Source organism: Nostoc sp. XA010, from assembly GCF_020829625.1.
In the GTDB taxonomy this organism is placed as follows: domain Bacteria; phylum Cyanobacteriota; class Cyanobacteriia; order Cyanobacteriales; family Nostocaceae; genus Nostoc.
Map to the genome: position 1 here is coordinate 1 of NZ_JAIVFX010000015.1, position 57,671 is coordinate 57,671.

The 57,671-nt window shown below is 41.5% G+C and carries 42 protein-coding genes and 3 pseudogenes (1 of these 45 running past the window's edge); 25 read left to right on the forward strand and 20 right to left on the reverse strand.

Features of this window, described 5'->3' with window-relative positions:
• Positions 1-1,373 precede the first annotated feature (1,373 nt).
• The 6 genes from LC608_RS20925 to LC608_RS20950 all read left to right on the forward strand — a co-directional run bounded on the left by LC608_RS20925 (position 1,374) and on the right by LC608_RS20950 (position 18,500).
• Positions 1,374-6,812, forward strand: coding sequence for a type I polyketide synthase (locus tag LC608_RS20925; RefSeq protein ID WP_229555351.1), 5,439 nt, complete (start codon positions 1,374-1,376; stop codon positions 6,810-6,812).
• A gap of 323 nt (positions 6,813-7,135) precedes the next feature.
• Positions 7,136-8,863: an SDR family NAD(P)-dependent oxidoreductase gene (locus tag LC608_RS20930; protein WP_229555352.1), complete on the forward strand. Its 1,728-nt coding sequence runs from the start codon at positions 7,136-7,138 to the stop codon at positions 8,861-8,863.
• A 188-nt stretch (positions 8,864-9,051) separates the two neighbouring features.
• Positions 9,052-13,800: a PfaB family protein gene (locus tag LC608_RS20935; protein ID WP_229555353.1), complete on the forward strand. Its 4,749-nt coding sequence runs from the start codon at positions 9,052-9,054 to the stop codon at positions 13,798-13,800.
• Positions 13,801-13,935: 135 nt separating this feature from the next.
• Entirely contained in the window at positions 13,936-15,612 is a 1,677-nt protein-coding gene (locus tag LC608_RS20940; RefSeq protein WP_229555354.1) for a PfaD family polyunsaturated fatty acid/polyketide biosynthesis protein, read from the forward strand.
• 2 nt (positions 15,613-15,614) lie between these two features.
• The gene (locus LC608_RS20945) at positions 15,615-17,129 is read left to right on the forward strand and encodes a thioester reductase domain-containing protein (protein ID WP_229555355.1); all 1,515 of its coding nucleotides are present in this window, start codon (positions 15,615-15,617) and stop codon (positions 17,127-17,129) included.
• A 567-nt stretch (positions 17,130-17,696) separates the two neighbouring features.
• Positions 17,697-18,500, forward strand: coding sequence for an SDR family oxidoreductase (locus LC608_RS20950; RefSeq protein WP_229555356.1), 804 nt, complete (start codon positions 17,697-17,699; stop codon positions 18,498-18,500).
• Between the two features lie 71 nt (positions 18,501-18,571).
• On the opposite strand, the gene hetI is transcribed toward LC608_RS20950, so the two are convergent.
• Complete coding sequence (gene hetI / locus LC608_RS20955) at positions 18,572-19,291, reverse strand: 4'-phosphopantetheinyl transferase HetI (protein WP_229555357.1); 720 nt, start codon at positions 19,289-19,291, stop codon at positions 18,572-18,574.
• A gap of 319 nt (positions 19,292-19,610) precedes the next feature.
• Here hetI and LC608_RS20960 point away from each other — a divergent pair, with 319 nt between their 5' ends.
• Both LC608_RS20960 and LC608_RS20965 read left to right on the forward strand, forming a co-directional pair.
• On the forward strand, positions 19,611-19,880 hold the full coding sequence (locus tag LC608_RS20960) for a hypothetical protein (RefSeq protein WP_229555358.1): 270 nt from the start codon (positions 19,611-19,613) through the stop codon (positions 19,878-19,880).
• 43 nt (positions 19,881-19,923) lie between these two features.
• Positions 19,924-20,091, forward strand: coding sequence for a hypothetical protein (locus LC608_RS20965; RefSeq protein WP_229555359.1), 168 nt, complete (start codon positions 19,924-19,926; stop codon positions 20,089-20,091).
• A gap of 146 nt (positions 20,092-20,237) precedes the next feature.
• Here the strand turns inward: LC608_RS20965 and LC608_RS20970 are convergent, their stop codons facing one another.
• Positions 20,238-21,302, reverse strand: a complete 1,065-nt coding sequence (locus tag LC608_RS20970) for a YheT family hydrolase (RefSeq protein WP_229555360.1) — start codon at positions 21,300-21,302, stop codon at positions 20,238-20,240.
• 155 nt (positions 21,303-21,457) lie between these two features.
• Here LC608_RS20970 and LC608_RS20975 point away from each other — a divergent pair, with 155 nt between their 5' ends.
• From LC608_RS20975 to LC608_RS20985, 3 genes are all read left to right on the forward strand, one after another.
• Positions 21,458-22,201 carry a response regulator transcription factor gene (locus tag LC608_RS20975; RefSeq protein WP_229555361.1) on the forward strand — a complete coding sequence of 248 codons (744 nt, stop codon included), beginning with the start codon at positions 21,458-21,460 and terminating at the stop codon, positions 22,199-22,201.
• Between the two features lie 574 nt (positions 22,202-22,775).
• Positions 22,776-22,955, forward strand: a complete 180-nt coding sequence (locus LC608_RS20980) for a hypothetical protein (RefSeq protein WP_229555362.1) — start codon at positions 22,776-22,778, stop codon at positions 22,953-22,955.
• A 49-nt stretch (positions 22,956-23,004) separates the two neighbouring features.
• Positions 23,005-23,193, forward strand: a complete 189-nt coding sequence (locus LC608_RS20985; RefSeq protein WP_229555363.1) for a hypothetical protein — start codon at positions 23,005-23,007, stop codon at positions 23,191-23,193.
• Between the two features lie 1,072 nt (positions 23,194-24,265).
• Here LC608_RS20985 and LC608_RS20990 read toward each other — a convergent pair.
• The gene (locus tag LC608_RS20990) at positions 24,266-25,057 is read right to left on the reverse strand and encodes an S-adenosyl-l-methionine hydroxide adenosyltransferase family protein (protein WP_229555364.1); all 792 of its coding nucleotides are present in this window, start codon (positions 25,055-25,057) and stop codon (positions 24,266-24,268) included.
• A gap of 264 nt (positions 25,058-25,321) precedes the next feature.
• On the opposite strand from LC608_RS20990, the gene LC608_RS20995 reads away from it, so the two are divergent.
• The 3 genes from LC608_RS20995 (at position 25,322) to LC608_RS21005 (ending at position 29,132) form a co-directional block, all read left to right on the forward strand.
• Positions 25,322-26,227 carry a hypothetical protein gene (locus LC608_RS20995; RefSeq protein ID WP_229555365.1) on the forward strand — a complete coding sequence of 302 codons (906 nt, stop codon included), beginning with the start codon at positions 25,322-25,324 and terminating at the stop codon, positions 26,225-26,227.
• A 14-nt stretch (positions 26,228-26,241) separates the two neighbouring features.
• Complete coding sequence (locus tag LC608_RS21000) at positions 26,242-28,164, forward strand: Hsp70 family protein (RefSeq protein WP_229555366.1); 1,923 nt, start codon at positions 26,242-26,244, stop codon at positions 28,162-28,164.
• A 143-nt stretch (positions 28,165-28,307) separates the two neighbouring features.
• A complete protein-coding gene (locus LC608_RS21005) occupies positions 28,308-29,132 on the forward strand; it encodes a zinc-dependent peptidase (protein WP_229555367.1) in 825 nt (274 codons plus the stop codon).
• Between the two features lie 185 nt (positions 29,133-29,317).
• On the opposite strand, the gene LC608_RS21010 is transcribed toward LC608_RS21005, so the two are convergent.
• Together LC608_RS21010 and LC608_RS21015 are read right to left on the reverse strand one after the other, a co-directional pair.
• Positions 29,318-29,773, reverse strand: a complete 456-nt coding sequence (locus LC608_RS21010) for an EVE domain-containing protein (RefSeq protein WP_308189905.1) — start codon at positions 29,771-29,773, stop codon at positions 29,318-29,320.
• 112 nt (positions 29,774-29,885) lie between these two features.
• Positions 29,886-30,530 carry a class I SAM-dependent methyltransferase gene (locus tag LC608_RS21015; RefSeq protein WP_229555369.1) on the reverse strand — a complete coding sequence of 215 codons (645 nt, stop codon included), beginning with the start codon at positions 30,528-30,530 and terminating at the stop codon, positions 29,886-29,888.
• 137 nt (positions 30,531-30,667) lie between these two features.
• Here LC608_RS21015 and LC608_RS21020 point away from each other — a divergent pair, with 137 nt between their 5' ends.
• Entirely contained in the window at positions 30,668-32,323 is a 1,656-nt protein-coding gene (locus LC608_RS21020; RefSeq protein WP_229555370.1) for a glycosyltransferase family 39 protein, read from the forward strand.
• Positions 32,324-32,363: 40 nt separating this feature from the next.
• Here LC608_RS21020 and LC608_RS21025 read toward each other — a convergent pair whose 3' ends face one another.
• The gene (locus LC608_RS21025) at positions 32,364-34,100 is read right to left on the reverse strand and encodes a hypothetical protein (RefSeq protein WP_229555371.1); all 1,737 of its coding nucleotides are present in this window, start codon (positions 34,098-34,100) and stop codon (positions 32,364-32,366) included.
• A 615-nt stretch (positions 34,101-34,715) separates the two neighbouring features.
• Between LC608_RS21025 and LC608_RS21030 the strand changes: the two genes are divergently transcribed.
• From LC608_RS21030 to LC608_RS21050, 5 genes are all read left to right on the forward strand, one after another.
• Positions 34,716-35,183, forward strand: coding sequence for a MarR family winged helix-turn-helix transcriptional regulator (locus tag LC608_RS21030; RefSeq protein ID WP_229555372.1), 468 nt, complete (start codon positions 34,716-34,718; stop codon positions 35,181-35,183).
• Between the two features lie 153 nt (positions 35,184-35,336).
• On the forward strand, positions 35,337-36,791 hold the full coding sequence (locus tag LC608_RS21035; protein ID WP_229555373.1) for an HlyD family secretion protein: 1,455 nt from the start codon (positions 35,337-35,339) through the stop codon (positions 36,789-36,791).
• A 436-nt stretch (positions 36,792-37,227) separates the two neighbouring features.
• On the forward strand, positions 37,228-38,487 hold the full coding sequence (locus LC608_RS21040; RefSeq protein ID WP_229555374.1) for an MFS transporter: 1,260 nt from the start codon (positions 37,228-37,230) through the stop codon (positions 38,485-38,487).
• Positions 38,488-38,579: 92 nt separating this feature from the next.
• Complete coding sequence (locus LC608_RS21045) at positions 38,580-40,160, forward strand: DHA2 family efflux MFS transporter permease subunit (RefSeq protein ID WP_229555375.1); 1,581 nt, start codon at positions 38,580-38,582, stop codon at positions 40,158-40,160.
• 48 nt (positions 40,161-40,208) lie between these two features.
• Entirely contained in the window at positions 40,209-40,778 is a 570-nt protein-coding gene (locus LC608_RS21050) for a Uma2 family endonuclease (RefSeq protein WP_229555376.1), read from the forward strand.
• A 108-nt stretch (positions 40,779-40,886) separates the two neighbouring features.
• Here the strand turns inward: LC608_RS21050 and mnmE are convergent, their stop codons facing one another.
• On the reverse strand, positions 40,887-42,281 hold the full coding sequence (mnmE, locus tag LC608_RS21055; protein WP_229555377.1) for a tRNA uridine-5-carboxymethylaminomethyl(34) synthesis GTPase MnmE: 1,395 nt from the start codon (positions 42,279-42,281) through the stop codon (positions 40,887-40,889).
• 224 nt (positions 42,282-42,505) lie between these two features.
• Between mnmE and LC608_RS21060 the strand changes: the two genes are divergently transcribed.
• On the forward strand, positions 42,506-42,706 hold the full coding sequence (locus LC608_RS21060; RefSeq protein ID WP_229555378.1) for a hypothetical protein: 201 nt from the start codon (positions 42,506-42,508) through the stop codon (positions 42,704-42,706).
• Between the two features lie 38 nt (positions 42,707-42,744).
• Here the strand turns inward: LC608_RS21060 and LC608_RS21065 are convergent.
• From LC608_RS21065 to LC608_RS21090, 6 genes and pseudogenes are all read right to left on the reverse strand, one after another.
• A pseudogene (locus tag LC608_RS21065) lies at positions 42,745-42,921 on the reverse strand (Uma2 family endonuclease); the annotation flags it as partial.
• 91 nt (positions 42,922-43,012) lie between these two features.
• The gene (locus tag LC608_RS21070; protein ID WP_229555379.1) at positions 43,013-43,513 is read right to left on the reverse strand and encodes a GNAT family N-acetyltransferase; all 501 of its coding nucleotides are present in this window, start codon (positions 43,511-43,513) and stop codon (positions 43,013-43,015) included.
• Between the two features lie 94 nt (positions 43,514-43,607).
• The gene (locus LC608_RS21075) at positions 43,608-45,233 is read right to left on the reverse strand and encodes a mucoidy inhibitor MuiA family protein (RefSeq protein ID WP_229555380.1); all 1,626 of its coding nucleotides are present in this window, start codon (positions 45,231-45,233) and stop codon (positions 43,608-43,610) included.
• A 102-nt stretch (positions 45,234-45,335) separates the two neighbouring features.
• Positions 45,336-46,277: a LysR family transcriptional regulator gene (locus LC608_RS21080; protein WP_229555381.1), complete on the reverse strand. Its 942-nt coding sequence runs from the start codon at positions 46,275-46,277 to the stop codon at positions 45,336-45,338.
• 243 nt (positions 46,278-46,520) lie between these two features.
• Entirely contained in the window at positions 46,521-47,309 is a 789-nt protein-coding gene (locus tag LC608_RS21085; protein WP_229555382.1) for a BMC domain-containing protein, read from the reverse strand.
• A 57-nt stretch (positions 47,310-47,366) separates the two neighbouring features.
• The gene (locus tag LC608_RS21090; protein ID WP_229555383.1) at positions 47,367-48,146 is read right to left on the reverse strand and encodes a transferase; all 780 of its coding nucleotides are present in this window, start codon (positions 48,144-48,146) and stop codon (positions 47,367-47,369) included.
• On the opposite strand from LC608_RS21090, the gene LC608_RS21095 reads away from it, so the two are divergent.
• A complete protein-coding gene (locus tag LC608_RS21095) occupies positions 48,145-48,285 on the forward strand; it encodes a hypothetical protein (RefSeq protein ID WP_229555384.1) in 141 nt (46 codons plus the stop codon). The genes LC608_RS21090 and LC608_RS21095 overlap by 2 nt on opposite strands.
• Here the strand turns inward: LC608_RS21095 and LC608_RS37620 are convergent.
• The 5 genes and pseudogenes from LC608_RS37620 to LC608_RS21115 form a co-directional block, all read right to left on the reverse strand.
• Positions 48,259-48,516, reverse strand: coding sequence for a ribulose bisphosphate carboxylase small subunit (locus LC608_RS37620; protein ID WP_225912655.1), 258 nt, complete (start codon positions 48,514-48,516; stop codon positions 48,259-48,261). The two genes, LC608_RS21095 and LC608_RS37620, sit on opposite strands and share 27 nt — an antisense overlap.
• A 93-nt stretch (positions 48,517-48,609) precedes the next feature.
• Positions 48,610-50,268, reverse strand: a pseudogene (locus tag LC608_RS21100) (ribulose bisphosphate carboxylase small subunit); the annotation flags it as partial.
• 95 nt (positions 50,269-50,363) lie between these two features.
• A complete protein-coding gene (locus LC608_RS21105) occupies positions 50,364-50,666 on the reverse strand; it encodes a EutN/CcmL family microcompartment protein (protein WP_109011817.1) in 303 nt (100 codons plus the stop codon).
• A gap of 7 nt (positions 50,667-50,673) precedes the next feature.
• On the reverse strand, positions 50,674-51,018 hold the full coding sequence (locus LC608_RS21110; protein WP_039748664.1) for a carbon dioxide-concentrating mechanism protein CcmK: 345 nt from the start codon (positions 51,016-51,018) through the stop codon (positions 50,674-50,676).
• Positions 51,019-51,112: 94 nt separating this feature from the next.
• On the reverse strand, positions 51,113-51,421 hold the full coding sequence (locus tag LC608_RS21115) for a carbon dioxide-concentrating mechanism protein CcmK (RefSeq protein ID WP_012410633.1): 309 nt from the start codon (positions 51,419-51,421) through the stop codon (positions 51,113-51,115).
• Between the two features lie 660 nt (positions 51,422-52,081).
• Between LC608_RS21115 and LC608_RS21120 the strand changes: the two genes are divergently transcribed.
• From LC608_RS21120 to LC608_RS21130, 3 genes are all read left to right on the forward strand, one after another.
• Positions 52,082-53,938 (forward strand): NAD(P)H-quinone oxidoreductase subunit F, encoded by a 1,857-nt coding sequence (locus LC608_RS21120; protein ID WP_229555386.1) that lies wholly within the window; start codon positions 52,082-52,084, stop codon positions 53,936-53,938.
• A 104-nt stretch (positions 53,939-54,042) separates the two neighbouring features.
• A complete protein-coding gene (locus LC608_RS21125) occupies positions 54,043-55,545 on the forward strand; it encodes an NADH-quinone oxidoreductase subunit M (protein ID WP_229555387.1) in 1,503 nt (500 codons plus the stop codon).
• A 165-nt stretch (positions 55,546-55,710) separates the two neighbouring features.
• Positions 55,711-56,841, forward strand: coding sequence for a CO2 hydration protein (locus tag LC608_RS21130; RefSeq protein WP_229555388.1), 1,131 nt, complete (start codon positions 55,711-55,713; stop codon positions 56,839-56,841).
• Between the two features lie 83 nt (positions 56,842-56,924).
• On the opposite strand, the pseudogene LC608_RS21135 reads toward LC608_RS21130, so the two are convergent.
• Both LC608_RS21135 and LC608_RS21140 read right to left on the reverse strand, forming a co-directional pair.
• A pseudogene (locus LC608_RS21135) lies at positions 56,925-57,092 on the reverse strand (Uma2 family endonuclease); the annotation flags it as partial.
• 79 nt (positions 57,093-57,171) lie between these two features.
• On the reverse strand, positions 57,172-57,671 hold the 3' portion of the coding sequence (locus LC608_RS21140) for a hypothetical protein (protein WP_229555389.1). Its footprint extends 448 nt past the window's final position; only the last 500 of its 948 coding nucleotides appear in the window; its start codon lies beyond the right edge, outside the window; it ends in the stop codon at positions 57,172-57,174.

Genomic DNA, 57,671 nt, shown 5'->3' on the forward strand with positions numbered 1-57,671 from the left:
TCGTAGAATTCTGGTAACATTATCATTAAATAGAGCTTGTTGCGAATGAATGCTCTTTTTCTTTTACCACAAATTGCTACACTCTTTGCAATATAAGCATTCTAAACCATTTTGTCCCCCCGCAAGGTCAGCGCGACACTTTGACTGTCGCCCTTTTACAAGGATGTAATCATAATTATGTTTATCAGGCAACATACTAAAAATTAACATTTGCTTTATAAATAACCGCTTTACGTCTTAGCTTGACTTATATTGAAAAATAACCCAAAACTTTGATTCAATTATGATGTTTCTCTGAGAAAACATACTGATGGTTATTCAATTTATCTATGTATTCATGGAATTGTTACTTACTAGACAACGGATTTGTATTGTTAACTTAATCCAGCACAAATTTTTGGCTAACCCGTAGATAACAAAATATCTCACACATTTATATGGTCATAAATTATACTTAGATACAGAATTTTATTCAAAATTCACATCAGTAATAATGGAATTTTATTTATAAAATAACTTTAAAGAAATGATTTAGTTTATGTAAAGTATGTTAGTCTTTTTATTAATTCAATGCTTAAAAGCAGTTCGACAAACTAGTTATTTGATGGAAATTTTAAAATTAAAAATAACTAAAGATAACTGCTTTTTTATCACCTTTTGCTCGTTTAATTACTGTTTAAACTTGCATAAATTCGGCTCAAAGATGGTGTCTTTTGTGTAACGAATTTGTCAACTTTCCTGGTTAAAGTAGCATAAAATATATTATCCCGGACGTTGAAATTGGTTATGAAATTGATCCAGATACAGAACGTTGTCATTAAGAACAGACATGTTGCTGTGGTTAGGCTAGATAATCAAACGGTTTCGGGGAAAAAAACGTTTCTGTTCCCTTAGCTACTCCTCAGCTTCGATTGTTCCAGTAGGATACCATTACTCAAAATCTTTACCATTCCAAATGGATTAAACTCACTGGTCAAGCAGCTATTACACTCCAAGACTATTTTACCAGTTTTAACAAGGTTATCGACCGTGCCAATTTGAGATTTTGAATACGAGACGCTGCACTATCACAAATCTAAAATTGCAAATCTAAAATCCCAAATTGGTTGAGCTATTGCCACAATATCAAGAATCTAGCGTTGGATAACATTTTTTGCGATGTCTACGACGGGCTACACCTACGCAGTATGCCAAAGTCGCCTATAAATCTAAGGCTTTATGAGGGCAATATGTATCGTGTGGTGTCAATCTGGAGACAAGCATTTAGCAAAGATAGGATAGCTAACTGCTTCTTAGAAGACGAGAGATTTTCATTATTTAGTAGGCAACAGAAATTACTGTAGCTACACAATCCACAGTACTAACTATGCCCTATGTCTGCTTATTCAATTGATACTGCCTTAGCGGAGTTAGAAAGCCTTATCACTAATTGTGAAAAGGCTGTCATTAGGTCTATAGAGGAAAAAAACATGAAGTCAGATAAATCAGATAAATCAGTGTCAATCAACAGAATTAACAGACAATTACAACACAATCCTATAGCCATTGTTGGGATGGCTTCTCTATTGCCTCAAGCCAGGAATTTGCGCGAATACTGGCAAAATATAGTAAACAAAATTGACTGTATTACTGATGTTCCTTCCACTCACTGGAGCGTCGAAGATTATTACGATCCGAATCCTAGAACTACTGAAGACAAAACCTACTGCAAAAGAGGCGGGTTTCTTCCAGAGGTAGATTTTAATCCGATGGAATTCGGTATACCACCCAGCATTTTAGAAGTCACAGATGTATCGCAACTATTAAGTTTACTAGTTGCAAAAGAGGCGATGGAAGATGCAGGTTATGGTGAAAAACGTGAGTTTAACCGCGAGATGGTTGGGGTAATCTTAGGCGTGGCTATGGCCAAGCAATTAGGAATGCCACTTTCTGCCAGGTTGGAATATCCGATTTGGGAAAAAGTTCTTAAAAGCAGTGGTTTATCCGATGAAGATACCCAAAAAATCGTTGATAAAATCAAAAGCGCTTATGTGAAATGGGATGAGAACGCTTTCCCTGGAATGTTAGCTAACGTAGTCGCGGGTAGAATTGCCAATCGCCTAAACTTTGGCGGGATGAATTGTGTAGTTGATGCCGCTTGCGCTAGTTCCTTTGGTGCTTTAAAAATGGCAATTAGTGAGCTAGTTGAGCATCGTTCTGACATGATGCTGACTGGTGGCGTTGATACCGATAACACCATCATGGCTTACATCTCGTTCAGCAAAACACCGGCGGTTACTCCTAGTGAAAATGTCAAACCTTTTGATGCTAAATCTGATGGGATGATGCTGGGTGAAGGTATCGGGATGATTGTCCTCAAACGGTTAGAAGATGCTGAACGGGACAACGATAAAATATATGCCGTAATTAAAGGTATTGGTACTTCCAGCGATGGGCGTTACAAGAGCATTTATGCTCCTCGCAAAGAAGGTCAAGTTAAAGCCTTAGAACGTGCTTATGAAGATGCCGGCTTTTCTCCTGCTACTGTTGGTTTGATGGAAGCACATGGTACCGGTACAATGGCTGGAGATCCGACAGAATTCGGTTCTTTAAAAGACTTCTTTGATGTACATGATGACAAAAAGCAGCATATCGCTTTGGGTAGTGTGAAATCGCAAATCGGACACACAAAAGCGGCTGCGGGTGCGGCGAGTTTGATTAAAACTGCTTTGGCTTTACATCACAAAGTATTACCGCCCACAATTAACATCACCGAGCCAAACCCCAAACTCAACATTAAAACTTCATCCTTTTATTTGAATACTGAAACCAGACCTTGGATTCGTCCAGAAGGGGAAGCACCAAGACGCGCAGGTGTAAGTTCTTTTGGATTTGGCGGAACCAACTATCACGTTGTTTTGGAAGAATATGAAGCTGACCAAAACGCCGCTTACCGCTTACATAGTGATGCTAGTGAAGTGCTGTTGTTTGCTCCTACAGTAGACCAATTGTTGAGCAAATCTGAAGACATTTTAGGTAAGTTGCGCTCGCCAGATGCACGTACACATTATGCACAATTAGTCAATGAGTGCAAATCACAACAAATTCCCCTTTCTGCTGCCAGATTTGGATTTGTAGCTGAGAATCTGGAAGAAGCTTGTAAGTTATTGCAAACTAGCATTGAGTGGCTGAAACACAAAGGAACAGCAGCATCTTGGGAGCATCCCCAAGGGATTTATTACCGCGCCTCTGGTATGGAGTTGGGCGGAAAAGTTGTCTCTTTATTTTCTGGTCAAGGTTCGCAATACCTGGAGATGGGACGCGAACTGGTGATGAATTTTCCTTTGATGCGCCGTCTTCATGGTTATATGGATAGCCTGTTGCTCAAAGATAATTTGCAGCCGTTGTCAGAAATCGTTTTTCCTCATCCTGTGTTTGGAGAGGCAGAAAAAAATGTCCAAATTGCTGCCTTGCAACGCACAGAATATGCTCAACCAGCCATTGGGGTGTTGAGTGCAGGGATGTACAGCATCCTGCAACAAGCTGGATTTAAATCAGATTTTGTTGCCGGTCACAGCTTTGGTGAACTAACAGCGCTATGGGCTGCGGGGGTTTTGAGTACTGAAGATTACTTGTTCTTAGTAAAAGCTAGGGGTCAAGCAATGGCTGCACCCGAAGATCCAGATCATGATGCGGGTAGTATGCTGGCTGTCAAAGAAGACATCAGCAAGGTGGAAGCAGTGCTGAGGCATTTTCCGCAAGTTGCGATCGCTAATCAAAATTCTCCGACTCAATTTGTCTTGGCTGGCCCTACCGCAGAAATAGCGAGAATCAAAGAGGCTTTACACGAGAAAGGATATACAGCTGTATTGCTACCTGTTTCAGCAGCGTTCCATACACCGCTAATCGCCTTTGCTCAAAAATCCTTTGCGATCGCCACCAAGTCTGTCAAATTCCAAAGTCCCAAAATCCCTGTTTACAGCAACGTTACCAGTAAGCAGTATCCCAAAGAACCCCAAGGTATTCAAAAAATCCTCGAAACGCACCTTTCAAACTCAGTGTTGTTCAAGCAGGAAATTGAAAATATCTATGCGGCGGGTGGTACTTGCTTTGTGGAATTTGGGCCGAGGAGAATTCTCACCAACTTAGTCAAAGATATCCTTGGCGATCGCCCTCATATCACCGTATCTTTGAATCCCAGCACTCAAAAGAATAGCGATCGCTCTTTGCGAGAAGCAGTTGTGCAGTTGCGGGTGATAGGTATGACTTTGAATAACCTCGATCCTTACCAACTTCCCCAAACCATCCCCCCAATTGAGACGAAGAAGACATTAAATGTCCGTTTAAACGGGATAAACTACAGATCCGAAAAAACGAAAAATGCCTTCGCTCTAGCTTTGCAGGATGGGCATAAAGTCACATTACCCACCCCTGAATATTCTGATGCGGCTCCTTTATTTAGCAGCCCAGGTGTAACTCCAACTCTCGCAGCGATCGAAACTAACGGACATAAAAAATCCACCCCAGAAATGAACGGTGTGACTGCTAGTATCATCACCCAGCCAGAGCAACAAATGAATCCTGTGACCCTTTCACAACCAGCCCAGGAATCTAAGATGCAACCAACACCAGAAAAACTTACAAATTACGAACAACTTTTAGCAAGTTTAGAATATCTCCTGACACAGTTCCAGGAAAATCAAGCCGAGAATTTACAAGTTCACGGTACTTATCTCAACCATCAAATGGAATACGCTAAAGCGTTTTTCCAACTGATGCAGCAGCAGAATTCTTTGTTGAGTGAAAGTAAATCAACAGCCGAAACTGCCAAAATGAAGCTAGTTGTCATGGAAAGCTTAGAGCGTAGCATGATGCAGTTTCATTCCCAACAAGGTGAAACCCTACGCATCCATGAGCAATATCTCCAAGAGCAACTGGAATATACCAAAAACTTTTTCCAACTCATACAGCAAGAGTATTCTCTAGTCATCTCAGGTGATGGAGCAACCCAACTAACAGAGATAAGCAATTTCATCCCATTCACAGCAGAAACAACTGTTAGTGATGCACCAGTACCTGCTACTACCAAGATAGTAGAAAGCCTGCCTTTGCCTGTAACTGAGCCTGTAGCTAAAAATGGCTCAACAGTTACTCAAGAACCTCTGCCGCCTGCTGTAGAGCCTGTAATTGAAACTCCTGTATCCCCAAAAACCCAATCATTCGCGTCTCTACTTCCCACACCGCACTTCGCCACTGTCGAGACAGTAGAGCCAGTAATAGAACCACCTGTCCCAGTAGTAGAACCCCAAGCCGAGGTTGTAGTCAAAATTAGCTCACCTCCAGTCGAGGAAGTTGTCGCATTCACCCCAGAACCAGCACCCACAACTGCTGCACCTGTATCTGGTGCAACCATCGATATTGTTGACTTGGATAAAAACTTGTTAGCCATCACCAGCGACAAGACCGGCTACCCAGTCGAAATGCTGGAAATGGATATGGACATGGAGGCGGATTTAGGAATTGACTCCATCAAACGGGTGGAAATCTTGGGGGCGCTACAAGAAATGTACCCCAACCTACCCAAACCCAATTTAGAAGAACTGTCAGAAAAACGCACCATCGGTCAAGTTGTAGAGTATCTGCAATCTCACGCTTCCAAAAGTATTACTGTAGAAATTGCAGTTCACGAAATACAACAAGGAACCGAGATTTCAATAGAGGCTGCACCAGTAGTTGAGGTAGTCGCTGCGCCGGAACCAAGCGTAGTTGTCGCATTCACCCCAGAACCAGAAGCTGCTCCCTCTATAAGTGATGAATTTGCAAACTTAGGTGAAACCCTATTAGCCATCACTAGCGATAAAACCGGCTATCCAGTAGAGATGCTGGAACTGGAAATGGACATGGAAGCGGATTTAGGGATTGACTCTATCAAACGGGTGGAAATCTTAGGGGCGATGCAAGAAATGTACCCCAACTTACCCAAACCGAATATTGAAGAACTCGGCGACCTCCGCACTATCGGTCAAATAGTCGATTACCTACAGCAGTTGGCTGGAGGTGAAAAAAAAAAGTCTGAACCTGAGTTTGTCCAAGAACAACCACCGGAATTAGAGCATAATATTCCGCGCTATACCGTCAAACTCAGGAGCCTAGCACAGCCCGATTATTTGGATTTCACGTTACCAGAGGGACACATCGGTTTAATCACCGATGATGGTTCCCTCACCACCTATAAATTAACTGAATCCCTAATCGAGAAAGGCTGGAAAGTAGTAGTTATCAGCTTCCCCCAATCGCTCATCGCCCAACAAGCGCCCTTACCCACAGGAGTAACCCGCGTCACCTTAGCAAACTTGAGTGAAGAACATCTTCAACAACAATTGCAAGCGATCGCATCTCACTGCGGAACGATTGGGGCCTTCATCCACTTACATCCGATGTTTGTAAGAAATCACACCGGGAGTATTTCTTATAACGAATCAGAAAAGGCGATCGTTAAGCACGTATTTTTGATGGCGAAACACCTCAAACCCTCCCTCAACGAAGCCGCAAAGCATGGACGTAGTTGTTTCTGCACAGTAGCTCACCTCGATGGAGCCTTCGGTTTAGAGTACAAAGTCAACTTCGGTGCGATCGGCGCTGGTTTATTTGGATTAACCAAAACCCTCAGATGGGAATGGCCAAAGGTATTTACTCGTGCGATCGACCTAAGCCCCAGACTTGACGCCAAACAATCAGTACAAAACATCATCGCCGAACTTCACGACCCCAACCTTTATATAAGTGAAGTTGGCTACGGCTCACAAGGACGAGTCACCATTATCGCCGATTAAAAAGTTGATTAATGCCGTGTGCAACTTTCTCCCGAACCTAACCCCCAACCCCTTCCCTATAAGGGAAGGGGAGTAAGAATCAAAGCCTCGGTGTACACACAAGTCGAATTACTCCCCTTAATCCCCCCTTGGTAAGGGGGGAAACAGGAAATCTAGTTCCCTCCCCTTGTAAAGGGGAGGGTTAGGGTGGGGTAAAACCCTGATTAATCAGCTACTTCAGACTTGCGTGTACACCGTAGCCCTGTGGAGAAGAGGAATGGAAGTGGGGTTTCAAAAATAAGTTACACATCAAACCCAATTTATCCAGGTATTCACGAGGATTTATGACACAAACAGCCCAGCTTAGTCCATCATCTGTCTTTGTCGTGAGCGGCGGTGCAAAAGGGATTACGGCTGAGTGTACCATCAGATTAGCTCAACAGCAACCCTGCAAATTCATTCTCCTCGGTCGCTCCGAACTATTAGAAACCGAGCCAGATTATGCCCAAAATGCCGATGAATCCGCATTGAAAAAATGCATCATGGAAAATCTTCTTTCTCAAGGAGAGAAGCCCACACCCATGAATGTGCAAAAAATATATAACAAAATTACCTCCAGCCGTGAAATTAAAAAGACTCTAGCAGCAATTGAAAAAACCGGAGCCAAAGCAGAATATATCAGCGTCGATGTCACAGATACGCCAGCTTTACAAGAAAAACTTGCCACTGCTGTACAACATCTCGGCCCAATTACTGGAATCATCCACGGCGCGGGAAACTTAGCTGATAAGTTAATTGAAAAGAAAACAGAAGAGGATTTTGAAAAAGTTTACACTGCCAAAGTTCAAGGTTTAGAAAACCTCCTAACTTGCGTCAACCCTAATCAACTTCAGCATCTAGTTTTGTTTTCTTCTGTGACAGGATTTTACGGGAATCCCGGACAATCTGATTATGCGATCGCAAATGAAATTCTGAACAAATCAGCCCATATATTTAAGCAAACTTATCCCTCATGTCATGTAGTCGCTATCAACTGGGGTGCTTGGGACAGTGGAATGGTGACAGCAGAATTAAAGAAGATTTTTCAAGAGCGCAAAATTGAAATAATTCCGATTGCAGTTGGGGCGCAAATGCTCGTTAAGGAAATGGATGATACCAATCATGCAACCTCACAAGTTGTTATTGGTAGCCCATTAGTTCCACTTGCGGTGGAGTTAGATTCAGAACTACGAACCCATCGTATTCGTCGTCAAATGACGTTGGAGGCTAATCCATTTTTACACGATCATACTATTGCTGGTTCTCCTGTTTTACCAGCAACTTGTGCAATGACCTGGATTATCAATGCTTGTGAACAATTATATCCAGGTTACAGATTGTTTAATTACCAAGATTTTAAAGTTTTAAAGGGAATTACTTTCAATGAAACATTAGCAAAAGAACATATTTTAGAAATAGAAGAAATTTCTAAAGTTAATCTTGAAAGGATTGAACTTAAAGCAAAGATTTCGAGTAAAAACCCACAAGGCAGAATCCATTTTCATTTTAGTGCTCAACTCAATCTCCAGCTAGAAATCCCAGATGTACCCACTTATGAATCTCTCAATCTCGAAGAAGATAATATCATCACCGCTACAGGAAAAGCTTTTTATCAAAATGGGGGAGCTACATTATTTCATGGGCCCGCTTTTCAAGAAATCAAAAGAGTTTTAAACATCAGTTCTGAAAAAATCACTACAGAATGTCTTTGGCCAGAACTCACCCCACAGCAACAAGGACAATTCCCTGTCCAATGGGTTAATCCTTACACGACTGACTTGAGTATGCACGCCTTGTGGGTTTGGACACAACACTTTCATGAAGAAGGTTGTTTACCTGGAAAAGTAGAAAAATTTGAACAGTTTGCAATGATACCACATAACGAAACATTTTACGTTTCGTGTGAAGTGATATCTAAGACACCAAGCAGTGCGATCGCAAACTTTATCATACACGACCGCCAAGGTAAAATCTATTCACGAATGCTCGGCGCTCATGCCATTATTTGGTCAATGAAAATGCTTAGAAGCTAGGAATATTTCAAGCTGAAAGTTCGTAGTAAGGACTTTAGTCATTCTTAATATAAGCACTAAAGTCCTTACTACAAACTATCAAAATCTTAGGATTACTAGAACTTGCCTCGTTCAAAGTTTGGGGAACAGCGTAAATCCTGCCTTTTAATTATCTCTTGCTAAATACCCAAACTCGGAGCATATAAATCGTGGAAAAAATAGCCATCATCGCATTATCATGCCTATTCCCCGATGCAAAGAATCCTGAAGAATACTGGCAAAACATCGTTAATCAAAAAGATTCGACATCCTCTGCAACCGTCGAAGAAATCGGAGTAGATCCGACAATCTTTCACAATCCAGCCAAAGGTACACCAGACAAAACCTATTCCCTCAAAGGCGGTTACATCCGTAACTTCCAGTTTAATCCATCTGAATACAATCTACCATCAGAATTTGTTGCTGGTTTAGATAACACCTTCAAATGGTCATTGTATGCAGCTAAACAAGCAATTGAACGAAGTGGTTATTGGGGTAATCAAAATGTCCTGGCAAAATGCGGCGTAATTTTAGGTAATTTATCATTCCCAACAAAATTATCTAATCAATTATTCTCTCCAATTTACCAGCAAGCCATTACCCCTGCCGTCAGAGAACTTTTGCAGTATGAAGACTTTGATTTAGCTGTCCCAAGTGCAACTAAAGCATCTTTATACAATGCGATGATATCTGGTTTACCAGCATCTATCGTTGCTCAAGCCCTATCGCTATCTCAGATTAATTTATGTCTGGATGCTGCTTGTTCGTCATCATTTTATGCGATTAAACTAGCATCTCATTACTTGTGGTCACACAAAGCTGATGTCATGTTAGCTGGAGCCATAAGTTGTGCTGATTCTCTGTTCGTGCGGATGTTATTTTCCGGTGTTCAAGGGTATGCAGAAAACGGCATCAGTCGTCCCTTAGATAAATCCTCTAGAGGGCTAATTCCCGCCGATGGTGTTGGGATGGTGATGCTGAAGAGATATTCTGATGCTGTCAGAGATGGCGACAATATTCTCGCCACTATCTGCGGTAATGGACTCTCAAATGATGGTAAAGGTAAGCATTTATTGAGTCCAAATCCTAAAGGACAAACCTTAGCTTTTGAACGAGCTTATAATGAGGCGAATTTTAGTCCCAAAAGCATCGATTATCTAGAGTGTCACGCCACCGGCACATTGCTAGGAGATACAACCGAATTCAATTCTATAGAAACATTCTTTGGTCAAAATCAAGCTGCGCCTCTGGTAGGTTCTGCAAAGGCAAATACTGGTCACTTGCTAACTGCTGCTGGCATGGTTGGCTTGACTAAAGTGATTTTGAGTATGTCTCATGGTGTAATTCCAGCAACCATGAACGTTTCAGAACCTTTAACTTCAGAAAAAGGTACAATTTCCGCCGACAAGATTGTTAGAACAGCTACAGCATGGCCTAATAATAACGCACCAATCAAACGGGCTGCTATTAGCGCTTTTGGATTTGGCGGCACTAATTCTCATCTGATTCTAGAACAAGGAAATACAACACAATCAGTTGAATCAACTCCACCTGTTCCACCTACCAAAGTCGCCATTGTCGGCATGGATGCCTTTTTTGGTAACTGTAATGGTTTAGATGCTTTTGAACGCAGTATTTATGATGGAACACAACATTTTACTTCTCTACCATCTCAAAGATGGCATGGGATAGAAAATCAAGAAAGTGTCCTCAAAGAGTACGGTTTACCAGACGGAAAAGCACCAGTAGGGGCATACATCAAGGATTTTGAAATCGATACTTTATCGTGCAAAATCCCACCGAATGAAATCGAGAAGTTAAACCCACAACAATTGTTACTCCTGAAGGTTAGCGATCGCGCCGTCAAAGATGCGAAACTACAGGAAGGTGACAATGTGGCTGTGATTGTTGCCGCAGAGACAGAATTCTCTGTACATCAACTACAGCAAAGATGGAATCTATCTTGGCAAGTTAAGGATGGCTTACTCAACCAAGGAATTTCTTTACCTCCTGAACAGCTTTCCCAACTGGAAACCATTGTCAAAGATAGCATTCACCAACCAGTAGAAATCGGTGAATATGTCAGTCACATCGCCAACATCATGGCGAGTCGGATTTCGGCTTTGTGGAATTTCACTGGCCCTGCATTCACCGTCAGCGCTGGCGAAAATTCTGCCCTCAAGGCGTTGGAAATTGCCCAAATGCTACTCGCTACTGGAGAAGTAGACGCGGTGGTTGTGGGTGCAGTAGATTTGGCAGGTGGTGTGGAAAATGTCTTGTTCCGCAGCCAATTTGCACCAATTAATACGGGTGTAAATACGTTGGGTTATGACCAACAAGCCAATGGCTGGACAGTTGGCGAAGGTGCGGGTGCTGTCGTCCTCAAGCGTTACGAAGCTGCTAAAGAAGACAATGAACGCATCTATGCAGTAATTGATGCCATAAGTTTCGCACAAGGTAATTCTACTTTGAGTGACGCTTTGGTAAAACCTGATGCCTCAGCTATCAGCAATGTCTGCAAACAAGCTTTCGAGATGGCAGAGATTCAGCCCACAGAGGTTAACTATGTGGAAGTCTTCGGTAGTGGCATTCCCCAAGAGGATGAGGCCGAAATCACAGGTTTACTGCAAGCTTATCCGAAAGTGGGCAATGGTTTGCATTGTGCATTGGGCAGCGTTAAATCCAATATCGGCCACACCTATACAGCATCGGGAATTGCTAGCTTAATCAAAACCGCTCTCTGTCTTTATTACAGGTATATTCCCGCCACACCAAAATGGTCTGGTGTCAAAACACCGCAAGTATGGGAAGGTAGTCCTTTCTATGTGGCAATGGAATCAAGACCTTGGTTTGTCGATAAAGGCGGCACACGCAGAATAGCAGCAATTAATAGCATGGGTATAGATGGCAGTTACGCCCATTTAATCTTATCGGAAGAACCCAGCCAAGAGGAGCGGGATAACAGATATTTGCAGCAAATGCCTTTTCATCTGTTCCCTATCGCAGTTAGCGATCGCTCCACCATACCCGATATCCTAAACCATCTCCAAAAATCCATTGAAGCTAGTTCTTCTTTATCAGCTACCGCCAGCCAAACATTCGCTACCTTTCAACAGGAATCTGATCCAAAATACGTCTTATCAATCACAGGACGTAACACAAAAGAACTACTCAAAGAAATTGAATCTGCCCGTAAAGGTGTAAATAATGCCTTTGAGAACAGCACAGATTGGCAAACACCGATAGGAAGTTATTTCACAGCGAAACCATTGGGTAAAACTGGAGCAGTTGCTTATGTTTATCCCGCAGCAGTCAATTCTTATATCGGCATTGGTCGGACTGTTTTTCGCTTATTTCCGAAAGTCTTCGAGGATTTAAAAAGTAACAATCTCTACAATCGGGCTGCCGATGTTGAAAAGTTAGTTTATCCCAGAAGTTTCCCTAAATTGACAACCAGGCAACTAGAAACTCTCGAAAAGCAGTTGTTAGATGATTCACTGGCAATGTTTGAAAGTGAAATTGCCTTTGCTAGATACATGACAGCAATTTTTAGAGATGATTTTCAAGTCAAGCCGCAATGTGTTTTTGGGTATAGCTTGGGTGAAACTAGTATGATGGTTGCCCAAGGAGTTTGGAGTGATTTTGAGGGCGGAAGTAACACCTTAAACTCATCACCTCTATTTGGTGATAAATTATCTGGGTCAAAGAATGCTGTGCGTGAATATTGGGGATTAACAGATTCACCAAACAACAATTTTTGGAATACCTATGTTCTCATGGCTACTCCATCTCAAGTTAGAGAATGCCTGAAACATGAGAATCGCGTCTATTTAACTCAAATCAACACACCAGAAGAAGTATTAATTGCTGGTGAAGATGCAGCCTGTAAACGAGTGATTCAAACTTTAGGTTGTAATTTTTTCCCTGCTCCCTTCGACCATGTGATACATTGTGAGGCTATGCGCTCGCAGTTCGAGGAAATCAAAAAGGTAAATAGCTTACCATCACAAAATCTTCCCGGCATTGTTTTTTATTCTGCCGCCGATTATCAACCAGTTGCACTTGAAAGAGATGCGATCGCTCACAATATCGCCAAAGGATTGTGCCAAGAGCTTGATTTTCCGCGATTGGTAAATCGTGTCTACGATGATGGTGTGAAAATATTTTTAGAAGCAGGCGCCGGTAGTGTTTGTTCCCGATGGATTGATAAAATTCTCGCCAAAAAAGAACATATCACAGTTTCTCTAAATCGTAGAGGGATGGATGACCATGCTTCAATGGTCAAAGCATTAGCAAAACTACTTAGTCATCAGGTGAATGTGGATTTATCACCCTTGTATAGCAAAGCTCAAGAAACCGCTAATTCAAGTAAAGCAACATTGAGAACAGTTACCTTGGGTGGGAAAGCGATCGCTGCTACAATTTTGAGCGATGAAAATCGCAACCTTGTTAAAGATTTTGCTGGGGATCTTAGGATCGATCGCTTTAAAATACAGCATCCACATATACCTAATGTCCAACAATCGAAAATCACAGATTCTCTTAACACTTCCAACCACATAACCCAACAAGAAAGTCATTTCCCTAACATCTTGCCTCAGCCAGAAGAAGTAAAACCGAAAAATATCATTGATAACGTTTTTGAACCGAGAGAACAATTACAATCTTCTGAGTCAAGCGCAATTAGACAGTCAATCCCTGTTTTTTTCCCACCCGTCAGAACTCAAAAAATTAGTAGCATCATCAGCATGTCCGATTTAAATAAGACCCAGTATCAAAAGCTCAATGCTAATAATTCAAAGATAACTAAAGCACACAGTGCCTTCTTACAAGCTAGACAAGATTACAGTCAGCAAATGAGCGAAATCATTCAATTGCAACTAGCTTGTGCCCAAAACTTGCTTAACGACGAATCTTGACATAAGTCTACATACTTCAACCGTCAATAACCTTGGGTAAGGGGAAAGGTGAACTGATAAAAGGAAAAGATTTCTTCCCTATTCCCCACCCCCCACTCCCCTTATTTAATAATTGTAATCCGAGGGATAACTGCCGTGACAACCGTAGATACGGTACTAAGTAAACACGATAATGGCCTTAATTTCTCTTCCTGGTCTTATAACAAAAACCAGGTTTGGAAAGGTTCTTTAGAAACTGTATCTTTCGATAAAGAAACCATCAAAGATAAATTGATGGTTTTAAATAAACCCTGCTACATCGTGAAAGTTGCCGGAAAAATCGGTGTCACTAATGAGGGTTATTTATCCCCTGGTGATAATGGCACAACAGCACAAATAGAACTGCTGACATTTGCAGCACCAATCTGTATTCAACAATTTGGAGATCCCAATTTTCTGTCCTCTTATGGAGTGAAATATGCCTACGTTACCGGTGCAATGGCTGGCGGAATTGCTTCTGAAGAAATGGTCATTGCACTCGGAAAAGAGCAAATTTTGAGTTCATTTGGTGCAGGTGGTTTAACTTCAGAACGTTTGGAAGCAGCCATAAATCGCATTCAACAAGCTTTACCTCAAGGGCCTTATGCATTTAATTTGATTCACAGCCCTAATGAACCTGCGATTGAACGCCGGGCTGTGGATTTATACCTTAAATATCAAGTGAGAACAGTAGAAGCCTCTGCATTTCTCGACTTGACTCCCAACATTGTTTATTACCGTATTGCCGGATTGGGATTGAATAGCGCCAATCAAATTGAAATCAAAAATAAAATCATTGCCAAAATTTCTCGCCGAGAAGTTGCGACTAAATTTCTGCAACCAGCACCGCCCAGAATAATCAAAGAACTGCTGGAACAAGGGTTAATTACTGAGTTACAAGCAACTCTTGCAGCCAAAGTTCCAATGGCTGATGATATTACCGTCGAGGCTGATTCTGGAGGACATACAGATAATCGTCCCCTGGTCTGTGTGTTACCTTCTATTATTGCCTTGCGGGATGAAATTCAAGCACAATATCATTACCAAACACCCATTAGAATCGGCGTTGCAGGGGGAATTGGTACACCACAATCAGCATTAGCAGCCTTTATGATGGGTGCTGCTTATATAATGACTGGTTCCATTAATCAGTCATGTGTTGAATCTGGGGCTTGTGAACATACCAAAAAGTTACTAGCCCAAGCTGAAATGGCTGATATGATAATGGCTCCAGCAGCAGATATGTTTGAAATGGGAGTCAAATTGCAAGTTCTCAAACGGGGTACAATGTTCCCCATGCGAGCGCAGAAATTATTTGAACTCTATCGCGCTTATGATTCCATTGAAGAGATTCCTTTGGCGGAAAGAGAGAAATTAGAAAAACAAGTTTTTCGCAAAACTATTGCTGAAGTATGGGAAGGAACTGCGGCTTATTTGTCCCAAAAGAATCCTGAGAAACTTGGGAAAGCAGTCAATAATCCTAAACTGAAAATGGCATTGATTTTCCGTTGGTATCTAGGATTATCTTCTCGCTGGTCTAGTTCTGGTGAAAAAGGTAGAGAAGTCGATTATCAAATTTGGTGTGGCCCGGCAATGGGCGGTTTCAATGACTGGGTACGCGGTTCCTACCTATCGGAACCAAATAATCGTCAGGTAGTTGATGTAGCCAATCAAATTATGACTGGTGCAGCGTTTTTGTATCGTGTCCAAAATTTGAAAATTCAAGGGCTGCAAGCTTCCGATTATTACAGTCAGTATCACCCTGTTCGTTCTACATCATTGTTGGAGATTTAAAAATGACTATAAAACAGTCTTTCACAGCAGACGATATTCAAATATTTTTGGTATCTAACTTAGCTAAGTTGCTAGGAGTTGCAACTGATGAAATAGATGTCACAGAACATTTAGAAAACTATGGGTTGGATTCAGCCCAAGCAATGATTCTAGTAAGTAACTTAGAAAAGTTGCTAGGATTTCAACCATCTCCATTGCTACTGTGGCATTATCCAAATATTGAAGCTCTTTCACAGCGTTTAGCTGAAGAAGTACAAGAAGGTTCACCAGTTCAAGATACAAAGGTAACAGCCTCTAATGCTAACGCTGCTCCCTCTGTTTTAGATTTAAGTGCCGAAGCTGTTCTTGACCCTACCATCAATCCTGGTGCTGCATCTAATGTAGCTATAGGTGAACCCAAGAACATCTTTTTAACTGGAGGAACCGGTTTTTTAGGAGCTTTCATCATCCGAGAATTGCTACAAGAAACCAATGCGGATATCTATTGCTTAGTGCGTGCTGCTAATGCTGAAGAAGGTAAAAGCAAGCTCCAAAATAATCTGCAACAGTATGCAATTTGGCAGGAAGAATTTAGCTCCAGAATTATTCCGATTGTCGGTGATTTATCTCAACCATTGTTAGGTATTGGTTCGGAACAGTTTCAAATTTTAGCTGGCAATATTGACACTATATATCATAGTGCTGCTTTGTTGAATTATGTTTTTCCATACTCAGCACTGAAAGCAGCCAATGTTTTAGGCACTCAAGAAGTTTTGAGATTGGCTTGTCAAATTAAGGTCAAGCCTGTACACTACGTTTCTAGTGTTGCTGTTTTTGAATCGACTGCTTATGCTGGCAAGGTTGTCAAAGAGCAGGATGAATTCAATCATTGGGAAGGTATTTATCTTGGTTACTCACAGACTAAATGGGTAGCCGAAAAGTTAGTCAAAATTGCTCGTGACCGTGGGCTTCCTGTAACTATCCATAGACCACCACTGATTTCAGGTGATAGCAAAACAGGCATTTGTAACACACATGACTTTATCAATTTGATGACTAAGGGCTGTCTACAAATGGGATATTTCCCTGATGTAGATTATATGTTGGATATGTCACCTGTGGATTATGTAAGTAAAGCGATCGTTTATCTATCACGCCAAAAAGAATCTATAGGTAAAGCATTCAATTTACAACATCCCCAACCTGCTGCTTTAAAAATGCTAGTTGAGTGGATACGCTCTTTTGGTTATTCAGTTGAGATGATTCCATATCAACAATGGCAATCAGAGTTAATCAATAATGTGACCTCTGCCGACAACCCTTTGTACACTTTGCGACCCTTTTTGCTGGAACGCTGGTCTGATGAACAACTGACTATTCCTGATTTGTACTTACAAGCTAGAAGACCTCATATCAGCTGCCAAGATACTCTCCATGCGCTAGCAGGCAGTTCTATTGTTTGTCCTCCAATTGACTCTCAATTGTTTATGACTTACACCGCCTACTTGATTCAAACCGGTTTTTTAAATATCGCTTAGTAATTCACAAATTGCGTAGGATATCTTAGGAACGTAATGCACCGTCCCAGATATTTTTGGAACGGTGCGTTACAAAAGCTGTAACACACCTTACAAAACAATTTTATTTAGTCCATGTTTTTTAAAACTCAGTACTACTGAATAGCCAATATTTCAGATGCCAGCAACAACTTAATATACCAACAGTGGCAATATAATTGCCCTGTTTTTTTGTGCTCAATCATGTAAATTTTTAGGATTCACCCCTTCACAGAATAAATTGAGGATAGAATGGTTAGTGTTGGGCATAAAAGTTTAATTTTACCTGCTGGGTGCTGTGATTAATCAAAAGCCAGCGCTAGTAGTTTGAAATAACCGAACTTTTTTAATGCTCCACTTATTCGATGTATAAGTCCTAAATTTACGTTTGGACTGCTACATTCATCGAACCGATTACACAAGCATTTGAAAGGCTAATAACTCAAGACATTTATTGTCGGTTGAGATATTACGTGTACTTAATTGTAGAACGAGAACCACTGTAAATGCAACGCAGCTTCATCAAGTTGAATTCACCAATATTCTTACATGAACACAACACATCAAACTCAGAGCAAAAAAACTGCTCTTATTACTGGAGCAGCCGGTGGTATTGGCTACGAATTAGCATGTATTTTTGCTGCTCATGATTACAATCTGGTCTTAGTAGACAGAAACGAGTTAAAGCTTGTAGAAATTGCAGCTAAATTTCAAGAAGAATTCGGAAATCTTGCCAAAACTATTGTTAAGGATTTATCTATATCAACAGCTCCTGAAGAAATTTTCACGGAGTTGCAACTCGCCGATATTAATGTTGATGTGCTAGTCAATAATGCTGGATTTGGTATCTATGGATTATTTCACGAAACAGACCTAGCTGCTGAATTGGAAATGCTACAAGTAAATTTGGTGTGCCTCACCCATTTAACTAAGCTATTTGTAAAGCACATGGTAAAGCAAGGTGAAGGTAAAATCTTAAATGTTTCCTCGGCTGCTGCTTTTCAACCAGGGCCTTTGATGGCGGTTTATTTTGCTACCAAAGCTTATATCTTATCTTTTTCTGAAGCGATCGCTAATGAATTAGAAGGTACAGGTGTCACTGTGACAGTTCTTTGCCCAGGCTCAACCGCATCTGCCTTTCATGAAAGAACCGGGATGGCTGACTCTAAGTTGCTCAAGGGTAAGAGGATGATGGATGCACAAACAGTAGCCGAAATTGGTTTTCGCGCCTTAATGAAGGGCAAAACTATTGCGATTCCTGGGTTTATGAATAAACTACTTGCAAGAAGCGTCAGATTTGTACCCAGGAAACTGGTGACAAGAATCGTCAGGAATATGCAGGAAGATAAATAAGCAGGGGGAGCAGGGGGAGCAGAGGAAGCAGGCGAAGAATAACTAATTTTATTAATGACTAATGGCTAGGATTAATACTGCCAGGACTTTAAGTTCCAGCCTAAATTCGCCACTGCAACAGCAGCAACATAATTGTTAGCAGGCACTAGTTCAAAAAGACTCCAGTCTTCAGTTATCCGTAACTTGGCTGGTTCTGTGGGAGTCAGCGACACTTCAATTTGCTCTAACTGAGCTAGTCCGTCTCCAGTTGCTTTTAAATAAGCTTCCTTACAAGTCCAGTAACGGAAAAATACCTCTTGCTGTTGGTTGGGAGATAGCGATCGCAACATCTCATATTCTCTTGGTAAAAAAAACCGTTTGGCAAGAGCTTCCAGATCAGACATCGGGCGAATATATTCTAGGTCTACACCAATTTCTCTAGTACAATTCACCGCACACAAACCCAACCCTTGGGAATGAGACAAGTTAAACGCCAGTCCACTATCGGCAAATGTATCTGCTAATACTGGTTTGCCACGCTGTTGATAATTAAACTGCACTTGTAGAGGCTGGATATCCAAATAGCGAGCTAATATAGTTCGGAGAATACCACGACCAGCGATAAAACGCTGGCGATGTTCCTGAAAATAGAACCGTTCAGCACGAGCTATTTCTTCACTGGAAAGAGTCGCTGCTAAACTTTGCAGCTGTACTTCTGGTTGGTCAAGGTCTATACGCCAGACATGAATCTCATGCAGCCGCAAAGTTAAATCTGTCGGTGCAGTTAGCCAAATATCATTAGGAGCGGTCATTGAGTCAAAAAATCAAGGGAGTTGTACTCTAGTACTTTGTTTAATTACGACGATTATTATCAGTGGATCTGGTTTGGCGCTTTAGCGCTACTATACTATGCGCCAGACCTGCGCGATCGCTTTTGCTGACTAATATCGTGATTTATTGCTCTTGATTTACGTGATTTACGTGCCATTTTTCTTACTTTAGATATACAAGCTTTAACTCGAGCCTAAACCCTGTGAAAGAGAGTACGTTAAAACCCTTGACAGAGAATAAGAAATTTTCTTTTGGCTACAACATTAGCTATTACAGTATTACTCCAAGGAATTACGAGAAATGTCTGCAAGCGTTTTACCAGTACCTAAGCTTTGTAAAGGTCAAAGAATAAGGTTTATGGGTGGGGAAGGCATCATCCAAAACTACCACTTTGAGTCACGTAGCTGGGAATATTTGGTGGATATGCCTATGGGGCCAGAGCCAGAAATGGGTCGAGTTGGTTATGAAACCATGATTTGGTTATCTGAAGTTGATATCTCTTCACTGGTAAATCATTTTTCTGGCAAAATGTTAAATCTGAAACAAAAACACCTTGCCAAAGCTTGTTAAAAACCTATTAGAGCTACTTTTTTCTAGAACATAGTGAGGATGAATGATTATTAATTTGGAGTACTTTGCCTTCTTTGTGCTGCTACTGGCAGCGCTGCTATTATCAATTAAGGAAATGAGCGTTGCTTTGGATGAAGTAGATGTTGAGCGATTTACTCTCTGGACAGGTGTTGCTTCTGTCATTGCTGGTTTACCAATAATATTGTGGTAGCTTCTTAGTCAATGCCATCCTCTCTATTGCAATAGTTTATTTAGGACAATTAGTAAAAACAAGCTAATCTGTTCCATTTTTTGGACTTCTAAACAATACGACTCCATCCGTAGAGTATCTTACCTACTAGAATATTTTCTCGTCTATTACCCTATTCGCTTTTCCTCCAACCATTGTAAAACCCGATTCCATGCCCACCAAGGATCAGAATCCTTTACTTGACGCTGGCACTTTTTGCTACTCAAATAGCCAACATGGCCGCCGTACTGAGTGAGTAACAAATCTATTGCGGGATTGCGATCGCACGCTTCTTCTAATTCCGGTATGATACTTGGGTCAAAAAGTGGGTCATCAGCAGCATATAAAATCAAAGTCGGTTTTGAGATTTGCGGCAATATTTGTAAAGCACTACTAGCTTGGTAATATGCCTCCACAGAAGAAAAGCCTAGTCGGTTAATTACCAATTCATTATCAAAACCCCAAATACTGTTCGCCCGTTCAATAGCTGCTGGGTCAATGCTTCCAGGATGGGCATCATGTATTCGCCATGCCAGTTTTTTTAAATTTTGGGCAATCCCCGCTTCCAAATATCTGCCGAAGGGCTTTGTAACTAGATAAGATAGCGATCGCTCCGAATCTAAACTCGGACAAATTACCATACCACCGCCAATATCGCTATCTTCTAATCCTAAATCTTCATGCTCCCTAATCACCTCACCGGCAACCTTCACCGCCCATAACGCCAATTGCCCTCCTAAAGAATACCCTGTAAACCAAAATTTACCCGGACATCCCATTGCCTTAGCAGCAGCAGCGATGCGAACAAAATCTTCCCCCTCATACAAACCATCAGAAGTTAGAGTTGGGGACAAAACGGCCGTTTTGCCGTGGGCCCGCCAATCAAATAACACCACAGCGTAGCCTTGAGCGTAAGCTTTACGTGCTAGCACCCTCAAATACCATTCCGTCTCTAACTCTCCAGTAATGCCATAAGTCCCGATAATCGTGCTATGAGCATTTTCCGGGATGGCAACCAAGCCAAAAATTGGCACACCTTGGCCACCAGTGAAGATTTTCTCGTGATAAGACGGTTCTGGGTCTTTAGTAATACTTTGCCAGTGACGTTTTCCCCACAAAGCGGTGTATACAGTCATCATTAGACCGTTTTGTAAAAACCAAGACGGATTGTAGGGCGGAGTATAACACATCATAGACTATAAGGTTTCATGTAATTGAGTCTTGATTTCACAGTCATTTAATCTTAATATTTATGTAAGATTTAAAGCTTTTTTAGAATCGATTGAAAAATCTTTGTATCTATCAAAGGTTGTTAATTATCCTTAATAAGTAGTAAGAATTTTTAAGAATGCCGAGGATTCTTGTCATAGACGATGACCCAGCGATTTCAGAACTAGTTGCCGTCAACTTGGAAATGGCTGGCTACGATGTTAGTCAAGCTGAAGACGGCATCAAAGGTCAAGCGCTGGCTCTCCAGCTGCAACCAGACTTGATCATGCTCGATTTAATGTTGCCCAGAGTAGATGGGTTTACCGTTTGCCAACGCCTGCGCCGAGACGATCGCACCTCTGAGATTCCTGTGTTAATGTTGACGGCTTTGAGCCAAACTCAGGACAAGGTGGAAGGCTTCAATGCTGGCGCAGATGACTACCTCACCAAGCCTTTTGAAGTTGAAGAACTGCTAGCGCGGGTGCGGGCACTTTTGCGGCGGACTGACCGCATTCCCCAAGCCGCAAAGCACAGTGAAATTCTCAACTATGGCTCACTCACCCTAGTTCCCGAAAGATTTGAGGCAATATGGTTCAATGAGACGGTGAAATTGACTCACTTGGAATTTGAGCTACTTCACTGCTTATTGCAACGCCACGGTCAAACAGTTTCTCCCAGCGAAATCCTTAGAGAAGTTTGGGGCTACGATCCTGATGATGACATAGAAACGATTCGAGTGCATATTCGCCACTTGAGAACCAAGCTAGAACCAGATCCCCGCCACCCCCGCTATATAAAGACAGTATATGGTGCTGGATACTGTCTTGAATTACCCGGTGTACCTCCAGCAAATGAAGCTGCTTCGGTAACAGTCGTTGAATGAAATTACGCTAAATTCCCTTAACTAAGCCATGAATTAGGCAAGAACTCTCAGAAACTCTTATTTTTTACCGCTTAGTTAAGGTTATTTGTGGTAAGTACTCGTGTGTAGAGATGTTGCAATACAACGTCTCTACAAACGTATCCTTGAGAGTTTAAAATAAAGTACATTTTGTCAATGAGTTAAAATACTCAAAATAAGTTTAATCAAAATGATAATCGTGTGGTAGAGAGGGAGAGGATGCGAGTATAGATCGCACTTCTTTGCCTCTTTTTGATTATCATTATTTTCAAAGTCTTTGATAGCTTAAATATTATATGAAAAAGTTATAAAAAAGTATTGTAACGACAGAATAACTTTGTCAAAAATGTGCTTAATTCTTAGTTAAATTCAATTAAATTCTTCAGTACATCTGGCAATGAGTCTTTTGACCACAGACTCATTGCAATTACAAGGCTTACCAAAGTAAATGTTTTTTACTGATATAATTATGTCCCAAAAATACTTTTTAAAGTCTTGTACTTCAAGATTAGCAACCATAGAATCAACAATATAAATCTTTAAAGGAAAACACCAAATGAGTACAATTGTAATTACCGATTTAAATACCGATAACTTCCTGTATGACATGACTGCTGAAGAACTCGAACTCATTCAAGGTGGCGATTGGGTAAAAGAGGCATGGGAAGTACTTAATGAAAGTTGGACTGACATAAAAAAAGGCTTTGTAGATGCCTGGAATAGTAACGAAGCATAAATTTCTCATTTAATTTAGTTCAAGTGTTACTATGGGGATAAATGGTATCATGGAAGCAAGAATTAAAATTCAAGACATTAATACAAGCCACCTAGAAGATTTAAAAGATAGCAGTATATTACAGTTAATTCTTGGTGGTAAACCTACGACAGAAACTTCTTTAGCTTATGATATTGGCTATGCTATTGGTTGGGTTGCCGATAAAGCAAGAGATGGTTGGAATTACCTCACTGACTGATTAGCAATGTTTTATCTCAACATAAAAGGTTAAGCAAACTAAATTTAATAGCTGTGTCTTAAAGACACAGCTATTTTTTTGATTAGCTTTTAGATTTAGCACTTACGCATTGACAGGAGTCTGGCTATGTGATTTCAAACCCACCTTTTGCTCAAGATGTTCCAGAATAAAATCACGAACCACCTGAAGAGATAAATTTCTCTGGACTTCATACCAGTTTTCAATTAACTCTTGAGTTCACATTAATTCTAGTTGAATGAAAGCGCTGATAGCACTAAAAAAGTGAGTTTTAATTGCCTCAGATGTCCTTACCGTTATACCGTTTCTTTGTGAAGCTGCATATATTTACCCCCCGGCTACGCCGTCCCCCCTTCACAAGGGGGGACTGATTATGTGCATCTTCATACAGAATTGGTATTACGAGTTCGCCAGTTGCTTCAAGTCTTGGTGAATTTAATTTAGCAGGAAAGATAAGATTTTCATTTATAAAATAAGATAAATACAGTTTGTTACTGTCTAAGATTTTAGGGACAAAAATGTTTTAGTTTTTTCACTTTTGATTTAACTAGTAATCTAAGAATTATTGTTTATTTCATCAGACTTTGATAACTTATACCGTTTATTTGTGAAGCTGCATATATTTACCCCTTGGCTACGCCGTCCCCCCAAGGCATCCGGTGGACTACAGGCAGTAGACCGCAACTATGGCGTAGCCTGCGAAGTTTGTTTATCGTCCGGCTGATTTTGCTTGATTTTTATGGCTCATTCATAAGCTGTGCTTATCGTTCATCTAAAGCAATCAGCTTTTTACATTCCTCCAAGAAACTGTATCATACACTACTATTTTTTAGCGATGGCTACGCCCGCCGAAGGCATCGCAAAAGTTTTCGGTCTACTGAATTTAGGATTTTTTCTCAGCGCTCTCTGTGCCTCTGTGGTTTAAAATAATTTTTTGAACCACAGAGGCACAGAGGACACAGAGTAAAGAGGTTAAAGAGGAATTATTTTTGTACCTTATCTGTGTGGAAACTGCTATATCCAAAATTTGATAACAGAAACCAACTACCCGATTTTACGCAATTCGAGTTACTTGCTGATTCACACGGGGACGACCAAAGCGTTCCCAAGCACTTCCTCCTCGCAGAAATAGCTCTAAAAAGCGCAATGGTTCTCCTGAATCGCCTCTTGACCAACCGGAACTACCAGGAGCAAAGGCTAAAGTTCCTTCAGACACCTTGAAGCTGCCATCAGAATACACTGCATCACTCACCACATCTCCAATTCGGATCACGATCTTGCTTTGAGGCTCTAAATTCAGTGTATGCGCCCCAATAGTAGTTTTAATGTTGCCATAGCCATCAATCCAGGCGATTCGATCTGGTGGAACATCTGGGATTTGCTCGCTCTTAAGGCTATCTCCCAGAAGGCTAAAATCTTCATTCATAATAGCAGCCGCAGCCGGAGGAAATACATCCCGTGAGCGAAACTGCGAACCACCACGAGAAACGTTGACCACTCGCAACTCCTTTGTATAGTCTTTGATAAAGGAGAGCGTGTAGCCTGCATTTACACCCACTACTTTTACACCGTTATATAAAAGAGCATAAGTTAGTCCTTCACCTTCATTATCCCGACGGGCTTCAGGATCATCCTGACGAGGCGCACAGTTATGATAAATTAGGCGATCGCTATTTCCTGGGTTGAGTCCTAGTTGGGCAATCCAAAATCCCGTTGCCAATGTACTGAATGCTGGAACCGAAAGCAAATGAATTTGGGCATCGGGAGAAGCCATCAGCAGACGTTGTGTGACTTCTGTAAATGCCGGATCTCCTGTACCGTAGTCTGCAATGACGCAGATAAACATTCTGCTCCTCCTTCTAATGGGTGTAATTTGCAATCAATGGTTGGACTTCAAAGGCTCCAGTGAACCTGCCTCATCAGCAGTCTACGTGTGATCTCAACTATATGCAAGATTTCTAGATAACATTGAGCGCATTTTCCAGCCAAAAAATACTGCAACTACACAACTTAGATTAATTACATCAGTCATCATGTGATTACAGGTTTAAATAAGCAGTTGTCTGCTCATTTCACTCCTATTAATAACCTTAAAGTCTTAGTCAACGCAATGAGAACAATCACTTCACTTTTTAGCGAACAACGCAACCAACTCCAGACAGATATTGATAACACAACTAACATCGAGGAGATAGTTAAGTTGGTTCAAAACCGACTTGATGATCTCGAAAGAATTTACATTGAAAAACTTAATTTAGCTCAAATTCGTTTGGCTTCCTTTTTCCTAGATACCCTGCGGCAGTCCATTGCTACTCTTGCTGCGGCTAACTATTCTCAAATTGCTCCAATAGAGCAAAAGCAATTTACTAACCCAAGTACAAAGTTTTTTTCCAGCAGATTAATCCTAAAACTGCTAAAAGGACTAATTTATATAGGCATCTTAGGTTCGTTGTTCTCTTTAACTAAAACTACTCCAGGTGCATGGATGGCTATCTTACTAACCTCTATACTTCTAGGGGTAGAAGTTGTACTTCAACTTGAGTTAAAGAGCCAGCAAAATTCTATGTCTTCAGAGCTATTGGAATTACCTAAACCTATGCTCCGGGTTGATAGCAAAGTATTTTTAGATCATCTTGGCGATGCTCTCAACACTATCGACCTAGCAGTAGCTAGAGTAGAAGAATGGAATAAACATGAAGGCGACCTAGCAATAGAAGAATTGCCAGAGCTATTGAATTTTCTGCAAAGGCTGATGGGCGCATCAAAACTTGATAAACCCCAAATGGCTTATGAACTTGCAAAACTGCTGCCACAGATTTTAATGTCTCAGGGAATTAACGCTCAAATTTACCGACCAAATGACCCTCACAGCGATCGCGGCTATTTTGACTTCGAGCCAAGTATCGACCCCGATACCAAAGATCACATAACTCTAACTCCTGCTTTGTTGAAAGGCGATCGCTTGATTCGGCGCGGTAGGGTAATAGAGCCAGCATATTCCTCTGCTAGAGAATAATAGACAATAAGGGTATGGAAATTTTAGAAACAATCGGTTTTGATTTGGGGCACGGTGAAACGGCTGTAGCTAAAGCGATCGTGGAAAGCATTGACCCCCCCCAGATGCTGGAGATTAACAACAAGAAGAACCAAATTACAGCTCTTGGCTGGCATCCTAAACTCGGTTATCTTGTCGGCGAACAAGCATTAATTCAAGCTGGCGTTACCCAACTGACGATTTCTTTCAAGCAAAAACCCAACAATGATCCTAAATATCGGGAAACAATCAGCACTTTTGTAGCAACCTACTACCGACTTTTGAAAGAAAGCAAACAACTGGAAGGTGGGGGAGGTAGCTATTTTTACATTGGCTGCCCTTCAGGATGGTCAGTTAGCGATCGCACCGAATACCAAAAGTTACTTCAAGAAGCTGGCATTCCCCAACTAAATGTTGTACCCGAATCGCGGGCTGCTTTCATGCAAGCCAAGGAAGCCGGGAAACTGGAGTATGACAAACTTGTTGCATCGGTGCTAATTGTCGATATTGGTTCTTCAACCACAGATTTTACTCTGGTTAAGAGCTTAGAAGAGATACCTATAGATTTCGGGAGTAATACTTTAGGTGCATCTCTAATTGACAAAGCTATTTTTGCTCGGACTCTCGCCAACCACGAGCAAAAAGCATTACTCGAAAAAGTATTTCAGGAATATCCGCATCATCAAGCTCGTTGTGAACTTGCTTGTCGCAAAGCTAAAGAAGATTACTTTTCTAATGAACAGCTATACAGCGATCCTGAATCCTTTGCGCGTGGCTTCGAGTCGATTAACGAACAGATTTATTTTATTCCCCAAGTCAATAAATTGATGATGGAGGAAATTTTAAACCAGCCCTTAACGGAACTGGGACATCATAGTTGGGTGCGATCGTTTACCGACTCTTTAACCGAGGCGAAAGAAAAGCTAGAAAAACTTGGAATCGTGCCGAAACTTCTGCTGATGACTGGCGGTGCATCTCGCATGAAGTTTACCCACTTGCTTTGTCAGGAAATGTTTCCCGAACCAGAAACGCTGCTTCGCCCCGATCCAGAACCGGAACGGTGCATTGCACTGGGATTAGCACGAGTAGGACGATGGGATCTGCGTGCTGCTGCTTTTAAAGAAGAAGTCAACAAACTATTTACCTCGAATACGCTTAAAAGTTTGATTGAAAGGCATATCCCGGAGCTAATCGAATCATTAACTAAGCCTTTGACAGACGGCTTGCTTGTCAACGCAGTTAAACCAGCTTTAAAAGATTGGCAAAAAAACAAAATACGGACTTTAGCCGATTTGGAAACATCTTTAATCGGTCGTGCAGAACAGTGGCTCAAAAGCGAACGCGCTGTGCAGATAATTAATCATCAATGCGCTTCTTGGTTTAGCAATAAAATCCAACCCGATTTAGCCGCACAAACCGATCCAATATGTCGAAAGTTTCAGATACCTAGAAGCAGCTTAAGGTTCCAGGATAGTATTGACCCAAATTTTGTTAACCCAGAGTTACGAATTGGAGATGCTATTCTGGCTGAGACAGTGGGCTTTATTGTCAATGTAGTAATTGGCGGAGGAACTGTAGCTAGCATCATCACTCTTATACTAACTGGACATTTAACCTGGCCTATTGCCCTAGTATATGGAGCTTCGGTTATGGCGGCAGGAATGGAGCTAAATCGTAAGAGTGTTCAAGAAGTAATCAAGACAAATGTGGATGTACCTAGTTGGGTTCGTTCTAGTTTTTTGAGTGACAAAAAAATTGAGGAGATGTGTGAGCAAATAAAACCTGAGTTAGAGAAAGTTCTTCAAGAACAATTGACAGCAGATCAAGCGGCTTTTGATAAACTGATTAGCAAAGTTGAGCAAGGGCTTCAAAAAACCCTTTCTACCAAAGTTCAATCTTGCATAATTCTGATCCAATAGCAGTGATATGTGGGATTAGTAAAGTTTAGAAAAGAGAGAAAAGGTCCATTTAAATTTAGTGATTGAGATACAACAATGAACAATTATGTTATCTAAATTTTCTGTTTTACAGTGACTTAAATATGTAACTTGCTCAGAAGTCAATGATTCAAACAATAGTTGTATTTCTCATTATTGGGCTGATTCTTACTGGGATTTTAATCAATCCTGTTCTAGTTAAAAAGCGAAGAAACCGTCTCAAACACCGTCCTTTTCCCCCACTGTGGAATGCAATTATTGAGAATAATCTTCCTATTTATCTGTGCCTCTCTCCCGATGAAATTAGACGACTTCAGGGACATATTCAAGTATTCTTAGCAGAAAAGCAATTTATTGGTTGTAGAGGATTACAGGTGACGGAGGAAATGAAACTGACCCTTGCTGCGATCGCCTGTTTACTCCTATTAAATGAACGTGGGCAATACTTCCCTAGGCTTCGTTCAATTCTAGTCTATCCCAACGCTTATTTTGTTCAGGAAAGGACTTCCATCGGAAAATATGTTGTTGAAGAAAGACGTGTGGCAAGACTGGGTGAATCGTGGACAAATGACCAAGTAGTACTGTCTTGGGAACAGGTGAAACAAGACATTAATAACTGGGAAGATGGACATAACGTTGTGCTTCATGAATTCGCCCATCAGTTGGATCAAGAAGATGGTAAAGCTGAAGGAGTTCCTATACTGCAAAGCAACTCAGACTATACTATATGGGCGAAGGTGATGACAGAAGAATATCAGCAACTTTGTAATGATGTTCTACAAGGCGTAAAGACGGTAATGGATAGCTATGGTGCAACGAATCCCGCAGAATTTTTTGCCGTAGCGACTGAGACATTCTTTGAGAAACCACACCAATTGCTGTCTAAGCATCCGGCACTTTATGAGCAACTGCAACGTTACTATCAATTAGATCCTTTGCAATGGGTGTGAACTAAGTAATTAGGCAAGAATAAATCACATTATGTCCAGTTAATCAACCTTCCTTAAAGAATATTTCTAGTTGGGACTTTAGTCCTGATTTTGTTCGCGTAGAGAGGACTAAAGTCCTTACTACAAACCTTTAATTTCACAGTAAATTGCAAGTTAGTGAGGTACAGTCCTGGTGTAATTTTAAACTAGGAAGTTTTCATTGCCAGAATCTTCAAAGCAACTGCCTCAGGGACGGGCATCACTGATAACCGATTTCCTTGTCTCACCAACATTAACTCTTCGGCGCTAAACTTTTCTTTGAGTATTGATAGCAAGATAGGGTTAGAAAAAGCCTCAACAAATTCCACTACAACTGTTTGCCACCGAGGGGATTCGGAACTCGATTTCGGGTCATAGTATTTACTTTTTGGCTCAAACTGAGTCGGGTCAGCAATATCTTTTTTCACCACACGCATTAACCCAGCAATATTAGGAGGATTAGCATTGGAGTGATAAAAAAAAGCTAAGTCTCCTTCATCCATTTGTCGCAAAAAGTTGCGAGCTTGATAATTGCGAACACCGTCCCAGATAGTCTCGTTCTGCTGTTGAAGGTCAGCAATACTATAGGCTTCTGGTTCTGATTTCATTAGCCAATAATTCATCTACAAAAATTATGGATATACAAATAACAAGGGACTTTGACAATAGGATTTTGCCCCTTGTCTTTGAGATGGTAGCTGGATTTACGCCGTACTATACTAGTGAATATTTAACCTAATTACGGTAAGCTATGACAGCATAAAATGGATCTCCTCCACCTGCACCCAACCACTGTAATAAACTCGGTAATGTTGATTTATGTGCTATAACTTCTGCGGTTGTAAATCCTGGAACTGACGCGAAGTAAGCTTTGACTAATTCTACTCGCTGTGCTTCTGAAGCCTCGCGCCAAGCCTGAATCGCCTTTTCAAAAAACATCCGGTTAGAAAAGCTAATAATTGCAACACCGCCGGGTTTCAAGATGCGGTAAATTTCAGAAAATACTGCTTCTGGATATTGCACATACTGCACAGATACGCAATTGAGAACAGCATCAAAATCTTCATCTGGTAAAGGTAGCTGCGGAGTTTCGTTAAGATTTTGCACAAAGTAATGATTTAAACGGGGATTTCGTGCTAGTTCTTCACCATTGAGTCCGTGTCCTTCCACATGGGCAAACTGCATCTCTTCTGGCAGATGAGACACCCAGCTGCTCATCATATCAAAAATGCGGGTGTTGGGTTTGAGGCGATCGCTATATAAATCCGTTAGCTGCTGAATAAATCCTTCATCGACATGGGTAACAAAGCGGGGATAGGCATAGAACAGCTTATCGTCTTTGTCGTCTAATTTCAGGCGCTGATTTGGTTTTAACTGCATAAATCTCTGTTTTGGAGTACTTTTTCTGAAAATTGCGGGAATTTCAGATATTTTTCAACAAACACTATGTAACATATTTTAATAACATTAGGACACATAAATGATTCCAAATAGCAGCATTCAATTGTATCAATTCAATGTTATATAAACTACACTTCTTGCAGCGTATTTGGCGACATCACATAGTCGGCTCATTACCCTATTTAAGTTTGTTAATTTGGATACTGCCTTTATTGTTATTTACTTCTGGGCACAATAGCCTGATGGCACATGATGAAGCGCTTTACGCATCGCGTGCCCGTCTGATGTTTGATTCTGGTAATTGGATAACTCCTTGGGAAAAAGCACATCATAAAACTCCTGGGCCTTATTGGATAATTGCCAGTTTCTACAAGTTGTTTGGGATGAGTGATACTAGTGCGCGTATTCCTAGTATGATTGCTAGCATTTTTAGCTTATGGCTGGTGTATGAAATTGGTAAAAGTATGCTAGGCAAAAAATTAGGTTGGCTAGCTGCTGCAATTTTAAGTGTGGAATTTTTCTGGCTGCAATACTCTCGCTTAAGTACACCTGATGTACCGATGGTTTTATTAGTACTTTTAGCTATTTTGTCTTTAATAAAAGCGGAATCATATCCTCAATATCGCTATTTTTGGAGTTTTATAGCTGGTTTAAGTTTAGGTTTAGGCTTCTTAATCAGAAGCTTTATGATTTTTTTGCCAATCATAGCTTTATTCCCTTATTTAATTTGGGAACATCGCCGTCATCATCATCTTACTAACCCATTTTTGTATTTAGGCTTTTTTGTAGGTTTAATCCCTACTTGTGTTTGGCTGTGGTTAAGTTGGCTGCACTACGGAAATCATAGTTTTGAAGAGTTGCTCAAGTTTGTTGTGCAGCTAGGTTCTGAAAATAATTATAGAAATGATCGACTATTTTATTTATGGAATATTCTTTTAAAAGCATTTCCTTGGGCTTTTTTCGGACTTTTAGGTTTATTTTTGACTGTACGTCATCCTATTCTCCGTTATCAGTTAATATTAGTTGGTTTTCCACTTGTCCTATTTTGTGAACTTAGCTTTTTTAGTACTCGCCTTCCTCACTATAGTCTTAGCCTTTATCCGTTTGTAGCTTTGCTTGCATCTGTGGGTTTAAACTGGTTAGGTAGTATTTACGAAACAGGAATTACCCCGCAATTACCTCTTGAAAAAGGTAAAATAAATATATTAAGACTTTTTGCAAAAAAGAATCTTCCTCGAAATCTCAGTTATGGCTTTGGTGGCTTCGGTATTTTACTTGTAATAGTGAGTATTGGTGTCCTTAGTTGGGGTAGTTTTGACATCCGCAAGTATGCATCTATTGGCTTGGCTATGGGCTTGGGTTGGTTAATTTTACCTGTAGTGTGGATTAGTCGTTACCACTTTGGCAAGAAGTTTCTCACAGCGCGTTATTGGATTGCAGGCTGGTTAATTCCTTGTTGGTTAGCTTTGGCGATGGCAGGTAGCATAGGGCTTTTAAGTGACTATAACCCTATTTTGAAATCTTTCTTACAACAAAGTGCGATCGCCTCAATTCTCCAATCTCATCCTACCTACTATGTGCAAATAGACCCGAAAACCCAAGTATTGCTTAATTTCTATCTTTCTATTCACCCCCAACGAGTAGGCTCTATTTCCCAAATACCAGCTTTGAGCTATGCTTGGATATATACTGAACAGTCTCCTAAATTACCTCGACCTCACCGCATTCTGGGTACAGTCAAAGAGTATCAGTTAATTCAAGTTCTTCCCTAAGATAGATGGAAAAACCTGTGATTATAATTGGGTATTCTGTTCAAGTCTTCGTTACTACTTTTATACATTCTGTTTTGAGAAGGACTAAATTATCAGTCTCAAAAACAGCACAAGAGTTGATTAATGTCGCTAAAACAGGTAAGGACTTCTGTAAATTTGCGTTCGCTTGTTGTGCTGCTGGCTGATATTGTTGTAGCCAAGTGTTTTTAGTTATATATTCTGGAAGGAATGCAGAACGTTCTAATAACCAAAAAGTTACATGGTATTTTTGGATAAAGTCTTTAACCTGATTAATATCTTCAGTATATTGGGCATTAATAAGGTCAATCATCCGCTTACTAAATTGAGCGTAATATTTTGTATGGAAAGGTAAAGCATATTCTTTACCCACTAAAATTGTTCTTTGAGCAAAGATAGGTATGTTATCTGCTTCTCCAGAAGTAGAGGCTATGACAATATTTTGCGGTTGCTTTTGCAAAAAATTATATAATGTTGGGACTTTACCCTCTACATAAAGGGTTTTAGGAAAAACTTTTAAGCTGAAGCTGCTAGGGTAGAAAACGAGTCCTGCACCAAGGATTATAATAGTTCCCAAGATGAAAATCTGTTTCCCATTTTCTCTCGACCATCGAAATGTAGCATCTAAAATCAAGATAATAGAAATTGCTGCTGCAACAGCAAGTACCATCCTAAAAGTATGATGGGTGTAGCGGCTAGGCCAGTGCAGTTTAAAAGCTAAGGCATGGGCAGTAAAAAACATTATTAAACTAGCTATCACTGCCTGTAGTAATAGTTTTACTTCATCATTTACTTCCTTAGTTAGGGGAAAGTAAGACTTAAATTTCAGGATTATTGGTAATAATAAACCTAATAATAATTGAGGAGGTGCAATTAAAGCAATAAACCCGCTATCTCTACCAAAAAACCAATAATTAATAATATTATGACTAAAATAGCTGACTCTTCCTCCAGGCCAGTAATCCGGCATAGTTCTGGCAACAGCAGCAGTAATTGGCGGGCCAAATTGTGATGATTGAATGGCATAAGGTAAAATTACAATACCAGTAACGATAATGGCTGCTGCAAATAAAATATAATCTTTTCGGTTCTGAGAAATAGTTATCTGCCCATTTTGCCAGCGAAATAATCTCAGGGCTAAAATTAATAAATCCACAAAACCTATTAAAGGGTATATTAAACATTGGAGTGCAAGTACAATTAAGATACCTAACCCAGAAGACCGTATTGAATAATATAAAAAAGCTAAAAATAGGGGATAAATAAAATCTCTAGGAGTAGCAGAAAATAGGTCATCATGCATACAAAGACTTTGATTTAAAAGTAAGGATGCAATAAACCCCACCATTGGCACTGGTAATATCTGCATACAGACTGCAAAGCAATAGCTAGTAGTAATTAGTCCCAATACTATTGGAAAAATTTTGCTAAAAAAAGTTAGATCGATACCTAAAGCTGCAATTACTTTATAAAGAATACCATATCCAATTGGTGTCACTGACTGAAAATAATCAGCGATTAAATCCCCAGGAAATAAATCTGGGTTAAAGTAACGATACATCCAAGAAATATATTCCCGTGCATCGTCGCCGACTATATATTGACTGCTAAAAGCTTTTTTCAGCCCCATAAGAATATAGCCAACAGCAAAAGTTAGACTTAGACTGTACCAAAAGATGACAGTAAATCTAGACTGATTTTGTCTGCTTTTTTGAGTAATAGGCGTTGTTAAAAATTTTTGTAATTGTAGAATTAGCATTGGACACGCCCATGTCTGAATAAATTGTGTTAGGTAATAAAATCAAAAGCTTTTTCAATTTTTATGATTGTACAATATTCAAGTATTGAGCGGTCATTTCTAGAGGGAATAAATCTAGCAGCACTCTGTTTTCTACTCATAATAAAAAGTAATCAAAGCCGAACTGTCTGGGTTAAGTTAAAAGGATGGGGTATCCCTTACCCATGTAAAATTTCGACTAGAACTTGTGCAACGTGCTGGGTTTTGAATAGAAGTCGAAATGTGACAAATCATCGTAACCGTTCAGGAGGGGTAACGAGAGAATGAGCGCTTCAATTCTCCAATCTCGTCCTATCTACTCTGTGTAAATAGATGCTAAAACCAAAGTACTACTTAAAATCTATCTTTCTATTCGTCCTGAATAAATAGCCTATATTTCCCAAATACCAGCTTTGAGTTATGCTTATATATATGCTGACCAGTCCGCTAAATTATCTCAACTTCACCGCATTATCAGCACTGTCAAAGAGTACAATATTATTCTCTAAGACAGAATGTCAAGCAGATATAAAGCGAGTATTGCTAAAAAAGCTAACCTAATTATAATAATATTACGCATACTAAGTATTTTGCTAAATGGTTTCTACATCTAATCACTCCCCAGCTTTAGATTCGTGGCAGCAAAATCTGGCTCCATACAATTTGGGCTACAGAATCAAATTAGTCTCGCAACTCCTTAGTCGCAAGTTTACAGACAGACTAGAACCCTTTGGTCTTACGCCATTTCACTGGCTGGTGTTGTGCTGTTTGTGGCAAGAAGATGGTTTACCTACTTCTAGTATTGGGGACAAACTCAAACAAGTAGGGGGGACTTTAACAGGTGTATTAGATCGGATGGAAGAACGCGGCTTGGTGCGTCGAGAACGCGATGCTCACGATCGCCGCATCTGGCGAATCTGGCTAACGGATGCAGGTAAGGAACTAGAAACTGTTTTACCCCCAGTTGCCGCAGCCGTGCGTGATGAAGCGATGGATGGTATTTCCTTTGCTGACCGAGAACTGTTTTCCCAAATCTTGAACCGGGCGATCGCTAACCTTTCCTAAAGATGATCCCATAATCACCCGACCGGGGGAGGTGATGTGAAGATTTGTTTTGAGATAATACGCATACTAAGGAAATAAATTTTTTTCAGAAAATACTACGCATTCTAAATAAAAGACTATTAATCAAATTATTGAACAAACGAGTTAAGAATCATGACCAGTAATACTTTTAACGGACGCAACGGACACAAAACCCCATTTATCGGAAAACAATTGATTCCTGATTCCGAGACTTTAGAAACTGTGACAGCAGAAGCACCTGTTGTCACACCTGAGATAGAGAAAGAAAAAGAAGCTCCACCGAAGCGGAAAAGACCTAATGGTTTAATTTTGGCAGCATTAGGTGTGGGTGCGATCGCCGCAGGTGGTTTTGGTTATAACTACTGGCAATACGCCTCCACCCATCAGGAAACAGACAACGCCACCGTTGCTGGAAACATTCACCAAGTTAGTAGCCGCATTCCCGGAACTGTAAGTCAGGTGCTAGTGGATGATAACCAACTGGTGCAACCGGGACAATTGTTAGTGAAATTAGATCCACGGGACTATGAAAGCAAGGTACAGCAAGCAGCAGCAGCCCTAGAAAATGCTCGTGGACAGGCGCAAGCCGCCCAAGCAAACATTGCTTTAACTTCACAAACTACTACTGGTAAGACAACTCAAGCGCAGGGTGATGTCAGCAGTGCAGTAGCAGCAATTTCTACAGCCCAAGCAGCAGTCCAAGAAGCTCAAGCAGGGATACCAGCAGCGCAAGCTGAAGTCAGACTAGCCGAAGCAGGGATTCCCGCCGCCCAAGCGCAGGTAGCGCAAACAAATGCGAATTTGGAAAATGCCCAAGCAGATTACGATCGCTACAACCAGTTGTATAAATCAGGTGCGATCGCTCGTCAGCAGCTAGACGCAGCCAAGGCCGCTTATAACGTGGCTACGGCACAAAGGAACGCTGCTGTTCAAGGAGTAGAACAAGCCCAAGCCAAGTTAGCCTCTGCTAGAGTTGGTGTTGCCAAAGCCCAGTCTCAACTAGCACAGGCGCAAGAAAATGTCACCAACGCCCAAGCTAAATTGGCAGCATCTAGGGGAGGATTGCAACAAGCTACCGCAGGCGGACAAGATACCACAGTAAAACGTAGTCAATACGAAGCGGCAAAAGCGGCGATCGCCCAATCGGAAGCATCGCTCAAAGACGCACAATTACAGCTATCTTACGCCAACGTTACTGCCCCCAGTGCCGGACGAGTTGGTAGAAAAAACGTCGAAGTTGGCAACCGAGTTGCAGCAGGAACACCATTAATGGCGATCGTGGATAACCAGTATTGGGTAATTGCGAACTTCAAAGAAACTCAATTAGAAAAAATGCGACCAGGAGAAGAAGCAGAAATCAAGCTAGATGCTTTCCCTCATCATACCTTTGTTGGTCGTGTAGAAAGTCTTTCGCCAGCTTCCGGTGCTCAGTTTGCTTTATTACCACCGGATAATGCTACAGGTAACTTTACCAAAGTTGTCCAACGCATCCCAGTAAAAATAGTTTTCGACCAAAAGAGCATTCAAGGCTACGAATCACGGATTACTCCGGGGATGTCTGCGGAAATTGCTGTGGAAGTCAAGTAATATCATGTCCACTAAATTACCCATAATAAAAGAACCCCAACCCCTCTCGAAAAGCGGGGCTACGGTGTACACAAAAGTCGAATTACCCCCCTTAATCCCCCCTTATAAAGGGAGGAAACAAGAAAATAAATCTAGTTCCCTCCCCTTTATAAGGGGAGGGTTAGGGTGGGGTAAAACCTTAGTTAATCAGCGATTTCAGACTTGTGTGTACACCGTAGGATCTTCCTGAGGAGAGACAAAGCTACCCTTTGGCGGGGTAGGGTTCTTGGGTTTTAGTAAATAATCAACCGGACATCATTAATACTAAAATTGTCTGCAAACAGATTGAAAAACCTCTTTCTGTCTATGACATTCTCATACATCTAAAGACAGGCGTATAGAGATGAGGTGAGATGATATTTATTATGAAAGCAGATTGGTATAAAGTAAGCCTGACATGAGAAAACCGCTACTACCTGCTTTAAGGTCAAGAAACTACCAACTATTTTTTGCCGGACAAGGTATTTCCCTAATTGGGACTTGGATGACGCAACTTGCCACGATTTGGCTAGTTTATGACTTGACAAACTCCCCATTAATGTTAGGAGTTGTGGGATTTTCGAGTCAAATTCCTAGCTTTTTTTTAGCTCCCTTTGGCGGAGTCTTTGTAGATCGCTTTTCTCGGTATCGTACCTTAATTAGTACGCAAGTCTTGGCGATGATTCAATCGTTAATATTAGCAGCGCTGGCGCTGACTGGTGTGATCCAGGTATGGCATATCATCGCCTTGAGTTTATTTCAAGGATTTATTAATGCCTTAGATGCGCCCGCCCGTCAAGCATTTGTGCCAGAATTGATTGAACGTAGAGAAGATTTAGGCAATGCGATCGCTATTAACTCTACAATGGTCAATGGTGCGCGATTAATTGGCCCTGCGATCGGGGGTTTATTGATTGCTGGCGTTGGAACTGCTTATTGTTTTTTAATTGATGGTTTGAGCTACATTGCTGTAATCGCCGCTTTATTGGCAATGAAAGTTAAACCTTGGAAAAATGTAGTAACTGATGGTAATCCCTTAGAAAAAGTCAAAGAGGGATTTGTCTATGCCTTTAGCTTTCCACCGGTTCGAGCAATCTTATTACTATCAGCCTTAGTTAGCCTCATGGGGCTGCAAAACACTATTCTTGTACCAGTTATTGCAGAACAAGTTCTCAAAGGTGGTGCAGAAAGTTTGGGTTTTTTGATGGCGGCTTCTGGAGTTGGAGCCTTAACTGGTGGTATTTATCTAACTACGCGCCAAACAATCTTAGGAATTGGTAAATTGATTGCTTTAGCACCAGCAATTTTAGGAATTGGTCTGATTGCCTTTTCATTGTCTCGATTTTTACCACTCTCTTTATTTACAATGTTATTTGTTGGCTTAGGTACAATTCTCCAAATTGCTGCTAGCAACACCTTTTTACAAACAATTGTAGAGGATGACAAACGTGGGAGATTGATGAGCTTATACACAATGTCATTTTTGGGGATGATTCCCGTAGGTAATTTATTGGGAGGTTTTTTAGCCAGTCATATCGGCGCTCCCAACACTTTAATAATTGATGGTATAGTTTGCATTTTAGGATCAATCATTTTTAGCAGAGAGTTGCCTGCTTTAAGAAAAATCATGCTTCCAATTTATGAGCAAAAGGGTATTATCAAAGCTCAGAAAGTTTAATTGAAAATCATATTTTAATTTCGCTGTGCAGATACAAGGATAAGGTTTAATAAGAAATTTTTACAACTTAAATTTGAAACAGGAAAAACACTATGGCTAATACAGGTATAGTTCGTCAGCAAGCACCACCAGAGACTGTACCGCTAAGAACCTGGATTGGTGTATTAGCCAGTATGCTTGGTGCATTTATGGCGGTATTAGATATTCAAATAACTAATGCTTCGCTGCAAGATATTCAAGCAAGTTTAGGAGCAACTCTAGAAGAAGGTTCTTGGATTTCTACGGCGTATCTCGTAGCAGAAATTGTGGTAATTCCTCTAACAGGATGGTTATCACGGGTGTTTTCTCTACGCCGTTATCTGTTAGTAAATACTGCACTATTTATTTTCTTTTCTATATGCTGTGCTTGGTCGTGGAATCTCAATTCCATGATTTTCTTTCGCGCCTTACAAGGTATGAGCGGAGGAGTATTAATTCCCACGGCTATGACAGTTGTATTAATGACTTTACCCCAATCTAAGCAATCAGTTGGACTGGCTGCATTTGGGTTTAGTGCAGTTTTTGCACCTTCAATTGGCCCAACATTAGGAGGTTGGTTAACAGAAAACTTTGGTTGGGAATACAACTTTTATATAAATGTAATTCCAGGGGCATTAATGCTAGCTGGTGTTTGGTATGGAATTAAGCAAGAAAAACCCCAAATTAATTTACTAAAACAAGGTGACTGGTGGGGAATTATTGCAATGGCTATTGGGTTAGGTTCCCTGCAAATTGTTTTAGAAGAAGGTAGCCGCAAAGATTGGTTTGGTTCAGCGTTTATTTTGCGCTTAAGTGTGATTGCGGTAATTTTTTTGGCGATATTTTTCTATATTGAATTAACTCGAAAGCAACCATTTATTAATTTGCGGCTTTTGTTTAGGCGTAACTTTGGTTTAGCTAGTATTGTAAATGTGTCGCTGGGGGTAGGATTGTATGGTTCAATTTATATTTTACCGTTGTATCTCGCCCAAATTCAAAAGTACAATGCGCTGCAAATTGGTGAAGTGTTGATTTGGGCTGGTATTCCCCAACTATTTATTATTCCTCTCATCCCCAAATTGATGCAACGCATTGATGTGCGCTTAATGGTGGCTGTTGGTGTAGCTTTGTTTTCCATCAGTGCATTTATGAACTCTGGAATGACGAATGAAACTGGATTAGATCAGTTACGCTGGTCGCAATTTGTGCGTGCAATGGGTCAACCTCTAATTATGGTGCCGCTAACTTCTATTGCCACTGGTGGATTAAGTCCGAAAGAAGCAGGTTCGGCAAGTGGTTTATTTAATATGATGCGGAATATGGGCGGTTCTATCGGAATTGCTTCTTTAGCAACTTTGTTAGCAAATAGAGAGCAATTTCACTCGAATAGATTAGGTGATGCAATATCTTTATATAACCCAGAGACTCAACAGCGAATTGACCAAATGACGCAGTATTTTGTCAGTAAGGGAGCAGATTTAAGTACAGCACAAAATCAGGCGATCGCATCCATATCTAATATAGTCCGCCGGGAAGCATTTGTAATGGCTTTTAACGATTGTTTTTATTTCATTGGCATTGCTTTGTTACTCAGTGGACTTGCCGTTTTATTCTTCAAAAAGGTGAAGCCATCTGGTGGCGCTGTTGCTCATTAAATTGCTTCTATGGGTTAAAATGTTTGGTAAAACTACCAAGATACTAAAATGGCCGTTAGCCAAAGTGAGTACTACATCTCCCCAGAAGAATATCTAGAAGGCGAGAAATTTAGTGAAATAAAACACGAGTATATTGATGGGCAAGTTTACGCAATGGCAGGAGCAAGTGATGCTCATGTCACAGTCAGTATGAATGTATCTATGCTGTTACGAAGCCATCTCCGGGGTAGTGGTTGCCGTGTCTACATGTTAGATATGAAAGCACAAATTGATATCATAAATCGCTATTTCTATCCCGATGTAATGGTGACTTGTGATCCACGAGATAGAGAATCTGAATATTTTAAGTCCCATCCTTGCTTAATTATCGAAGTGCTTTCTGAGTCAACAGAAGGGTATGACAGAGGTAAGAAATTCGCTAGTTACCGACACTTAGAATCACTACAAGAATATGTGCTAATTTCACCAGACCGAATGAGTGTCGAATCCTTCCGCCGCAATGAAGAAGGACATTGGGTACTTTACCCTTATGAAAAAGAACAAGAAGTGCATTTCGCTAGCGTTGATTTTCGGTGTGCAATTGCAGAAATATATGAAGATGTAGTATTAGTACCCTAATCTAACATTTCGAGGTCAATTTTTAAAGTATGGTTGTTCAAGAGAAATAGTCAAAAATTAGTTATAAACCTTGAAACTATTGTTGTGAGGTAGTCTATTATAGATAAATTACTTTCCAATACAAAATTTGCTAAAAATCTTATCTAAAACTGATTCTGTAACCTCTTCTCCGGTAATTTCTCCTAGTGCTTGAATCGCACCCCGTAAGTCAATTGTCCAGAAATCAAGAGGTAACTGCTGGGCAATTGTTGCTTGTACTTGTTCTAAAGAAATTTTCGCTTGAGTTAAGGCTGCTGCTTGCCTTTGATTGATGGCTAAATCCATATCAGCAGCTTGGACTTTTCCCGATTTAACTATCTCTAAGATTGCTGTTTCTAAAGCATCAATGCCTTGGTTTTGGGCTGCGGCTGTGGCAATTTTAGATTTTAAATTTGGGATTTGGGTTTGAATATTTTTGCTTTCGTTTTCTTCTATTAAATCGATTTTGTTAATAACTAGAATTAATGGACGGTGTTGCACCTGTTCGTAAATTTCTCGATCGCCTTCCGTCCAACCGGCTGAAGCGTCAATGGTAAGCAAGACTAAATCAGCTGCATTGGCAGCCCGACGCGATCGCTCGACGCCAATTTTTTCCACTTGGTCTGTTGTTTCCCTAATCCCGGCTGTATCTAGCACTTGTACGGGAATTCCCCCGACAACTAACTGCGATTCCACCACATCGCGGGTTGTACCGGGTAAGTCAGTCACAATAGCGCGATCGCTCTGGCTCCAAGCGTTCAATAAGCTTGACTTACCAACATTCGGCCGCCCCACAATTGCCACTTTTAAACCAGTGCGTAGCAACTCACCTTTATCTTTGGTTGCCAATAACCTAATGATTTCTGCGGCAATTTTCTCAATTTCTGATATTATGACTTTATCATCCAACGGAGGCAGGTCTTCCTCAAAATCAATTCGAGCTTCGATTTCTGCCAAAATATCTAAGCAGTTGGCGCGTAACTGCCGGATCGGATGAGCTAATTTTCCCTGTAAACCAGCTAAGGCAGTTTGGGCAGCTTGAGGCGATTTAGCTCCCACCAAATCAGCAATACCTTCGGCTTGAGTTAGATCCACTCGCCCATTCAAAAAGGCGCGGAGAGTAAATTCTCCCGGTTGTGCTAGTCTTGCGCCGTTTTCCAAACACAGTTGTAATACTTGTTGTACTGCCATAATTCCCCCGTGGCAATGGAATTCCACTACATCTTCACGGGTGTAAGAACGGGGTGCTTTCATAATCAACAATAGGGCTTCATCTACCAGTTGTTGCGTTTGGGGATGGCGAATGTAACCGTAGAGAATCTGGTGACTTTCCCAAACTTGCCGCCCTGGTGCATGAAAAAGAGTTTGGGCTAGAGCCATTGCTTGGGAACCGGACACCCGTACAATACCAACACTACCCTGTTGGGGGACAACAGCAGTAGCGATCGCAGCGATAGTTCCAGTGGTAGCAAAAACTTCTGACATGAGCGCCCTTCATAAGAGTGAGAAGTTAGGAGTCAAAATCATAACTCATAACCGATAACTTTCTAAATGGTAAGTATTTAGACTAATGAGATGACAACTGGCAAGGTAAAATTTACCTGGAGGGTAATGCCTGATAGTAAAGAGTTAGGGGTGAATATTATAACTCCTATACAGACACGATTAATCGCGTCTCTGCTCATAATTTTTAAAGAGAGGAATTAACTGTGGAGCAAAAAATTAACTGCGCTGTAGCCTGTGTTAACGGGTGTGTTTTAGGGGATAAATGTCCCAATATCGAGTTTAGAGAGGCCGCTACAAAATTTATTGAAGAGACTCCCTTAGACAAAATGTTGGAGTTGGCACAAGAACGTCTGCGAAAAAAAATAACGGAACCGCCAAAATGGGTTCTTCCTGAAGATATATAGCATTCGCGCCAACAGGCACAAGCAAGATAGCGCAAAGGTTAAATAGTATCTGGATCTATATTTAATTCTCGCACTTTTGCCGCCAAGCGATCGCTGCGTTGTTTCTCTTACTCGGCGCGTTCCTTTTCTTGTTCAGCCTGTTGTGCAACTTCTTCCGGTGTCAAAACCAGTTCTGCTTCAGGCGTGAAAAACCGTAACTTTTCTTGATAAACACCTTTTGAAACTTGAAAATCTTTGGTGAGAGACATAGCAGCAAGTGTCTCAGTGCTATAAGTTTAGCGTAGCAGTGAGGAACGTAGAGGCTATCTACAAGAAGCGTTCGATAATGATCTCGTCTATATACGTTTCTTTGATCTTGGCTTGTTTTTGTGCCGTCCCAATTATGCGAAAACCATGCTGGAGATAACTAGCCAAGGCAGGGGCGTTATCGGCGCGAACGTAGGTTAATATTTTTTTGTAGCCCTTGCTGCGAGCGGTTTTAAAGGTAGCCTCAAACAGACTCTTGCCAATCCCTTGTCGTCGGTACAAAAGATCCACATATGTCCCGATGATTCCCACATGATCAAAGGCGTGCGTAAAGGACGCAAATGGTTCCATACTTTGAAAGCCAACAATCGTTTGCTCTGGAAAGCGCACAGCAACATGGAACACCCCACGATGGGGAAAATTCAATATATACTCCCGTTCGGCATCGACTGTGAGCGGCGTATCAAACGCGGTATACACACCGGCTTCGATAATGGGGTTCAGAATGCTAACAATCGCGGCAGCATCATTCGGTTGTGTTTCTCGAACCAGGAGCTTCATTTTTAGTTTTCTCCTAAATGTCATTGGTTTTGCTAGTATTTACACCCAATTTAGGAGATTTTGAAAAAATTGACGCACAACACTAACTTCATTTTTAAATATCTAACCCAACAACCATTAGCTCAGGCGGATGTTCAACAATGAACTGGTAATATACCTCTCGTCGCTCTAGGGGCGGAAGAGTTAACTGCCATTCTAAAATCCCCATTTCACCAAGTTGAATTTGCGGATTGCTGTGGCTCAGACGCACTTTAATTTGCTCGTTGCGACTAACTGGTAATTGTTCAGTTAGTTTTAGATTTACTTCTTTGTCTAATAAGTTAGTAATGAACAACCGATAACTATAAGTAATCCGGCGCTGGTTGCTAATCAATCTTTTGTCTACCAGACGTTCAACTAAGTCGCGCTCAATTTTAAAACCTTCATCAATCCCTAAGTTCAGTTTGAACTCTTGCCCTGGTGCAATATTTTCTAACTGAGTTGTCCCAATAAAAACATTGTCGCGGAAAATATTCGCTTTGCCTGGTAATAGAGTCGCACCGTTGGGATTATTTTTTACATTAGCTTGCAGATAAGCAAAACTTACTAAGCGTGGCATTGCCACATAATCGAAGCTACAAGGATAGTCATCATTGAAAATTGTAGTTTTATGAGGTGCGCCGTCACTGGGAATGTTACCGCCACTATTTAATTTAAAGGTAACTACACTCCCTTCTTTGGATACTTCTGCTGTAACGGTTTCTGCTGGGATAAGACTATCCTCTATAACTTCGTCTTGTTCTTGCCAATCCGCTCTAGCAGCAGAAGCAGGCGGTTCTGCTATGGGAGGTAACAATGGTGGCTGGGCAGAAAATCGTCGTTGTCGTAACAGTTGTGGACGTGGAGCATCAATATACCAGGGTTCAACTTTGGGTGGGAGTGTACCTAATCCCGGTTTAGCGGTAGAAAGGGTGAGATTTGCACCAATCCAATCTTCGCCGACGCTTTGAGTGATTTCTGCAAGGTAGCTCAAATGGACAATATCGCTGGTGGTGCTAAAGCGCAAGTCATATAGCGGAGTCCAACTGGCGCGATTCACCAAATATGATATTTCTAGCTCAAACTCGCCTTCACCTGCAACTTCAACTCCTATAACTAAGCTAAAACTCTCTTTAGGATGGGGTGTTTGGATTATTTGCAATGAGGTGTGGAGTGCTTGCAGTTGTTTGTCTAATTCCTGCTGTTGAGTTTTGCACTCTCCAGATGCGATCGCATACTCACTATACTGGCTTCCAAGAAAGTTCAAAAAATCTAAAGTTTCGCTAAGGCTAAGATTTTTCCGAGACAAACTCTGTGCAAAGGGTTCCTCTGTTTTTTCACGCAACCCGTCGATAAAACTAGACTGCAATGCTAAAGCATCGACTTGGGCTTGCAGGTGGCGTTTTTCTGCTTCTAACTGCTGAATTTGCCTTGTCAAATGTGCAAGCTCCGCTACAGGTTCAGTAGTGTAAATGCGATCGCTACTTACTCCAAGCATTCGCACCCCTACTGTACCTGTACCACTAACCCTGACAGACTCAGTTTCCATCTCTGGCACTGGGGTAATTACTAGTTCCTGTTCAATTCCTGTTAAATCAACTACACCCCGCCGTGCAACTAATGCTCTGTCAGCATACACAGTAACAGCTACAATCTCGCTTTGTACTGTTTTGCGCCAAGACGGTATTTCCGGGTTAACCACTGCTAGTTTCCCCTCATTTTTAATGGTTTTGCTGGTTAATTGTCAATGCTTCCCGGTCTAGCTGTCAACCCCTTGAGGTAATTCGTAATTTGTAATTACGAATTATCCGTGAGTTGGTTCAAGGGTACTAGAAGCAGTATCAGTGTTTTGCTCTACAAAATTCTTTGCCGCAGCTAGGAGATATTCATAATAGGCACGAGCGACGATTGATAGCTGCTTGCCAGATGGGTAAACCATGTACCAATTTCGGTGAATGGGGAAATGTTGTACATCCAAAATGCTAAACTCTGAGGCGTCTAATAGTAAGGTATGACGGGATAAAACAGAAATTCCTAAACCACCTGCGATCGCTTGTTTAATTGCTTCGTTACTTCCCAATTCCAGCTTGACTTTTACTGTCACCCCTTGTTCTTCAAACAGACTTTGGACGGCGCGACGAGTTCCTGAACCTGGTTCCCGCATAATAAAAGGTTCGTTAGACAGGCGTTGGATCGGAATGTTTTTTTCCTTAGATAACGGATGATTAACTGGTGCAAAGACTATCAAAGGGTTTTCTAAAAATGGTTCACAAGTCACATCCATATTGTCTGGAACTTGGCTCATAATATATAAGTCGTCCAGATTATTACTCATCCGTTCCAAGATTTGTTCGTGATTCGTTACTTGCAGAGAGATATCAATCCCTGGATAAAGTTGGCAAAACGGCCCTAACAAACGTGGAATAAAATATTTTGCTGTTGTAATCACCGCCAAACGTAATTGTCCTTGTTTTAACCCTTTTAAATCTGCAACCTTCATTTCATACTGGGCTATATTTTCAAAAATCTGCCGACAAGTAGCAAATAATTCTCGTCCTGCTTCGGTGAGATATAACCGCTTCCCCACTTGCTCAAATAATGGCAACCCTACCGATTTTGTGAGTTGCTTGATCTGCATCGAAACGGTAGGTTGAGTGAGAAACAATTCCTCAGCAGCGCGAGTAAAGCTACTGTGCCGTGCCGCAGCCTCGAATACCTTTAACTGGTGCAGCGTCGCTTGCTTCAAAGGTGGTTCTCCTGTAAATAGCTATTCATCGATATAAAACTAGATTACTAAACACTTGCCAATGCTATAGCAATGCTCATAGAAAACTATGAGTTTTATATATTATAGACAAAACTCTATTACTTCTATTAAAAGAAAGGTATTTTATTTATGGATTTAAGAAGCTATTATCAGAACAACAAGAAAAGCGTAAGATCCCTTCCACTTTCCGATGAATGATGATTTTCCCAAATTCATCTATCATCATTCATCATTCCATAATTCTTCTGCAATTTTTGTTGGGAGCTTGGTTAAATCTGGTAATCTTAGTACTTCAATTTCGGCAACTTGTTCTTTAATATTCACTGGTAAGTTTAACGGTTCGCGTTCTTCTATCCAGCAGCTTGCTAATGGTAAGGTTTGCTCCATTTCGTCTAGCGGCCGGGGAATTACCATTACTGCATTTAATTCCCCAATGCGTTCTGCCTCAAACATCCCTGCTTCCACAGCTACTGCTACATTTGCTACGGAACCCCGAATAATGGCTGTACACAAACCCCCACCAATTTTTTCATACGCAGCCAAATGAACATCAGCAGCTTTAAGCATGGCATCACACGCGCCCACCATCGCTGGGAATCCCCGTGTTTCTACCAAACCAATTGCTTGATTACTCAGACGACTGTAATTCCCCTCTTCCATCAATTTAGTGAAACGCGTTGTGATGGGAAGTACTATATCTAGGTTGGGATAAGGTCGGGGAATCACTAAGCTAGAAACCAACTGACCAAACTGTTCAGCCGTTTGGACACCAGATTCTACGGCAAGACGCACGTCAGCAATTCCACCCCGGATGATCGCAGTACAATGCCCGCCACCAATTTTTTCATACCCAATTAGGTGAACTCCTGCTGATTTCAGCATCATATCCGCCGTCCCAACTATTGCTGGAAAGCTGCGGGTAGAAACTAAACCCAAAGCAGTGTCCTGGAAGGTTTCTTGACTACTTGCTTGCTGTCTGGTAATCATAGACCGTTGATTAGATGTTTCCATTATGAACTTTCCCAGATAATCACAAAGCTGACAACTTACAATTAACACTTACTTGGACTAATCGTCATTTGGGTTGCTCAAGGATTGTCTATGGGGAAACAATGTAGTCAACAGTCTGTTTATGCTCCCTTGCCCATAAATTTGAGTCCCGAAACCGTTAGGGGATTCTGTGGTTAGCTGATTGAGGTCTGAACCATGTTCTGTAGACTCTTGGGCGGCTTCTTGCAACGTGGAGTCAGCATCATCGGCAGCTTCTTGTACGGGAGGAGGCTGGCTTTCTGGAGTGGCGGGAGATTTAAAGTAAGAAATCGATTTATTTTGTTTGAAGTCCACAAAAGCCGAAGCTGAGAATTTAGTTGAGGAAACTTCTTTTTCCTTACCTTCCCCTGAGCCATTTTCCTCTTCCTTCTGCGGTGGCGCACTTGTAGCGGTAGAGTTATTAGTGGATGATTCTGGTTTCTTTGTTTCGGCTGTTTGGGCAATTTGCCGACTGGTGTCTCCTAAAATCGAACCAGGTGCAATTACTTGTCCAGGTTCAACTGAACAGTTAAAAACTGTTGTCGCTGCACCAATGCAAGCATTTGCTCCAATTTTGCCTTTGCCAACCATCAAAAAACCGGCTCCCAAGTTTGCACCTGCTTCTACCTCTAAGGTTCCTTCATGGACTTGGAGAATTGCTCCCATGCCAATACAGACCCCTGGCCCAATGATGATCTTGCTGTTTACAGCCGCTTGGAGGATCACCCCAGGTGCAAGTACTGCGCTTGGATGAATAGTCACCTCACCACTAATGTAAGAATCAAAGTTATTGCTGAGGCGCAGTAGCGGCACAGACATGGAAATTTTAACCTCAGAAGCCGGAGTGGGGAATGGGGATGAGGGAGCAGGGGGAGCAGGGGAAGAAGAATTATTTATTGATAATGACCAATACCCTATTCCCCACTCCCTACTATGGTCTTTGAATAATCGTTTCTAATACCCGACGCTTGGCTTTGGGGTCAATACCAATTAGGCGCACATATTCCCCTTGGTATTCGCCAAGGTGTCCTTCTACGGCTGCGATCGCTTCTCTTTCTGAGGAGGCTTGAATCTGACCGGTACTAGTCCAAGAACCTGTACGGAAACGCCGTTGGTCTACGTGTTCAAGGCTAATTTTAGAGCCGCCAGCCAATAATTGTCGGAGTTGGTCTACAACTTCACTACTCAAGCGGGTACTGGTAGCTGTTGCTGTTGGTGTTGCAGAAGGCGCACTGCTGCTAGTAAATGGTTTCTGACTGCCAGGGGAGGCTACTTGACCATTTGGACGTTGGATAATCGTTTCTAAGACCCGCCGTTTGGCTTTGGGGTCAATACCAATTAAGCGTACATATTCCCCTTGGTATTCACCAAGGTGTCCTTCTATGGCTGCGATCGCTTCTCTTTCTGAGGAAGCTTGAATCTGACCGGTACTAGTCCAAGAACCTGTACGGAACCGTCGTTCGTCTACGTGTTCAAGGCTAATCTTATACCCACTAGCCAATAATTGCCGGAGTTGGTCTACCACTTCTGTACTCAAACGGCTGCTGGTAGCTGTTGCCGTAGCATTAGTAGAGGTTCCACTACTAGTAAATGATTTCTGACGACTACCAGAGGAGGCTACTTGACCATTTGGACGTTGGATAATCGTTTCTAATACTCGCCGTTTGGCTTTGGTATCAATGCCTATTAAACGCACATACTCGCCTTGATGGCTTTCTATACATTCTTCCAAGCCGGAAATTACTTGATTTATAGAAGTTGCTTCAATTGGCTTGCAGCTAGTCCAGGAACCAGTACGGAAACGGCGCTCGTCTACGTGTTCCATGCCAATTTTATAACCACCTGCCAAAAGTTGGCGGATTTGCTCTACAGTTTCGCCATTAATTTTGCCACTGCTAGAGCCGTTACCGTTACCATTGCTGGTGTAGCTGCCATTGCTATGACTACTAGCCGCCGGAGCCTTAAAATTGGTAGCTGGTTTAAAATCACCATCCGGGCGTTGGATGATGCTCTCTAACACACGTCGTCTATCTTTGTCAATACCAAACAGGCGGACATACTCGCCGCTATGGCCTGTTACACAGCTTTCTAATGCTGCGATCGCTTCACCGAGCGATCTCGGTTCAATTGGTTGGCAACTAGTCCAAGAACCCGTGCGGAACCGTCTCTGGTCTACGTGTTCTGTACCAATCTTATATCCTTGTTCCAATAGATAGCGCAACTGCTCTATTGTTTCTGCACCCAAGCTATTGCTCGCCACTTCACTACTCCTTTCTAGCTCTAAAACAGTAACACCATTACCTTTATAAGATTTAGTGTTCTCACCCCGAATTGGTGCAATACATTTGCTATCCGCAGCACAAAGATAACCAGATCGCAGCGCCTGATTAATCCCAACCACATGATGAGCAAAGTCCTTATCCTGATCTTGCACATCTGGCAAGCGGTCAGCTTGCTGCTGATTGGTAATGATCGCTCCCGAAGGTACATACTTACCTGCCGGAATTTCTACGTCTTGAATCAAAGTGTGCATCATCACGATGCAACCTGCGCCCACCCTGGCATTAAACACCGTAGAGCGAAAGCCAATGAAGGAATTATCCCCTACATAAGCTGGGCCATGAATTAGAGCCATGTGGGTAATGCAAGTGTTTTTACCTACCCACACCGAGTATTTATTTTGATCATCGCCAATTACTCGACCTTGCTCCAAGCCATGAATCACAACACCATCTTGAATATTAGTATTTTCACCAATATAAAAAGGTGTGCCTTCATCCGCTCTAATCGTAGTCCCCGGAGCAACGATTACATTTGCACCTATCCGTACATCTCCAATCACATTGGAGAATGGATGTACAAAGGCTGTTTCATGAATTTTCGCTTCAGCTAAATTCCTCGACCACGGGGTTGGAGGTGCCGCCGTGCTGCGGACTGCCATTTCGAGATTCCTCCTGTATTAAGTTAGGAGTTATGAGTTAGGAGTTATCAGTTTTAACTTTTCACCCCTGACTCCTCACTTCTCTAACTGTTTGACTAACGATATTGATCTTTTTTGCTGTAAATTAGGCGATCTTCAACGTGAATAGTATCTATGATCGCTACTACCACTGCATCTAATGGTCGCTGTTCATTGCCAATAACTTGACGAGCGGCACTGCCACGACTGACAAGTACCCACTCATCTACTCCTGCTCCCACAATATCTGCTGCTACCTCGTATTGTGGCAGGATGTTTCCGTCTTCATCCACTAATTGTAACAACAGTAGTTTCACACCTCGAAGACTTGGATCTTTTTGTGTGCTAACTACTGTGCCGCGAACTTTGGCGACTTGCATTCTTTAATTACGGTCTTCTACCGAAAGGACGAATTGCATTCACATTTTCCCGGAATTGCTCTACGTCTTCGGTATAACGAATTGGTAGAACGTATTCTAAGTTTTCGTGAGGACGAGCAATGATGTGAGTAGACAGCACTTGTCCGCCGTTGACTCGCTTAACTGATTCAACACCAGCGCCTACGGAAGCTTGCACTTCCGACACGTCACCCCGAACAATCACGGTAACTCGACCACTGCCGATTTTTTCATAGCCTACTAGAGTAACACGGGCAGCCTTCACCATCGCATCAGCAGCTTCTACTACTGCTGGAAAGCCTAGCGTTTCAACCATTCCCACTGCAATTGACATTAGTTTTAATTCCTATTTAAAGTTTTTAGCTTTGGACAAAAGAAAGCGATACTCAAAAAGGTTTTGAGTGTTAATTACTTTATTTAAACAGCTTTTAGGTACGGAACTGTTCCACAGCTTCTGTGTAACGTATCGGCAATACGTATTCTAGGTTTTCGTGAGGACGAGCAATAATGTGAGTGGATAACACTTCACCACCAAAGACTCTTTTCGCCGCTTCAACCCCAGCAGCTACGGAAGCTTGTACTTCCGATACATCTCCCCTAACTATCACGGTGACGCGAGCGCTACCAATTTTTTCATACCCTACTAAAGTCACACGGGCGGCTTTCACCATCGCATCAGCAGCTTCCACTACTGCTGGAAAGCCCTTCGTTTCAATCATCCCAACTGCAATTGGCATCGCAGAACTCCTACAATATTAATCCAATCTGTACTGTCGCTTAAAATTTTTGACGGGGAGAGCTTGATCTTAATAGCTAAGAAAACACTTCCAAATTAAGCATAGGAAAGGTTGGCCTTCCTGGCAATATAAATTACTATAATAGTTTATGATAAGAAAGTTTTAAAAAACTTAACAAAAGTTTATCTGTCCTCCTGAGCAATTAAAGTTCACTGATTCCTAGAGTAGCCATTTATGCTTTATAATTTCTTTATCACATTTACAAAACGACATTCATAACCAAGGGTAATTTTATCTGGGGAGGGACGACAAGCTGCTATATGTTATGCTGTGTCTAGGTTCTGCCAATTTTGGCTATATGTACAAGGACTAACTGAAAAATATATAATTTTTTCAAATATATCGTATAAATTACTTTGTTCAAAGTAGAAATAAAAATGTAAAAACAAAGGTGGGGTTAAAGCAAGTAAATGCTTTAACCTGTGTAAAGTTATATTTTATCAAAGTTTAATAGGGTAAAGAAAAGTAAAAATACTTATGAAAATTTAGTTGAAACAAGAGTAAAAAAATATTGATGTTTCTACTAAATTAATTTTGTAAAATTAATAATAGTATAAAAGCTTTTTTAAAATTAAGGCTGAGTCCTCAAGGTGAATTTAAATGGATCAATTTCTATTTTCAACAAGTTGGTTTGTGCCGTTATATAGCTTATTAGGCGCAATTTTGACGTTGCCGTGGGGAATAGGAATAATTCAGCGAACGGGGCCAAGACCTGCGGCATACATAAACTTGTTGACGAGTGTTTTGGCTTTTGCCCATAGCCTGTTTGTATTTAACATTATCTGGGATAGAGAACCAGAAAAGTTACTGGTGACGTGGTTTAAAGCTGCTGATTTAGACTTATCTTTTGCCTTGGAACTTTCGGCAGTCAGCATTGGGGCAACAGTTTTAATTACAGGGTTAAGCTTACTTTCACAAGTTTACGCTCTGGGTTACATGGAAAAAGACTGGTCGTTGGCGCGTTTTTTTTCGCTGCTGGGATTTTTTGAAGCAGCGCTGAGTGCTTTAGCAATCAGTGATTCTTTGTTTTTCAGCTATGGGCTTTTGGAAGTGCTGACGCTTTCGACTTACTTGCTGGTGGGATTCTGGTATGCTCAACCGCTAGTAGTGACAGCAGCGCGGGATGCGTTTTTAACCAAACGGGTAGGAGACTTATTGCTGCTGATGGGAGTGGTGACGCTTTCCACCTTAGCCGGCAGTTTGAACTTTTCAGATTTATATGAGTGGGCGCAAACAGCTAATTTAAGTCCAATGACATCAACATTGCTGGGGTTGGCGTTAATTGCTGGGCCTGCTGGTAAATGCGCCCAATTTCCCCTGCATCTTTGGTTGGATGAGGCAATGGAAGGGCCCAACCCCGCCTCGGTAATGAGAAACTCACTAGTAGTAGCTGGTGGTGCTTATTTACTGTATAAACTACAACCATTGTTAGCCCTGTCGCCAGTTGCCTTGAATGTATTAGTAGTCATGGGAACGGTGACGGCAATTGGGGCAACATTAGTATCCATAGCTCAAATTGACATTAAGCGATCGCTATCTCATTCTACCAGTGCATACATGGGGTTAGTGTTTTTGGCAGTGGGGTTGCAGCAAGGGGGTGTGGCCCTAATGTTGCTCTTAACTCATGCGATCGCTAAAGCATTATTATTCATGAGTTCCGGTTCAGTAATCTTGACTACCCAAAGCCAAGACTTAACAGAAATGGGCGGACTGTGGTCAAGGATGCCAGCCACAACTACTGCCTTTATTGTCGGTTCAGCCGGAATGGTAACACTCCTACCACTAGGAAGCTTTTGGGCAATGCTAGCATGGGCTGACGGTTTTGTGAATATTAGCCCTTGGGTAATTGGAGTTTTATTATTGGTTAATGGCTTAACAGCATTAAACTTGACCAGAGTATTCAGATTAGTCTTCTGGGGAAAACCGCAACAGAAAACCCGTCGTACCCCAGAAGTTGGTTGGCAGATGGCCTTACCAATGGTGATTCTCACAGTCTTGACTCTGCTTGTGCCTCTAATGCTACAGCAATGGTACTTGCTACCAGATTGGGAAAGTATTAATTGGTATGTGGCGTTAGCGTTGTTTACTTCTACCGTGGTGGGGGTAGGTGTAGGGTCTACAGTTCATCTACACAAAGCTTGGTCAAGATCCAGAATCTTGGCGTGGAGATTTATCCAGGACTTGTTAGGTTATGATTTTTATATTGACCGAGTTTATCGCGTAACGGTAGTTAGTGCAGTCGCACTGCTATCTAAAATTTCTGCTTGGAGCGATCGCTATTTAGTCGATGGTCTAGTGAACTTAGTTGGGTTTGCGACAATTATTGGCGGACAAACTTTAAAGTACAGCATTTCGGGGCAATCTCAGGGCTATATGTTGACCATCCTAGCAGTTGTCAGCGTCCTGGGTTTTTTCATCAGCTGGTCATCGGGTTTACTAGATAAATTGCCTTTTTAAGAGTGTTGAGTCAGAAGTTAGGAGTTAGGAGTTAAGAGTTAGGGATTATTATTCTCCCCCTCTTTCCCTATCCCCTGTCCCCTATCCCCTATCCCCTTCTATCTATGCTTAGTGTTTTAATTCTAGTGCCGTTAATCGGTGCAGCTTTAATTGGTTTCTCGCCCTCTGGCATCAGTGGAAAATTTGCCCGTGGGGTGGCTTTAGTCTTTGCCAGTATCGCTTTCTTGTGGACAATTGCCCTAGCAATTGAGTTCCATCCAGGGGAAATTACTCAACAGTTTGCTGAGTCTCTCCCTTGGGTAGATGTTTTAGGCTTGAATTATAACCTTGGGATAGATGGTTTATCTTTGCCACTGCTGGTTTTGAATGGATTGTTAACTTGCATTGCCATTTACAGCAGCGATGAATCCCTACAGCGTCCTAAATTTTATTACTCTTTGATATTATTATTAAGCGCTGGGGTGACTGGAGCTTTTCTGGCACAGGATTTACTGCTATTTTTCTTGTTTTACGAATTGGAACTAATCCCGCTATATCTGTTGATAGCCATTTGGGGTGGGGAAAAGCGAGGTTATGCTGCAACAAAATTTCTCATTTATACTGCCGTTTCGGGAATCTTGATTTTGGCAAGTTTTCTCGGCATGGTTTGGCTGAGTGGTTCCTCTAGCTTTGCACTAGCAACCTTGAACCCTACGACTCTACCTCTAGCGACACAGCTTTTACTGCTAGCAGGCATTTTAGTAGGTTTCGGGATTAAGATTCCCTTAGTTCCCTTCCATACCTGGTTGCCAGATGCTCACGTTGAAGCTTCCACACCAATTTCTGTGCTGTTGGCTGGAGTGTTGCTGAAGTTAGGAACTTATGGCTTACTGCGGTTTGGCATGAACTTGTTACCAGAAGCTTGGGCTTATGTGGCTCCTTGGTTAGCGACTTGGGCAGTAGTTAGTGTACTGTATGGTGCATCCTGCGCGATCGCCCAAACCGATATGAAAAAAATGGTGGCGTACAGTTCCATTGGACACATGGGGTATGTACTTTTAGCGGCGGCGGCTTCCACACCATTAAGTGTGTTGGGTGCTGTTATGCAGATGATTAGCCACGGCTTGATTTCCGCCATGCTGTTTTTGTTGGTAGGGGTTGTGTATAAAAAAGCCGGAAGCCGGGATTTAGAGGTTCTCCAAGGATTGCTGAACCCAGAACGCGGTATGCCTGTAATTGGTAGCTTGATTGTTGTGGGAGCGATGGCTAGTGCTGGGATACCGGGAATGGTCGGGTTTATTTCCGAATTCATCGTTTTTCGGGGAAGTTTTCCAGTTTTTCCAGTGCAAACGCTGCTATCAATGCTTGGCACAGGTTTAACTGCGGTTTACTTCCTAATACTTCTCAACCGCGCCTTTTTTGGACGCTTGTCTGCACAAGTTACTAACTTACCACGGGTGTATTGGAGCGATCGCGCCCCAGCTGCAATTTTAGCTGTGCTGATTGTGATTTTCGGTATTCAACCTGGTTGGTTAGCACGCTGGACTGAACCAACAATTACAGCAATGGTAAATAGCCAAAACGTAGTAGTAGCAGTGTCCTTGGATAAAGTGGGGAATGGGGATTAGGGAATGGGAAGAAGCTGGGGAGCAGGGAGCAGGGGAGAATTGGGGACAAGGGGACAAGAGGTGAGAACTTGAAACAAGTCTTTCCCCTTATCCCAAAATCCTCTTGCCCATGCCCAATGCCCCATGCCCAATGCCCTAATTCCTAAAGTTTTTGGAGAGATAGCAATGGTAACTATTAAAAAGAGAGCGGTTCATAATCCCTTAGCTGAGTATATTGAACGTTTGCAAAAAGGAGAGGCATTACTTCCCGATAATCCAGAAAATGTGCTGGAAGTTGTTGGTATTCTTAAAAGTTATGGCGTAGTTTTAGATGCCTATTCAAAAAATCTTAATTATATTGCCGAGCATCAGTTTTTAATATTTTTCCCATTTTTTAAATACTTTAATGGAGAGGTTTCTTTTCAGAAATTACTCCGTCACTGGTGGCATAACCGAATTAATTTTGAATATGCCGAGTATTGTATGAAAGCCATGATGTGGCACGGTGGCGGCGGACTAGATACGTATTTAGATACAGAAGAATTTCAAGAAAGAGCGCAAGCCGTTATCGCTGCAAAGTTTAAAAATAATCCTTTAATTGCGGGTATCAACCAACTGTTTCCAGATTTCTTAACAGAAAACTTGCGCGTCTCTGCTTACTACACTGGCTTAGGTCAATTCTGGCGAGTAATGGCTGATATGTTCCTCAGCTTATCAGACCGCTACGACCAAGGTGAAATAAAATCGATTCCCCAAGTTGTAGAACACATTAAAGCAGGGTTAGTGGCAAATGCATCAAACCCAATTACCTACGCCGTCAAAATTCGGGATGAAGTCTATGAAATCATTCCCAAAAGCGTTGGTTTGACCTTCTTAGCAGATACAGCAATACCTTATGTAGAAGCAGTATTCTTCCGGGGAACTCCTTTCCACGGTACAGTTTCATACAACGCCCAAGGATATCAAATTCCCCCAGATCAAACTCGATTTGAATATGGCGCATTGTATGCCGATCCTTTACCCATCGGCGGCGCGGGTATTCCTCCCACCTTGTTGATGCAGGATATGCGTCATTATCTTCCAGAGTATTTGCACGAAATTTATCGTCACAGTCTTCGGGGCGAAGATGATTTGCGGGTACAAATTTGCATAAGTTTCCAAAAATCGATGTTTTGCGTAACGACAGCAACGATTTTGGGACTGATGCCTTATCCTTTGGATACTAAAGATCCAAATGAGGAAAAAGGTAATCGAGTTTATTTAGAAAAGTGGATGAGTCGGTTAGAAACTTCGCGGTTGCTAGATGTCAATAAATAACTGAATTTATACAGAGAAATTTCAGATGCTTCTCAATCGCTATAAAAATTTTCACCTAATTCAGCAACTTGATCCAGATGAAATTGCAAATGTGGGGCCACCGGAAAATTTAGTAGAATACTTTGGGGATGTTCCTGAAAATTTTTGCCTCCGGCACGCTCCGCGAACACGAATGTACCATCAGACTCTGGTAGCTGCGTATGGTCTGGGAACGGGGTGAGGGCGGTGGATGGATCAGTTGCAGAGGTCATAAGACTACCTTTGCAGGAGTAAGGGTTGTTTTTTAGTTTAGCAAGCATAGATGAGCGCTTTTTCTAATTAGCTTTAAGATTATTGGATTTTTGGCCCAATGTACCCAATGAGAATTTTAGCTGGCCCTAATTCTTCAGAAAAATGAAGCCGCCAAGCCCCTGCACCAGTCATTCTTAGGTGGAAACTAAAGATACGATGCACATTATCAGGACACTTAAAGGTTAGTTTCGGCTTTAATTTTTCAAGTCTAGAGTCACTTTCTGGAGTCGCTTTGCTAGGAATAAGGTCTAAATTAAAAGCTCCATCTGTCCAAGTTTTACAGTAGTTTTCTAGTTCAAACAACTTGTTTACAACCTGTCTGAACATTGGCGTTCCAGTATAAAGGCTTTGTATCTGCTTACTAACACTTTCGCAAAAGAGTAGAGAAGGGAATAATTCTCCTCTGCGGTTCCATAAATCTAAGCCGTCACTAACTCCTTGACGTATACGCTCTTGAAAACCGTCAATCCAATCATGGTGTTCCTGCACATGGTTACTACAACTGGCGTGTAACACATTTTCATACCTGATAATCAATG

Bases quoted from the DNA above. Each gene is read 5' to 3' on its own strand.
- LC608_RS21070 (WP_229555379.1), bottom strand. From the start codon at position 43,513: ATGAAGCTCCTGGTTCGAGAAACACAACCGAATGATGCTGCCGCGATT.
- LC608_RS20995 (WP_229555365.1), top strand. From the start codon at position 25,322: ATGAGAACAATCACTTCACTTTTTAGCGAACAACGCAACCAACTCCAG.
- LC608_RS20925 (WP_229555351.1), top strand. From the start codon at position 1,374: ATGTCTGCTTATTCAATTGATACTGCCTTAGCGGAGTTAGAAAGCCTT.
- LC608_RS20965 (WP_229555359.1), top strand. From the start codon at position 19,924: ATGATTATTAATTTGGAGTACTTTGCCTTCTTTGTGCTGCTACTGGCA.
- LC608_RS21040 (WP_229555374.1), top strand. From the start codon at position 37,228: ATGAGAAAACCGCTACTACCTGCTTTAAGGTCAAGAAACTACCAACTA.
- LC608_RS21095 (WP_229555384.1), top strand. From the start codon at position 48,145: ATGGAAATTTTAACCTCAGAAGCCGGAGTGGGGAATGGGGATGAGGGA.
- LC608_RS21125 (WP_229555387.1), top strand. From the start codon at position 54,043: ATGCTTAGTGTTTTAATTCTAGTGCCGTTAATCGGTGCAGCTTTAATT.
- LC608_RS21000 (WP_229555366.1), top strand. From the start codon at position 26,242: ATGGAAATTTTAGAAACAATCGGTTTTGATTTGGGGCACGGTGAAACG.
- LC608_RS21045 (WP_229555375.1), top strand. From the start codon at position 38,580: ATGGCTAATACAGGTATAGTTCGTCAGCAAGCACCACCAGAGACTGTA.
- hetI (WP_229555357.1), bottom strand. From the start codon at position 19,291: ATGACCGCTCCTAATGATATTTGGCTAACTGCACCGACAGATTTAACT.
- LC608_RS20990 (WP_229555364.1), bottom strand. From the start codon at position 25,057: ATGTTTATCTGCGTCATTGCAGACTACGGTACAGGAGATCCGGCATTT.
- LC608_RS20960 (WP_229555358.1), top strand. From the start codon at position 19,611: ATGTCTGCAAGCGTTTTACCAGTACCTAAGCTTTGTAAAGGTCAAAGA.
- LC608_RS21090 (WP_229555383.1), bottom strand. From the start codon at position 48,146: ATGTCTGTGCCGCTACTGCGCCTCAGCAATAACTTTGATTCTTACATT.
- LC608_RS21020 (WP_229555370.1), top strand. From the start codon at position 30,668: ATGTTATATAAACTACACTTCTTGCAGCGTATTTGGCGACATCACATA.
- LC608_RS21005 (WP_229555367.1), top strand. From the start codon at position 28,308: ATGATTCAAACAATAGTTGTATTTCTCATTATTGGGCTGATTCTTACT.
- LC608_RS20950 (WP_229555356.1), top strand. From the start codon at position 17,697: ATGAACACAACACATCAAACTCAGAGCAAAAAAACTGCTCTTATTACT.
- LC608_RS21010 (WP_308189905.1), bottom strand. From the start codon at position 29,773: ATGAATTATTGGCTAATGAAATCAGAACCAGAAGCCTATAGTATTGCT.
- LC608_RS21035 (WP_229555373.1), top strand. From the start codon at position 35,337: ATGACCAGTAATACTTTTAACGGACGCAACGGACACAAAACCCCATTT.
- LC608_RS20975 (WP_229555361.1), top strand. From the start codon at position 21,458: ATGCCGAGGATTCTTGTCATAGACGATGACCCAGCGATTTCAGAACTA.
- mnmE (WP_229555377.1), bottom strand. From the start codon at position 42,281: ATGTCAGAAGTTTTTGCTACCACTGGAACTATCGCTGCGATCGCTACT.
- LC608_RS20945 (WP_229555355.1), top strand. From the start codon at position 15,615: ATGACTATAAAACAGTCTTTCACAGCAGACGATATTCAAATATTTTTG.
- LC608_RS20970 (WP_229555360.1), bottom strand. From the start codon at position 21,302: ATGATGTGTTATACTCCGCCCTACAATCCGTCTTGGTTTTTACAAAAC.
- LC608_RS20980 (WP_229555362.1), top strand. From the start codon at position 22,776: ATGAGTACAATTGTAATTACCGATTTAAATACCGATAACTTCCTGTAT.
- LC608_RS21085 (WP_229555382.1), bottom strand. From the start codon at position 47,309: ATGGAAACATCTAATCAACGGTCTATGATTACCAGACAGCAAGCAAGT.
- LC608_RS21030 (WP_229555372.1), top strand. From the start codon at position 34,716: ATGGTTTCTACATCTAATCACTCCCCAGCTTTAGATTCGTGGCAGCAA.
- LC608_RS21120 (WP_229555386.1), top strand. From the start codon at position 52,082: ATGGATCAATTTCTATTTTCAACAAGTTGGTTTGTGCCGTTATATAGC.
- LC608_RS21130 (WP_229555388.1), top strand. From the start codon at position 55,711: ATGGTAACTATTAAAAAGAGAGCGGTTCATAATCCCTTAGCTGAGTAT.
- LC608_RS21110 (WP_039748664.1), bottom strand. From the start codon at position 51,018: ATGTCAATTGCAGTGGGAATGGTTGAAACGCTAGGCTTTCCAGCAGTA.
- LC608_RS21050 (WP_229555376.1), top strand. From the start codon at position 40,209: ATGGCCGTTAGCCAAAGTGAGTACTACATCTCCCCAGAAGAATATCTA.
- LC608_RS21105 (WP_109011817.1), bottom strand. From the start codon at position 50,666: ATGCAAGTCGCCAAAGTTCGCGGCACAGTAGTTAGCACACAAAAAGAT.
- LC608_RS21015 (WP_229555369.1), bottom strand. From the start codon at position 30,530: ATGCAGTTAAAACCAAATCAGCGCCTGAAATTAGACGACAAAGACGAT.
- LC608_RS20930 (WP_229555352.1), top strand. From the start codon at position 7,136: ATGACACAAACAGCCCAGCTTAGTCCATCATCTGTCTTTGTCGTGAGC.
- LC608_RS21025 (WP_229555371.1), bottom strand. From the start codon at position 34,100: ATGCTAATTCTACAATTACAAAAATTTTTAACAACGCCTATTACTCAA.
- LC608_RS21115 (WP_012410633.1), bottom strand. From the start codon at position 51,421: ATGCCAATTGCAGTTGGGATGATTGAAACGAAGGGCTTTCCAGCAGTA.
- LC608_RS20985 (WP_229555363.1), top strand. From the start codon at position 23,005: ATGGAAGCAAGAATTAAAATTCAAGACATTAATACAAGCCACCTAGAA.